General features: G+C 59.0%; 53 protein-coding genes and 1 tRNA gene (2 of these 54 cut by a window edge). 33 read left to right on the forward strand and 21 right to left on the reverse strand.

From position 1 onward, the window contains the following. Together EKK30_RS02515 and glgA are read left to right on the forward strand one after the other, a co-directional pair. A protein-coding gene (locus EKK30_RS02515) for a TetR/AcrR family transcriptional regulator (protein WP_290979782.1) crosses the window boundary here: on the forward strand, nucleotides 1-79 show its end. The gene continues 521 nt to the left of window position 1, outside the view; the window shows 79 of its 600 coding nt (coding positions 522-600); the start codon falls outside the window, past its left edge; its stop codon occupies nucleotides 77-79. Nucleotides 80-583: 504 nt separating this feature from the next. Then, nucleotides 584-2,023, forward strand: coding sequence for a glycogen synthase GlgA (gene glgA, locus EKK30_RS02520; RefSeq protein ID WP_290979785.1), 1,440 nt, complete (start codon nucleotides 584-586; stop codon nucleotides 2,021-2,023). A gap of 100 nt (nucleotides 2,024-2,123) precedes the next feature. On the opposite strand, the gene EKK30_RS02525 is transcribed toward glgA, so the two are convergent. After that, on the reverse strand, nucleotides 2,124-3,440 hold the full coding sequence (locus EKK30_RS02525; RefSeq protein ID WP_290979788.1) for an APC family permease: 1,317 nt from the start codon (nucleotides 3,438-3,440) through the stop codon (nucleotides 2,124-2,126). A 296-nt stretch (nucleotides 3,441-3,736) separates the two neighbouring features. Here EKK30_RS02525 and EKK30_RS02530 point away from each other — a divergent pair, with 296 nt between their 5' ends. Both EKK30_RS02530 and EKK30_RS02535 read left to right on the forward strand, forming a co-directional pair. After that, the gene (locus EKK30_RS02530; RefSeq protein ID WP_290979791.1) at nucleotides 3,737-4,192 is read left to right on the forward strand and encodes a DMT family transporter; all 456 of its coding nucleotides are present in this window, start codon (nucleotides 3,737-3,739) and stop codon (nucleotides 4,190-4,192) included. A 70-nt stretch (nucleotides 4,193-4,262) separates the two neighbouring features. Continuing rightward, nucleotides 4,263-4,679, forward strand: a complete 417-nt coding sequence (locus EKK30_RS02535) for a hypothetical protein (protein WP_290979793.1) — start codon at nucleotides 4,263-4,265, stop codon at nucleotides 4,677-4,679. A gap of 37 nt (nucleotides 4,680-4,716) precedes the next feature. On the opposite strand, the gene EKK30_RS02540 is transcribed toward EKK30_RS02535, so the two are convergent. The 3 genes from EKK30_RS02540 to EKK30_RS02550 are packed head-to-tail and all read right to left on the reverse strand — an operon-like array spanning nucleotide 4,717 to nucleotide 8,972. After that, nucleotides 4,717-6,174, reverse strand: a complete 1,458-nt coding sequence (locus EKK30_RS02540) for an aminotransferase class V-fold PLP-dependent enzyme (RefSeq protein WP_290979796.1) — start codon at nucleotides 6,172-6,174, stop codon at nucleotides 4,717-4,719. Next, nucleotides 6,161-7,684, reverse strand: a complete 1,524-nt coding sequence (locus EKK30_RS02545; RefSeq protein ID WP_290979799.1) for a hypothetical protein — start codon at nucleotides 7,682-7,684, stop codon at nucleotides 6,161-6,163. Before EKK30_RS02545 ends, EKK30_RS02540 begins: the two co-directional genes overlap by 14 nt. A gap of 7 nt (nucleotides 7,685-7,691) precedes the next feature. Next, entirely contained in the window at nucleotides 7,692-8,972 is a 1,281-nt protein-coding gene (locus EKK30_RS02550) for a tetratricopeptide repeat-containing protein (protein ID WP_290979802.1), read from the reverse strand. Between the two features lie 384 nt (nucleotides 8,973-9,356). Here EKK30_RS02550 and EKK30_RS02555 point away from each other — a divergent pair, with 384 nt between their 5' ends. Beyond that, nucleotides 9,357-11,693: a methyl-accepting chemotaxis protein gene (locus tag EKK30_RS02555; protein ID WP_290979805.1), complete on the forward strand. Its 2,337-nt coding sequence runs from the start codon at nucleotides 9,357-9,359 to the stop codon at nucleotides 11,691-11,693. 31 nt (nucleotides 11,694-11,724) lie between these two features. Here EKK30_RS02555 and EKK30_RS02560 read toward each other — a convergent pair whose 3' ends face one another. Then, complete coding sequence (locus EKK30_RS02560) at nucleotides 11,725-12,006, reverse strand: hypothetical protein (protein ID WP_290979809.1); 282 nt, start codon at nucleotides 12,004-12,006, stop codon at nucleotides 11,725-11,727. Between the two features lie 27 nt (nucleotides 12,007-12,033). Then, a complete protein-coding gene (locus EKK30_RS02565; RefSeq protein WP_290979812.1) occupies nucleotides 12,034-12,555 on the reverse strand; it encodes a nucleoside deaminase in 522 nt (173 codons plus the stop codon). Between the two features lie 250 nt (nucleotides 12,556-12,805). Here EKK30_RS02565 and EKK30_RS02570 point away from each other — a divergent pair, with 250 nt between their 5' ends. The 7 genes from EKK30_RS02570 (at nucleotide 12,806) to EKK30_RS02600 (ending at nucleotide 21,213) form a co-directional block, all read left to right on the forward strand. Continuing rightward, nucleotides 12,806-14,053 (forward strand): Zn-dependent hydrolase, encoded by a 1,248-nt coding sequence (locus tag EKK30_RS02570; protein WP_290979815.1) that lies wholly within the window; start codon nucleotides 12,806-12,808, stop codon nucleotides 14,051-14,053. Between the two features lie 182 nt (nucleotides 14,054-14,235). Beyond that, nucleotides 14,236-14,799 (forward strand): alkyl hydroperoxide reductase subunit C, encoded by a 564-nt coding sequence (gene ahpC / locus EKK30_RS02575; protein ID WP_290979818.1) that lies wholly within the window; start codon nucleotides 14,236-14,238, stop codon nucleotides 14,797-14,799. 81 nt (nucleotides 14,800-14,880) lie between these two features. Next, complete coding sequence (ahpF, locus tag EKK30_RS02580) at nucleotides 14,881-16,461, forward strand: alkyl hydroperoxide reductase subunit F (protein WP_290979819.1); 1,581 nt, start codon at nucleotides 14,881-14,883, stop codon at nucleotides 16,459-16,461. Between the two features lie 24 nt (nucleotides 16,462-16,485). Then, complete coding sequence (locus EKK30_RS02585; RefSeq protein ID WP_290979822.1) at nucleotides 16,486-17,412, forward strand: LysR substrate-binding domain-containing protein; 927 nt, start codon at nucleotides 16,486-16,488, stop codon at nucleotides 17,410-17,412. 128 nt (nucleotides 17,413-17,540) lie between these two features. Beyond that, a complete protein-coding gene (locus tag EKK30_RS02590) occupies nucleotides 17,541-17,753 on the forward strand; it encodes a hypothetical protein (RefSeq protein WP_290979824.1) in 213 nt (70 codons plus the stop codon). A gap of 414 nt (nucleotides 17,754-18,167) precedes the next feature. Then, nucleotides 18,168-20,531 (forward strand): ATP-binding protein, encoded by a 2,364-nt coding sequence (locus EKK30_RS02595; protein WP_290979827.1) that lies wholly within the window; start codon nucleotides 18,168-18,170, stop codon nucleotides 20,529-20,531. Between the two features lie 13 nt (nucleotides 20,532-20,544). After that, on the forward strand, nucleotides 20,545-21,213 hold the full coding sequence (locus EKK30_RS02600; protein WP_290979830.1) for a response regulator transcription factor: 669 nt from the start codon (nucleotides 20,545-20,547) through the stop codon (nucleotides 21,211-21,213). A 27-nt stretch (nucleotides 21,214-21,240) separates the two neighbouring features. Here the strand turns inward: EKK30_RS02600 and EKK30_RS02605 are convergent, their stop codons facing one another. Further along, nucleotides 21,241-21,669 (reverse strand): response regulator, encoded by a 429-nt coding sequence (locus tag EKK30_RS02605; RefSeq protein ID WP_290979833.1) that lies wholly within the window; start codon nucleotides 21,667-21,669, stop codon nucleotides 21,241-21,243. A gap of 221 nt (nucleotides 21,670-21,890) precedes the next feature. Here EKK30_RS02605 and EKK30_RS02610 point away from each other — a divergent pair, with 221 nt between their 5' ends. After that, complete coding sequence (locus EKK30_RS02610) at nucleotides 21,891-22,625, forward strand: DUF1345 domain-containing protein (protein WP_290979836.1); 735 nt, start codon at nucleotides 21,891-21,893, stop codon at nucleotides 22,623-22,625. A gap of 14 nt (nucleotides 22,626-22,639) precedes the next feature. On the opposite strand, the gene EKK30_RS02615 is transcribed toward EKK30_RS02610, so the two are convergent. Continuing rightward, complete coding sequence (locus tag EKK30_RS02615) at nucleotides 22,640-23,755, reverse strand: beta-ketoacyl-ACP synthase III (RefSeq protein ID WP_290979839.1); 1,116 nt, start codon at nucleotides 23,753-23,755, stop codon at nucleotides 22,640-22,642. A gap of 235 nt (nucleotides 23,756-23,990) precedes the next feature. Between EKK30_RS02615 and EKK30_RS02620 the strand changes: the two genes are divergently transcribed. Continuing rightward, the gene (locus EKK30_RS02620; RefSeq protein WP_290979842.1) at nucleotides 23,991-24,875 is read left to right on the forward strand and encodes an alpha/beta fold hydrolase; all 885 of its coding nucleotides are present in this window, start codon (nucleotides 23,991-23,993) and stop codon (nucleotides 24,873-24,875) included. A 230-nt stretch (nucleotides 24,876-25,105) separates the two neighbouring features. Here EKK30_RS02620 and EKK30_RS02625 read toward each other — a convergent pair whose 3' ends face one another. Beyond that, complete coding sequence (locus EKK30_RS02625; RefSeq protein WP_290979845.1) at nucleotides 25,106-25,999, reverse strand: SDR family oxidoreductase; 894 nt, start codon at nucleotides 25,997-25,999, stop codon at nucleotides 25,106-25,108. Between the two features lie 98 nt (nucleotides 26,000-26,097). Continuing rightward, nucleotides 26,098-26,586 (reverse strand): DoxX family protein, encoded by a 489-nt coding sequence (locus tag EKK30_RS02630; protein WP_290979848.1) that lies wholly within the window; start codon nucleotides 26,584-26,586, stop codon nucleotides 26,098-26,100. A gap of 248 nt (nucleotides 26,587-26,834) precedes the next feature. Here EKK30_RS02630 and EKK30_RS02635 point away from each other — a divergent pair, with 248 nt between their 5' ends. The 6 genes from EKK30_RS02635 (at nucleotide 26,835) to EKK30_RS02660 (ending at nucleotide 32,490) form a co-directional block, all read left to right on the forward strand. Continuing rightward, complete coding sequence (locus tag EKK30_RS02635; protein WP_290979851.1) at nucleotides 26,835-27,092, forward strand: hypothetical protein; 258 nt, start codon at nucleotides 26,835-26,837, stop codon at nucleotides 27,090-27,092. 95 nt (nucleotides 27,093-27,187) lie between these two features. Next, nucleotides 27,188-27,583: a thioredoxin family protein gene (locus tag EKK30_RS02640; RefSeq protein ID WP_290979854.1), complete on the forward strand. Its 396-nt coding sequence runs from the start codon at nucleotides 27,188-27,190 to the stop codon at nucleotides 27,581-27,583. 10 nt (nucleotides 27,584-27,593) lie between these two features. Then, nucleotides 27,594-28,313, forward strand: a complete 720-nt coding sequence (locus EKK30_RS02645; protein ID WP_290979856.1) for a cytochrome c biogenesis CcdA family protein — start codon at nucleotides 27,594-27,596, stop codon at nucleotides 28,311-28,313. Between the two features lie 14 nt (nucleotides 28,314-28,327). Then, nucleotides 28,328-29,221: a DUF692 domain-containing protein gene (locus EKK30_RS02650; protein ID WP_290979859.1), complete on the forward strand. Its 894-nt coding sequence runs from the start codon at nucleotides 28,328-28,330 to the stop codon at nucleotides 29,219-29,221. 8 nt (nucleotides 29,222-29,229) lie between these two features. Beyond that, the gene (locus EKK30_RS02655) at nucleotides 29,230-30,051 is read left to right on the forward strand and encodes a DNA-binding domain-containing protein (protein ID WP_290979862.1); all 822 of its coding nucleotides are present in this window, start codon (nucleotides 29,230-29,232) and stop codon (nucleotides 30,049-30,051) included. 129 nt (nucleotides 30,052-30,180) lie between these two features. Further along, nucleotides 30,181-32,490 (forward strand): ABC transporter substrate-binding protein, encoded by a 2,310-nt coding sequence (locus EKK30_RS02660; RefSeq protein ID WP_290979865.1) that lies wholly within the window; start codon nucleotides 30,181-30,183, stop codon nucleotides 32,488-32,490. A 3-nt stretch (nucleotides 32,491-32,493) separates the two neighbouring features. On the opposite strand, the gene EKK30_RS02665 is transcribed toward EKK30_RS02660, so the two are convergent. Next, on the reverse strand, nucleotides 32,494-33,417 hold the full coding sequence (locus tag EKK30_RS02665) for a LysR family transcriptional regulator (protein WP_290979868.1): 924 nt from the start codon (nucleotides 33,415-33,417) through the stop codon (nucleotides 32,494-32,496). Nucleotides 33,418-33,680: 263 nt separating this feature from the next. Between EKK30_RS02665 and EKK30_RS02670 the strand changes: the two genes are divergently transcribed. The 3 genes from EKK30_RS02670 (at nucleotide 33,681) to EKK30_RS02680 (ending at nucleotide 38,454) form a co-directional block, all read left to right on the forward strand. After that, on the forward strand, nucleotides 33,681-36,872 hold the full coding sequence (locus EKK30_RS02670) for an efflux RND transporter permease subunit (RefSeq protein ID WP_290979871.1): 3,192 nt from the start codon (nucleotides 33,681-33,683) through the stop codon (nucleotides 36,870-36,872). Continuing rightward, nucleotides 36,862-38,076 (forward strand): efflux RND transporter periplasmic adaptor subunit, encoded by a 1,215-nt coding sequence (locus EKK30_RS02675; RefSeq protein WP_290979874.1) that lies wholly within the window; start codon nucleotides 36,862-36,864, stop codon nucleotides 38,074-38,076. The genes EKK30_RS02670 and EKK30_RS02675 overlap by 11 nt, the downstream gene beginning before the upstream one ends. A 75-nt stretch (nucleotides 38,077-38,151) precedes the next feature. Continuing rightward, the gene (locus EKK30_RS02680; protein WP_290979877.1) at nucleotides 38,152-38,454 is read left to right on the forward strand and encodes a hypothetical protein; all 303 of its coding nucleotides are present in this window, start codon (nucleotides 38,152-38,154) and stop codon (nucleotides 38,452-38,454) included. A 5-nt stretch (nucleotides 38,455-38,459) separates the two neighbouring features. Here the strand turns inward: EKK30_RS02680 and EKK30_RS02685 are convergent, their stop codons facing one another. After that, nucleotides 38,460-39,179, reverse strand: a complete 720-nt coding sequence (locus tag EKK30_RS02685) for a YARHG domain-containing protein (protein WP_290979880.1) — start codon at nucleotides 39,177-39,179, stop codon at nucleotides 38,460-38,462. A 187-nt stretch (nucleotides 39,180-39,366) separates the two neighbouring features. On the opposite strand from EKK30_RS02685, the gene EKK30_RS02690 reads away from it, so the two are divergent. After that, complete coding sequence (locus EKK30_RS02690; protein ID WP_290979883.1) at nucleotides 39,367-39,639, forward strand: hypothetical protein; 273 nt, start codon at nucleotides 39,367-39,369, stop codon at nucleotides 39,637-39,639. 70 nt (nucleotides 39,640-39,709) lie between these two features. Here EKK30_RS02690 and EKK30_RS02695 read toward each other — a convergent pair whose 3' ends face one another. Continuing rightward, complete coding sequence (locus EKK30_RS02695; RefSeq protein ID WP_290979885.1) at nucleotides 39,710-40,057, reverse strand: hypothetical protein; 348 nt, start codon at nucleotides 40,055-40,057, stop codon at nucleotides 39,710-39,712. A gap of 119 nt (nucleotides 40,058-40,176) precedes the next feature. Next, on the reverse strand, nucleotides 40,177-40,617 hold the full coding sequence (locus EKK30_RS02700; protein ID WP_290979888.1) for a hypothetical protein: 441 nt from the start codon (nucleotides 40,615-40,617) through the stop codon (nucleotides 40,177-40,179). Between the two features lie 427 nt (nucleotides 40,618-41,044). Between EKK30_RS02700 and EKK30_RS02705 the strand changes: the two genes are divergently transcribed. Continuing rightward, complete coding sequence (locus EKK30_RS02705; RefSeq protein ID WP_290979891.1) at nucleotides 41,045-41,230, forward strand: hypothetical protein; 186 nt, start codon at nucleotides 41,045-41,047, stop codon at nucleotides 41,228-41,230. 387 nt (nucleotides 41,231-41,617) lie between these two features. Then, nucleotides 41,618-41,965 (forward strand): hypothetical protein, encoded by a 348-nt coding sequence (locus EKK30_RS02710; protein ID WP_290979894.1) that lies wholly within the window; start codon nucleotides 41,618-41,620, stop codon nucleotides 41,963-41,965. 1,106 nt (nucleotides 41,966-43,071) lie between these two features. Here the strand turns inward: EKK30_RS02710 and EKK30_RS02715 are convergent. The 6 genes from EKK30_RS02715 to hemC form a co-directional block, all read right to left on the reverse strand. Beyond that, nucleotides 43,072-43,251 carry a hypothetical protein gene (locus EKK30_RS02715; protein WP_290979897.1) on the reverse strand — a complete coding sequence of 60 codons (180 nt, stop codon included), beginning with the start codon at nucleotides 43,249-43,251 and terminating at the stop codon, nucleotides 43,072-43,074. Between the two features lie 179 nt (nucleotides 43,252-43,430). Continuing rightward, nucleotides 43,431-43,506, reverse strand: a tRNA-Thr gene (locus tag EKK30_RS02720). Nucleotides 43,507-43,643: 137 nt separating this feature from the next. Beyond that, nucleotides 43,644-45,404, reverse strand: coding sequence for a heme biosynthesis HemY N-terminal domain-containing protein (locus EKK30_RS02725; protein WP_290979900.1), 1,761 nt, complete (start codon nucleotides 45,402-45,404; stop codon nucleotides 43,644-43,646). A 23-nt stretch (nucleotides 45,405-45,427) separates the two neighbouring features. After that, a complete protein-coding gene (locus EKK30_RS02730) occupies nucleotides 45,428-47,119 on the reverse strand; it encodes a hypothetical protein (protein WP_290979903.1) in 1,692 nt (563 codons plus the stop codon). A gap of 129 nt (nucleotides 47,120-47,248) precedes the next feature. After that, on the reverse strand, nucleotides 47,249-47,986 hold the full coding sequence (locus EKK30_RS02735) for a uroporphyrinogen-III synthase (RefSeq protein WP_290979906.1): 738 nt from the start codon (nucleotides 47,984-47,986) through the stop codon (nucleotides 47,249-47,251). After that, nucleotides 47,986-48,918 carry a hydroxymethylbilane synthase gene (gene hemC, locus EKK30_RS02740; RefSeq protein ID WP_290979908.1) on the reverse strand — a complete coding sequence of 311 codons (933 nt, stop codon included), beginning with the start codon at nucleotides 48,916-48,918 and terminating at the stop codon, nucleotides 47,986-47,988. Before hemC ends, EKK30_RS02735 begins: the two co-directional genes overlap by 1 nt. A gap of 116 nt (nucleotides 48,919-49,034) precedes the next feature. On the opposite strand from hemC, the gene tsaD reads away from it, so the two are divergent. After that, a complete protein-coding gene (tsaD, locus tag EKK30_RS02745; protein WP_290979911.1) occupies nucleotides 49,035-50,138 on the forward strand; it encodes a tRNA (adenosine(37)-N6)-threonylcarbamoyltransferase complex transferase subunit TsaD in 1,104 nt (367 codons plus the stop codon). Between the two features lie 57 nt (nucleotides 50,139-50,195). After that, entirely contained in the window at nucleotides 50,196-51,191 is a 996-nt protein-coding gene (locus EKK30_RS02750) for an NAD(P)H-dependent glycerol-3-phosphate dehydrogenase (RefSeq protein ID WP_290979914.1), read from the forward strand. On the opposite strand, the gene EKK30_RS02755 is transcribed toward EKK30_RS02750, so the two are convergent. Continuing rightward, nucleotides 51,151-52,956 (reverse strand): hypothetical protein, encoded by a 1,806-nt coding sequence (locus EKK30_RS02755; protein WP_290979917.1) that lies wholly within the window; start codon nucleotides 52,954-52,956, stop codon nucleotides 51,151-51,153. The genes EKK30_RS02750 and EKK30_RS02755 overlap by 41 nt on opposite strands. 266 nt (nucleotides 52,957-53,222) lie before the next feature. On the opposite strand from EKK30_RS02755, the gene EKK30_RS02760 reads away from it, so the two are divergent. The 5 genes from EKK30_RS02760 to acs form a co-directional block, all read left to right on the forward strand. Then, nucleotides 53,223-54,743, forward strand: coding sequence for an NAD(P)/FAD-dependent oxidoreductase (locus tag EKK30_RS02760; protein WP_290979920.1), 1,521 nt, complete (start codon nucleotides 53,223-53,225; stop codon nucleotides 54,741-54,743). A gap of 3 nt (nucleotides 54,744-54,746) precedes the next feature. Next, the gene (locus EKK30_RS02765) at nucleotides 54,747-55,208 is read left to right on the forward strand and encodes a GtrA family protein (RefSeq protein ID WP_290979923.1); all 462 of its coding nucleotides are present in this window, start codon (nucleotides 54,747-54,749) and stop codon (nucleotides 55,206-55,208) included. Between the two features lie 203 nt (nucleotides 55,209-55,411). Beyond that, a complete protein-coding gene (locus EKK30_RS02770; RefSeq protein ID WP_290979926.1) occupies nucleotides 55,412-55,849 on the forward strand; it encodes an EVE domain-containing protein in 438 nt (145 codons plus the stop codon). Next, on the forward strand, nucleotides 55,846-56,517 hold the full coding sequence (locus tag EKK30_RS02775; RefSeq protein ID WP_290979929.1) for a methyltransferase: 672 nt from the start codon (nucleotides 55,846-55,848) through the stop codon (nucleotides 56,515-56,517). The genes EKK30_RS02770 and EKK30_RS02775 overlap by 4 nt, the downstream gene beginning before the upstream one ends. 146 nt (nucleotides 56,518-56,663) lie before the next feature. Beyond that, nucleotides 56,664-57,128 carry the start of an acetate--CoA ligase gene (gene acs / locus EKK30_RS02780; protein WP_290979933.1) on the forward strand. It continues 1,482 nt past the right edge of the window, so only the first 465 of its 1,947 coding nucleotides appear in the window; its start codon is at nucleotides 56,664-56,666; the stop codon falls past the right edge of the window.

A 57,128-nucleotide genomic window follows, 5' to 3' on the forward strand; every position in this document is an offset into this window, starting at 1 on the left:
GCGCTACCGGGTGCTTCCCAAGAACGCCGAAGGTGAAGTGGGGCGCATCTGCGAGATGCTCATCAAGGGATTGCGTTAGGGCAGTGACTTCGTTCGCGACAACCAGAATAGCAGTGAAGCGGCCGTCAGCGCTCTTCAGAAGGTAAGCCCCGCCTCAAGGGCGGGGCTCTGCCGGCTTCTTCGTCGCCAGAACGTGTCGCTCGCCACTCGGCTGGTGCCAGCCTGGACCCTGGACGAACCGGGGGACCGGTGAAGCAAACCTCTCGGACAGACGATCATGGTGAGCTGATTTGATGAGCCTCGAAAGATGCTGGTCTCGCGCTGCGAAGACCGCCGCTCCGCAATATTCAAGCTACTGCGCCACTAATCACATTCGCAAGTTCACGAAGGAAGAGCGGTCGGGCGTCGGATGGCTGCTGGATGCCGGGCATAGCGGGATACCCGCTTAACAACCTCTAAACTGTCCTGAAGCGGACAGATAAAACGTCTGCGGCGCGTTATTTTTCTTAGATTATACAGGAACTTTAATCGCGAAGCTGCGTTGGCAGATCGGTTAGGGGAATTCAGCCAACGGTGTAACCATATGCGGCGCTTGCGGGTACTTTTTTGTACGCCGGAGTTTGTTTGTACGCCGGAGTTTGGTGATTACGTCCAGGTTGGGGGGCTAGGCGCCGTTTCTTCTGCGCTTCCGCGCGCCCTAAGATCCATCGCCGATGTCCGGGTGATCGTGCCGGGATATTCGCAAGTCCTTGCCGCATTCCACACTCTCGAAATCGTGGCCGAATGCCCGCCCATCGCGGGCATGCCTGCGTGTTCCATCGCCAGATCAGAAACCGCCGATGGCCTTTCGATTTACGTCGTCGTTTGCCCTCAGCTGTTCGAGCGAGACGGAGGACCTTATGGCGATGTCAATGGTGTCGACTGGCCCGATAACGACGTCCGTTTCGCACGCTATGCCGCCGCGGCCGCCTGGGTCGCCGATGGCGGAATTCCTGATTGGCGAGCAGATCTCGTTCATGCCAACGATTGGCAGTGCGGGTTGATTCCGGCCTACCTCGCATGGCGTGGATCATCCGTGCAATCGCTCTTCACTGTCCACAATCTCGCCTATCAGGGATTGTTTTCGCACGCCTCCGCCGAAAAACTTGGCGTTCCTTCGGCCGCTTTCAACATCCACGGCGTCGAATTCCACGGCCAGCTTTCATTTATGAAAAGCGGTCTATTTTACAGCAATCACATCTCGACCGTTAGCACCAACTACGCTCGCGAGATCATAACCAGCGAACATGGATGCGGCCTCGACGGCTTGCTTCGCGCGCGCGCCGAACAACGCCGTTTGACCGGAATCTTGAATGGTATCGACGCTTCCTGGGACCCGAGGCGTTGCCCGGATTTGATGCCTCAGTTCGGACCGGGAGAATGGAAGGGGCGTCATCTCAACGCCCTCGGTGTCAGGCGCGAGTTCGGACTGGCGCTGACCCGTGGCCCTCTTTTCGGCCTCGTCGCGAGACTAGTCCACCAGAAGGGCATCGACCTCGTGGTGCAGAGTGCCGAGGCGATAGCCCAAGCAGGCGGACAACTGGTCATCATGGGATCGGGCGACGCAGAGATCATAAAGGACTTGGAGCAAGTCCAGCGCCGTCATCCCCGCTCGGTGGGTGTGATGACGCAGTTCAAAGATAGCCTTGCTCGTCGCATTTTCGCAGGCAGCGACTTCACTCTCTTGCCGTCCCGGTTCGAGCCATGCGGACTTAGCCAGATGTACGCGCAGCGCCTCGGCTCTCTCCCCATCGCGCACAACACGGGCGGACTGGCCGACACGATCGCCGACGGTAAGACGGGATTGTTGTTCAACCGGGCATCTTCCGATGCATTTCTCGGCGCGATCTGCCGTGCGTTTGCTCTGTTCGGCCGAAAACGAGAGTTACACGCGATGCGCCGCCGCGCGATGGCCTGCGAGTACGGTTGGAATACGTCGGCTTCCAGGTACGGATCTTTGTACGAGCGCCTTCAATTGGCGTGAGGGCTTCAACGAATAGCCGATCCATAAACCGTCGGCTCACGTGTTGGCGCTCTATCCGGCACCGCTTCTTAACACGCGCACAATCGCAGCGTCGAAGACATCATGAGATCGCTTTGATCGTGCGTCCGGTCCAACGACGGTACGCCCATTCGACCAGAAACGACGCGACCGCAAGGCCAACGAGCGCTACGATGGCCGCGGGCTGCTGCTCATAGGTATAGACGCTAAGAATGGCGAACATGCCTAAGCACGTGAGCAACGACAACCACACGATCACGGCATTGGCACCGGTTTGCTTCAAAACGCGCAGATGTCCTGCGTTCACGGCTGCGTAGATCAGCAAGAAGGCCGCGCTCCCCATCATGGCGATGCCGGAAAGATCGAAGCAAAGCATCACCACGACCACGAGTGCCGCGGTGAAAAACAAACCACCGGTCGCCTGCCGCCATTCAGTCCGCGCCAGAGCAATCGGCAACTCTCCGTCTCGCGCGATCATGTAGCAAACATTTGCCGACCCAAAGAGCGTCGCGTTTATCGCCGATGCCGTCGAAAACAGGGCGGCAATTGCAATAAGCCTGAAACCTAATTCACCGAGGAAAGGCTTTGCTGCTTCCGCGAGCGCATAGTCCTTTGCCCGTTCGATCTCCGCGCTCGACAGGTTGCCCGTCACCGTGATCGAGACCGCGAGGTAAAGCGCGATCACGAGAACCACGGCGATATAAAGCGAACGAGGAAGCATCGTTCGCGGGTCGCGCATGTCACCGGCGGCGTTCGTGATGAGGCCGAATCCTTCGTAGCCGATGAAGAGCACGCCCGCGCCGAACAGAATGGATTGAGCCCCCGGCCACAATTCTGGCGACAGATTATCCGGTTTGACGAACCAAAGCCCGGTGGCGGAGAACATGACGAGAATTGCCACCTTGATGGCAACGATCACCGTCTCTCCTTGGCCCATGATCTTGGCTCCGAATGCGTTCACCACAGTCACGAGCACCACCGAGCCGATCGCCAGCGATTTGAGGAGCAACCCTGACGGCGTGTCCGTTATGAACGTCGCCGCGTAGCTGCCGAATGCCGTCGCGTAGAGGGCAAGGGAGATGATGTAGCCCACCCACATGAAGAGGTTGAGACCCCCCGCAAAAACGCCGTCGCCGAAACTCTGAACCAGGAAGTTCACGGCTCCGCCCGCCGATGGAAACGTGGATCCGAGCTTCGCATACGAGTAGGTGGAAAGGAGCGCGACCATCCCACCGATTGCGAACGCGAGCCACATGGCGTTTCCGGCAGCCTCGGCGACAACTCCAAGGATCGAGAAGATGCCAGCCCCTACCATGCCGCCAATGCCGATCGACACCGCAGCAGCCAGCCCAATCTGCCCCGCGGACGATGGTGCGGACTTTGATGCCGGCTGACTCATATGAGAGCTGCCGAAATCAGGAGAAGCGCACATGGATTGTCCGTCACCCATTGCCACGATCGCGATCTCATTCCCGTATCCGCCCGCTGCTGTCCGATTCCCGATTTAGGTTTAACAACGCGAGCTGTTCGCCTTGCAACAATTCGCTTCATTTTCCGCAATAAAGATCATCCGCCATGTGAGTTGGCCTAGACGACACCCGGCGGCCTCCCAATGCCCCAACCAAAAGGTGCCGGAACCCAAACAACCACGAAGACGTTCCGCGACGTGTTTGGCCTCGGACCGATGCACCGCCCATGAACAACGGCAGCTCTCTTTGGCTCTATCCCCTCATCTTGACCGCCGGCGCACTACAGGCGTGGGGACCTCCGATGAACAACACGCTGAGACAAGCGCTGGTCAATCCGTGGCTGGCAAGCTTCGTGTCCTTCATCCCGGTAGCGGCATTCCTCGGTTGCCTCTTTCTTTGTTTACCCGCGCCGTTACCCGACGCGAAAGATCTGGCGGAGATGCCCTGGTGGGCACCGCTCGGAGGCATCATTGGGGCGTTCGCCGTTATTGCCGGATTGCTGTTCGTGAAAGATGTCGGGGCTGGAGCATTTGCAGGTCTTACCATCACCGCCAACATTCTGATGTCGCTGATCATCGACAAATTTGGGATGTTTGGAATGGCTCAGAAAGACTTGAGCGGCGGCCGCATGATCGGCGCCGCCCTGATGGTGGCAGGCATTGGATTGATTTCGAAATTTTAATCGCTGGGGGAGTCGCCGCTCGGATCAACGCTTCCGAAATTCAGATACGAACTTCATTAGAGGAGTGACTATGAAACACGATGATGCGCATGTGCAAACGAGCGGAACCGTCACCGACATCTTTGGTCATCGCTTTGTCCTGGAAACCAAAGAAGGCAAAGTCCTCGCCGACATCGGCCCTAAAGCAGTCGACAAAGTTTCTCTCAAGACTGGGATGAAGGTCGATATTGAGGGCGAGCGCAAGCCGAGCGAGATCAAGGTTGTTCGCATCTCCATCAGCGAGGCGGAGCCGATTTCAACCCAACATGACGATAAACATTTCGACACAGAGTGGACTGCGGATCGCGCCAAAGCTCTTGCCGAGGCCGAAGGCTATTCGATCATTGGTGAGATGGAGGCCAAGAAGAAGCACTTTGAAGCCAAAGCTAATAAGGGTTCGCATAAACTCGAAATCCACATTCACCGGGACGGCGTCCGCGAGCACTGAAGTCTCGCTTAGAGAAGGTCCGTGAATGCGGGCTTTCTCATTTACCGGCTGCCTCACCTGCGAGTTGGGTGAGCGCGTCCCAAAAGATATCGATATCCTCGATTGTTGTCCGGTGGTTGACGATTGCGCATCGGACGACACTTTCGCCCTCGAGGGTCGTCCACGACGGCGCCGCGATTCCCGAAAGCTGGAGCTTGGTCACAACCGCACGAACCGTCTCCGGGTCCGCATTACGAATACCAAAGCACACGATATTCAACGCCACCGGCGCCTTCAGCACAAACTGATCCGAACTCTCGACAAGGTCTGCGAGATAGCGCGCCAGTGCGCAATTACCTTCGATGGATGCACCTATGCGATGCGTCCCGAAAGCCGCCAGCGTCAGCCACGTTTTCAGCGCGCGGCATCCGCGCGATAGATCGACACCGAGGTCGCATGGCCAAGTATCGCCCGCGGCCAAGCCTTCGTTCGAACGCTGAAGATACGCCGCAGGTTGAGCGAAAGCGCGCTTATGCGCTTCAGCATCCTTCACCAGCAGGAAACCCGCGTCGTAAGGCACGTGCCCCCACTTGTGAAAGTCGAGAGCGATCGAATCCGATTTTTCGAGCCCAGAGAAGTTCCGCTTCATTTTGGGCGATAGCATCGCCAGGGCGCCGATAGCGCCATCGACGTGGAACCACAGCCGGTGACGTTCGGCAATCGCCGCGATCTCCTCCAGCGGATCAATTGCGCCGGTATTGACTGTGCCAGCGGTACCTACGACCAGGAACGGCTGTGCGCCGATCTGCTCGTCGGCGACGATAGCGCGTTCGAGCTGATCGCCACGCATGCGCCGAAACTCATCGACAGGGATTTGCCTCAGATGAACCGATCCTATGCCCGAGAGTTGCAGCGCCTGAGCAATGCACGAATGCGCCTCCGACGAGGCGTAGGCGAGCAGCGGGCGATCAGCATGCACCAAGCCGCGTTCGCGGGACTCGACGCCCAGAGCTTCCGTTTTAGCGATGATGGCCGCCAGGAAGTTCGCCATGGACGAGCCGGTCACGAAGATCCCGCTGGCGCACGCGGGATAGCCAAATGCTTGCCCCATCCACTTTACGACTTGGCGTTCTATCGCGAGCCCGATGTGGTTTCGGCCTCCGCAATTGAGATCGAGCCCCGCCGCGATGAGTTCTCCGATGACGCCGACTGGTGTTCCAGCGCCGTGCACCCACCCCATGAAGCGGGGATGCAAATTACCGGTCGCGAATGGGACGACGTAGTCGCGGATGCCCGCCAAGAGTTCGTCGATATCCCCAGCATCAGTCGGCAGCTCTTGTGTAAAGTAGGAGAGCGCATCTGGGGTCGGCGGCTGCCAAACAGGCTGACCCCGGATCCCCTCGACATGACTCAGGACAAGATCCAAAGCCGCGTGCGCCTGCTCCCTGAACTGAACCCAATTGGCGGGATCGAGAGACGTTGCCTCGACTGTTTCGCTCGACTCAGCTGGCGTCACTGAGTGCAAGCCCCTGGTGGATTTGTTGCCACTTCTCGAACAAGGTATCGAGTTGGCTGACAAGGGGAGCCATGGCCGCTGGAAGGCCATCCCCAAGCGCGAGACGCTCTGAAACGGCGATGACGTGCGGAGCGGACAAAGCCACGCGCAAGACAGCCCTATTAGCGACACGCACCGGCTGGCCCACGTGGCAAACGGCTCCGGCAGCCTGACGCAATTGCTCCTGCACGGCTTTGGCTCGGACCATTGATGACTGTTCCTCGCTCGTCACGCTCAAATTCACAATGGCGCGACTTTCAAGATGGCACCCATCATCGTCGGGGTGAATGAAAAATCCATCCTCTCCGAACGCGCGCTTTCGGATGGCATCGACGAATTCGCGTTTGATCTGAGCCGCCATCGTCGGGGGAATCGCGTTGAACCTCTGGAGATTTGCCAATCCCGCCTGCCAACGAAGGCCAAGACCGATATTCATCTCCGTCGTGAAATCGATCTTCAATTCATCCCGCAGTGATGGGCACCAGTCCTGGGCCGCGGTGTAATCAAGAAGTCCAGGGGGAAAACTCGCTCCGCGTAATTGCGCGACGATATCGTCTGGAAGCAGCAGCGCGCCTGCGAAAGGCGGGGCAGCGAAGAACTTCGATACGGTCACAAGAACGATGAAGCCGTTGGCAAGATCGTCACGCAAATCGTCGATCTCACCGCGCAGCTGGCAGGCATCGATCATAACTCTAACGCGACCCGGCGCGAGTGAAGCGGCGTACTTTGCCGCGTCTCGCGTAACGCCGGTTAAACCCGTCTTCGAGGTGTCGAGCACGTGAACGACGACATCGCGCCCCTTTTTGAGTTCGCCTTCGACCGTCGCGATCATATCGGCGTCGATATCGACTGCAGCGCGTTGGCGGCCCGCTTCATCACGGATCGCAATCGCGCGCGCTTCGATACGCTCCGCAGCAAGACCTGCAATTTCCTCTCCGGGCTGGACAGCAAGACCAAGCGCAGTGATGTCGGAAAAATGCCGGCCTGCGGCTGCCTGGGGAACGCCATTACCTGTTTCGTCGGGAGCGACGAAAACATTCGTCAGCGGTCTCGGCGAAAGAGCCGATACGATTCCAAGACCGAGCAACTCCGCGTCCGTTCCCGACGATGCAAGAATCGTCCGCGCGCCTGCGCATCCCAACGCAGCTGCAATATGCTGGTGGAGCTGATTGAACCAGACGTCGTAGGTCACGGCACCTGCGGCCGCTGGATTGATCAGCCGCGAAAGCGATTGCGTGGCTGCCGCGAATGCCAAAGCAGACGGACTGCTGGCAGTGGATGAGGAAAAGCTGATCTCGTCCTCGGCAGGGCGTGTGAGAGTGCCATAGCGATTTCGGCCACTCACGCTATCGAGCCAGATGCGTTTATCGCCTCCGCTCGCCATCAGAATGGCGGGAGATGCCGACGCTGCCGCGGCGAGCTTCTGCTGCGATTTCACTGTTGATCGAGCCTTGGCGTCCCGTGTCGGCATGGACTCGTCAGCCAAGCTCCCCGGCCATGGCGGCACTGGCGACGTGCCGTTCCTGCGCCATCGAACCGGTGCGAGCTATGCGTTGGCGCAAAGCCTGTTCGAAGCCCGCGAACAGCCGCGCCATGGCCAGCTTCTTGTAAGGAAATACGATCTCGCTATCCATCGAATGAACGATCATCGCTACGTCTGCCTCGAACAGCAATAGCCGGCCGTCCGGCAGCTCCGCGCAATCGATCGCAAAATAGTCGAGGCCGAGTTTGCGATAGAGCGCCTCGAACGCGCGCGCATGGCGTACCGCAAACTTCTTGTCGAAGTCGCCCATCCAAGCGGCTTCTTCCGCGCGCCGATCTTCATGCTCGGCCATGCCGGCGCTCAGGTAATGGACCATCCAATGATCCGACACCGCGAGATGACTTGCATAGGCTTTGCCGTCGATGAACGCGATGCGCTGCTTCCGGAATCTGCCGTCGGCACCGCTGTAATCGACGAATGGCGCCACATAGAACTCGGGGTCGCTATGTCGCTCCAAATAGCTCTCGAGTTCCGCTGGCGAGGAAATCTTCTCCAATCCACCACCAGCATGCGTCCCAACCGGCCGGATGATGATCGGCCAGTGCATAAGATCTCTATTCTGCTGCAGATCAGAAATTTGCGACAGGAGATCGGAAGCAGACTGCCTCCTCGTAGCTGGAGCAAGTATCGATGGCTCATCCTCGAAAGCATCCGAAACGCCATCGCGTGACAACGCCATAATGCGATGTGGCGCATTGTTGAGGATTGGCCCATCCCAGTCCGCGAGCAAATACTCCAGATGCTGCAATATATCAGCGTTTTCCTCAGATTCCCCGATGCCGACGAAAGCGACGTCATGCTCGGGCACATCACTGAGATCTCTCAGCTGTGGATCTACGAAATGGAGCAGAATGTTCGCGTCGGAGCGCTCGAGCAGAAACTCGATTGGCGTGTTGGCCATAAAATCTCCGGCCACGACGAAGACCAGGACCGTCGGCCCTGTGCCCGCACCATTTCGAATGTGAAATGTACGGGTAAGTTCTAGCGCGGCTCTTTGCGACAGAGCGGCCTTTTCCGGCTGCCTCAAGGTGTAGAGGATCGTGGCGAGATCGAAGAATGCTCCTGCATCCTGCAGGTTTTCCGAAACGCGCTTCATCAAGGCTTCCCAGGTAGGACCGATGTCCCGGCCTTCATAAAGGGCTCGGACGATTACGGCCTTGCCCAGCACCCGCGGATGCGATTCAGCCTCGAACACGCGAGCGGTAGCGCTTTGCATTCATCCCTCTTGATCGACCGGAAAGCCACGCAAATCGGGTCCGGAATGTCCCCCCACATTCACCCGCGCCGCCTTACGCCAGTCTGACGTCAGCGCGTTCGTATTCCGACGACGGACAAATCGACCTCAGATGTAACGACACCCACCCGACCACCACCGGCGGAGCCCGGCCCGATGCAAAGGCGGTCAGCGCCTTCTCGCAATCCCGCGTGGCCTCACCAACCACACCTCAAAACGGGCGACGGACAAAATGACGCGAATAAAATCGGGAATTGCCAATTTCAAAACAGCGAATCCGGAAATGAGAACCCATTCTATTTAATCCAATTTTTAGGGTTAACTCTCACAAAGAGATAAAGGATCTTTTCTCCGGGGATAATCGGAATGTTTCTTCGTACTCTGCGCTTTCGGATTCCCGCGGCAATTGTGGGATTGGGGCTTTTTAGCGCTGCTGTCATCGGAGTAATTGGCTGGTCGCAGGCACGGACCGCCCTGACGAACGCCGCATCCGATCGATTGATGTTAGCCGCGCAATCACGAAAAACAAGCCTGGAACTTGTGGCCGATAAGCTGCGTGGAGACATGCTGTTCATCGCTGGTCACAAGGAGATCATGACGAATATCGAGGATCTCTCGGACACGCTCGCTTCTCCCGACGACACGCAGAAGAATATCTCCTATTTTACCAACGGGCCGGAGTCCGATCGAATGCAGTTGGACGGAGCCTCGTCCGGCACGATGTACGGCCTGCGTCATTCGAAGATCCATCCGATAGCCCTCGCGCTGATAAATCAGGCCGGATATGACGATGTCATATTGATCGACCGAAATGACCGCGTTGTCTATACGGCCCGCAAAGGAAGTGATTTCGCCGGTAAAGTCGGAGAAGCCGGAACAGATCCGCAATTGGCGAAAATACTCCTACTATTGAAGTCTGCAAAAAAGGGCGAGGCGGTATTCCTCGACTTTGCTTCATCTACGAAGAGCCAACCGACTGCATTCGTTGGCACGCCAATATTCAAGAAAGCCAACGTCGCCATGGACTCGGCCCAGGGCGAAGAGCAGGTTGGTTTCGCGATCATAGAAATTTCGCCCTCCGTGCTCGACCGTGTGTTTGGCGCGCGCGATGGCCTTGGCAAAACCGGCGAAACGTTCGCAATCGGCAACGATGGCATCGTAAGAACGAATGCGCCGTTGGCGACTGTTAAGACCGCCGGCAAGCCGAGCTCGGTGATGGGAATCTCGGCCAACGGCGATCAGAACGACCGCCTGTCGGGACACACCGGCGTCGTCTTCCTCGGTGCGCCCTGGAACATTTATGCTCAGCAGAGTTCAGACGAAGCCCTGGCAGCTGTGGCGAACATGAGCCGCTCGATGGCGATTGCGGGTATCTGCATCGTCGTTCTCCAATTGCTCATCGGCGGCTTCGTCGCGCTCAGCATCACTCGTCCGTTGAACAAATTGAAGGACAGCATGCGCCGCCTCGCTGACGGCGACCTCGACACCCCGGTCGAAGGCGCCTCCCGTGGCGACGAGATCGGCGCGATGGCGTCAGCCGTTCAGGTCTTCAAGGACAATGGCCGCAAAGCCCGCGACCTCGAACTCAGCGCCGAGCTGGAACGTCAGCAGCGGGAAATTGAGAAAGAAGCCGAGCGAGCCCACCGAGAAGCGGAAAAGGAAACCGAGCGGCAGTCACGAGAGACCGAGCGTGAGCTTGCTCAAGCGGCCCGCGACGCGGAGAAAGCCGCGGAAGCTCAGGCTATCACCCAGACAATTCAATCGCTTGGGAAAGGTCTTGATGAACTCGCGAGCGGGAATCTGGCTTACCGCATCCATACTGCCTTCCGGTCGGAATTCGAGCAGCTCCGCCACGACTTCAACTCGGCCGTCGGCAAGCTCTCGCTCGTTCTGAAAAACGTGTCGGATAGCTCCCACACCATCAAATCGAGCGGCGGCGAAATTGCCGACGCCTCGCAAGAATTGGCCACCCGCACCGAGCACCAGGCCGCAAACCTTCAGGAGGCCTCCAGCCGCCTCGACGAGATCACGACGACGGTCAACGCTACGGCAACCGACGTGAAGAGCGCGAGCGAGATCGCCGGCACGGCGCGACGGGAAGCCGAGGGCGGCGGCCAGATCGTCCGCTCGGCGGTCTCCGCCATGAACGACATCGAGATGTCATCGACCCAGATTCAAACGATTGTGGGTGTCATCGACGAGATCGCTTTCCAGACGAACCTTCTTGCTCTCAACGCTGGTGTCGAAGCCGCGCGAGCAGGTGATGCAGGCAGAGGCTTTGCGGTCGTCGCCTCCGAGGTCCGCGCCTTGGCCCAGCGCTCGGCCGAAGCTGCCCGAGAAATCAAACACCTCATCAGCAATTCCAGCGAACTGGTCGCACGCGGCGTCAAGCTCGTGGGCGAAACGGGCCAGTCGCTGAATTCGATCGTCAACAGTGTCGGAAAAATCGCTTCGATTATTTCCGATATCTCGACGCGCACCCAAGGTCAGGCGGCAAGCCTACAGGTTGCCAATACGATGGTTTCCGAGCTGGATAAGGCCACGGTCCAGAACACCGCCATGGCTGAAGAGGCCACCGCGGTAAGCCATGGCCTCGCCGAAGAGGCTGAACGGCTCGTGCACCTTGTAAGCCAATTCAGCCTCGAGCCATCGATGCAAGCTCGCAGCGCGAACTCGATGGAGACAAAACTCCAGGCCGCCTAGGCAGAATGAAAAGGCGCCGGCTTTCGCGGAGTTATTGCGAGATGCTCGCCCACGCACCCACAGGCAGCCCGACGAAGTCGACGAAACGCGTATCCTCGAAATACGTGACGTAGACGGCCTCATCACGAAGGTACGCCGACGAAAGCACGGCGGCCATGGCCGTAAACGCCCTGGGATCCGTGCTTTCCTCGGTCTTGAGGTCCATCGGTCCAGCGTCCGTCTCCAAAACGAACTCAAGTTCCGCCGAGCTGGCGAACACGCCCCAGCTCTTGATTTTGCCGACAGCCGATTTCGTCATGGTCTGGTTCGTCATGGCACTCTCCGACTGTTCGCTGCGATATCATTTGAATAACTTCATGGCGTCGTCCGCCAGAACACCGCCCGTAATCGTGATCGGCGCGAACGGCGCATGAGCCGCAACGTCCTCTGCGGACAGCGAGATCTGATCGAGCTTGCTAGCGATCTGCTTTACCGACGCCGCAAACACGAGACGGGAGATTCCGCACCAGATGATCGCCCCCATGCACATGCAGCAAGGCTCTCCCGAAGTGTAGAGCGTCGTTCCCTTGAACGCGTCTGGGCCATGCGAAGCGGAAAACGCACGAATAGCGACCATCTCTCCATGGGCAGTGGGATCATGGTCTACGCCGGTACGATTGTGACCGCTTGCGAGAACATCGCCGTCTTTGACAATCACCGCGCCGAACGGGAATGCCGCCTCCGCGGCCTCCTTGAGCGCCAACTTCATGAATTTTTCGTCGTCCGGTAGAACAGTCCCCATTCGCGCATCGGCAGACTGCGGGAGGGCTATGGCCGATGCGACAAGCGTCATGCCGCCTTTCAGCACTGTTCTGCGGTGCATTACTAATCCCTCCTCATGGGTTTGACCCGGCCCCGTCCATTGGGCACGCCCGGTGAGTATTCCGCACCTACACGGCAATGGGAATACAAAGGCGATCGAAAGCAATTGATCATCGCGGGCCGGACATTTGGAAGCGCCCGGCTGATTGGCTTGGATGTTGCTGCGACTACCCGCTAATCATCAGAGGAGGGCAACCTTCCAGACCAGCCCGCCGCTCCCATACCTTCCCTTCCATTCTCGTTGGACCTCGATGCTGACCAACCTTCAGATCAATTCTCGGCGCCTATGGGATAGCCTGATGGACACCGCCAAGTTCGGCGGCACCGATCGAGGCGGGATCAAGCGGCTGACGCTGACAGACGAGGACAAACAGGTCCGCGACTGGTTCAAAGCTCAATGCGAAGCCTTGGGATGCACCGTCAGCGTCGACGAGGTCGGCAACATGTTCGCCACAAGACCGGGGCGCAACGCCAACCTTCCACCGATCGCCATGGGCTCGCATCTCGATACGCAACCGACCGGCGGCAAGTTTGACGGCATTCTGGGTGTGCTCGCAGGGCTCGAGGTGCTCCGCACGCTGCACGAGCATGAATACGAAACGAACGCTCCGATCGAGGTCGTCAACTGGACGAATGAGGAAGGATCCCGCTTTCCGCCAGCCATGCTCGCCTCAGGCGTGTTCGCCGGCATCTTCCCACCGGAATATGCCTACGCGCAGACCGACCGGGAGGGCACGACGTTCCTGTCCGAGTTGGAGCGCATCGGCTACCGCGGATCGATGAAATCCGGGGACCATCAGCTCTCGGCCATGTTCGAGCTTCATATCGAACAAGGCCCCATCCTCGAAGACGAAAAGAAGAGCATCGGAATCGTCACGGGCGTGCAGGGCATGCGGTGGTATGAGATCAACATCACCGGACAAGACGCGCATACAGGCGCAACGCCTATGTATCTCCGCCGGAACGCATTGCTTGGCGCCGCGCGCATCATAGAAGCGGTCGACGCAATCGGACAGCAGCATCAGCCCGGCGTGGCGACGGTCGGGCTCATTGAAAATAAGCCGAACAGTCGGAACGTTGTCCCAGGCGAAGTCTTCCTCACCGTCGACCTACGCCATCCCGACGAGACCGCTCTCGACAAGATGGAAGCAGAATTGCGCGCGGCGCTGAAGACTATCCTGCCGCCTCTCAAACTGACGTACGACGAGAAGAAGATCTGGGCGTCCGCCGCCGTGAATTTCGCGCCAGAGTTGATCGCATGCGTGAGAAGCGCGGCGGCGAAATCCGGCTTCCCCATGCGCGATATGGTTTCCGGCGCCGGACATGACGCGGCCTACATCGCTCGCGTCGCGCCGACCACAATGATCTTCGTGCCCTGCGAGGGCGGCCTCAGCCACAACGAAGCGGAATCGACTAAGCCAGAGGAATGCGCGGCCGGGGCACAAGTGTTGCTCGACGCGGTGCTTGCGTACGATCAGTCCCTCGCGGGCCACACCTGACATTCCAATACGCACGTGCGAAACGACGCACCTGCGCCGAGAACTCTGCTTCTCGTCAGCTCTATCACCGCGATAGGCTGAAACTATTGATGTTGCGACATTTATCCAGATTTTCTATCGCCGGCGCATCCTATATTGCACCGCAAACGAAATCAGTTCGCAAACACCGACCAGGAAACGCGATGTCTCTCATCAATACCGCAATCAAGCCGTTCAAAGCTCAGGCCTACAAGCAGGGCAAATTCATCGAAGTCACCGAAGCCGACATCAAAGGCAAATGGGCGATCTTCTTCTTCTACCCCGCTGACTTCACTTTCGTATGCCCGACCGAACTTGGCGATCTCGCGGACCATTATGCCGAGTTGCAGAAGCTTGGTGTCGAAGTCTTCTCTGTCTCGACCGACACGCACTTCACGCATAAGGCATGGCACGACAGCTCAGAGACGATCGGCAAGATCAAATACGCGATGATCGGCGATCCGACGGGCGCGATCACGCGCAATTTCGAGGTCATGCGCGAAGGCGAAGGATTGGCCGACCGCGGCACCTTCGTCGTGGATCCCGCAGGTATCATCCAGGCCATGGAAGTAACCGCGGAAGGCATCGGCCGCAACGCGGCAGATCTGCTTCGCAAGGTCAAGGCTGCTCAGTACGTCGCTGCGCATCCGGGTGAGGTGTGCCCCGCGAAGTGGGAAGAGGGGCAGAAGACGCTCGCCCCCTCGTTGCAACTCGTCGGCAAGATCTAAAACCGCCCAGTAGGCCTCATCTCGGCCCGAGGTGAGGCCACCCGGATCACATCCACCGAAGACTTTCGACAGGACACCTTCATGCTCGACGCTGCTCTCAAATCTCAGCTCAAGGTTTATCTGGAGAAAGTGGTTCGTCCGATCGAAATTCGGGCTGCGGTCGACGCGAGCGCAAAATCCGCCGAGATGGTAGGCCTCCTGGCAGAGATCGCGAAGCTCTCCGACAAGATCACTCTCGTGGAGGAAAGCAGCAGCCGCGAACGCACGCCGTCATTCTCACTGGCCAGTCCGGGGCATGATATCTCTCTGCGTTTCGCCGGCATCCCGCTCGGTCACGAGTTCACGTCCCTGGTGCTTGCGCTTTTGCAGGTTGGCGGACATCCACCTCGTGTCGAGCAAGCGATTATCGATCAGATCCGAGATCTCGAAGGCGACTTCAGCTTCGAAACCTATTTCTCGCTTTCTTGTCAGAACTGCCCCGACGTCGTTCAGGCACTCAATCTGATGGCCGTCATCAACCCGCGCATCAAGCACGTGGCCATCGACGGCGGCGTGTTTCCGCAGGAGGTCGAGGCGCGCCAGATCATGTCGGTGCCCGCGATTTATTTGAACGGCGAGGTCTTTGGCCAAGGTCGCATGGATGTCGAGCAGATCCTTGCAAGGCTCGACACCGGCGCAGCAACTCGCGCGGCTGCAAAGATTCAAGGCCAGGCGCCATTCGACGTTCTCGTCGTCGGAGGTGGCCCGGCCGGCGCAGCCGCCGCCGTATACGCTGCCAGAAAGGGTATTCGCACCGGGATCGTTTCGGAGCGCTTCGGCGGACAAGTCCTTGATACCGCCAGCATCGAGAACTTCATTTCCGTCCGTCACACAGAAGGACCGCAGCTCGCGGCCGCGCTGGAAGAGCACGTCAAGGAATACGACGTCGAGATCATGAACCTGCAACGAGCGGAGAAACTCACCCGCAAGGGAGACTTTCTCGAACTCGCGCTTGCGAGCGGCGCGTTATTGAAATCGAAGTCGATCATTCTGACGACGGGAGCGCGCTGGCGTCAGCTAGGTGTTCGCGGTGAGCAGGAATACCGGAACAAGGGCGTGACCTACTGCCCCCATTGTGACGGCCCGTTATTCAAGGGCAAACGGGTCGCCGTGATTGGCGGAGGCAATTCCGGCGTCGAGGCTGCCATAGATCTTGCGGGCGTCGTCGAACACGTGACCCTCATCGAACTCGACTTCAAACTTCGCGCTGACGACGTCCTACAGCGCAAGCTGCGAAGCCTGGCCAACGTCGACGTCCTCACTGGCGTCAAGACAACGGAAGTCGAAGGCGATGGCCAAAAGGTCATTGGCCTCGTCTACGAAACCCGCGCCAACGGCGAGAAGCACACGCTTCCAGTCAGCGGCATATTTGTTCAAATCGGCCTGCTGCCGAACACCGAATGGCTGAAGGGTACGCTCGAGTTGACCGCACACGGCGAAATCGTCGTTGATGCGCATGCCCGCACCTCGATGCCTGGCGTGTTCGCGGCCGGCGACTGCACGACCACGCCATACAAGCAAATCGTCATCGCACTTGGCGAAGGCGCCAAAGCCTCGCTTGCGGCCTTTGACCACCTTATCCGCACCTCGGCGCCGGACGAAAACGAGGCCGAAGCTGCCTAACTGGATTGCGGCTCAAGGAATCGCATGACACTTCGCGAGCTCGAATATTTGGTCGCGCTTGCGAAGTACCGTCATTTCGGACGCGCGGCGGAAGCTTGCCAGGTCAGCCAGCCGACGCTATCCGCGCAGATCAAAAAACTTGAAGAAGAACTCGGGGTGGCGCTGGTCGAGCGAGACTCGCGCGGCGTCTTACTAACCTCCTACGGGCTCGAGGCAGCGGCGCGGGCGCGCCACATTCTGCACGAGATCACGGAACTCAAGGATAGCGTTCGTCAGAACAAGCACCCCGAGTCTGGGACGATCCGCCTCGGAATTTTCCCGACGCTCGGGCCTTACTTTTTACCGCATATCGTCCCGCCGACGCGCAAGCGCTTCCCGGATCTGGAACTGCTTCTCGTCGAGGAAAAGAGTTCTCATCTGCTCGCCCGGCTTCGCGACGGTGAGATCGACGCTGCCATACTCGCGCTGCCTGTCGGCGACAGCCAGCTGCGCACCGAATTCCTATTCGAAGAGCGTTTTCTCCTCGCCGTTCCAGAACGCCACGTCTTCGGGCGGCGCGCGGCCATCCAGATAAGCGAGCTGATCGACCATGACCTCATGCTCCTTGAGGATGGTCACTGCCTTCGCGATCAAGCGCTCGAGGTCTGCAGGTTTGCGGGCGCAGGCGAGCGGTCGTCCTTCCGTGCCACCAGCCTCGAAACGCTGAGGCAGATGGTAAGTGCCGAAGTGGGAATGACCCTGCTTCCCGAGTTGGCGACACTGAACCAGAATCCGTCCTCGGGCGGCGTCCGGATCCTGGGCTTCAGCGACTCCGAACCCAGCCGCCAGATTGCGCTGTGCTGGCGCAAAAGCTCGGCACGCGAACCCCTATTCTTAAGCTTGGCTGAGCTGTTTCAAGCCTGTGCTGCCCAGGTCCTGCGGCGTCCCGCTGAGGGGAAGCTGGCCTCCTAGGGGGATTACGCGTGCTTCCATGCCACACCCGCACAGTTTTAGCATAACGAACAGTGCGCGCCCGATTTCTGTCTCCGGTGACTCGATTTAGTGTTGCTCTCGGCAACTCAGTCTGGGGAGATCTGCCGATGATCGAATGGGCAAATCGGGAATTGTCGACCCTCGAGGGTCAGCTGGCGTTCTGGAAGGGTGGCGTCGCGCGCGTCTTCAACGGCCCCGCTTCCGATGACGAAATAACTGAAGCTGTGATTGCTACTTTGGAAAAGCATGTCGCCGACTGGCGTGCGCTGATGACCGACCACAATATTCCTGTTCAGAAAATGCTGGTTCAGGACAGCTGAAGTCCGCGGGCAATCTGTCCCCCATCGCGGCGATCGAAAAGTCGAATCTAGAAAGGGCCCGGCTTGGGGGGTAAGCCGGGCCCTGACTATGAAAGCGGCGCTTTTTGGTGGGGTGAGGGACGGCGCACGCTTCCTACAGAGCGGACCCGCCTAACGTGAGAGACCATGCCGATAGGGCCATGGGTCCGCTTGGCAAACAATGTTTGCGCCTCTTAACTTGGTGAAGCCACTCAGCCCGGCGACCTAAGTCAACAGCCCCGGCATAGTCCGGATGGCCTATGGCACCCAAACGGCCTAGGACCCCCACGCTCATCGGAGAACGACCCTGACAGGACTTTAAGAATTCCGCCCTTGCTATCTGCCGCCATTCGGTTCGAGGGTGACCGGGGCGGACATCGAAGTAAGCGGGATCCGATGCGTCGTGTTTCGTTAAAAGTCTTGATTGCAGCGGCGATCTCTGTCGTCTCCCTTCTTCTCACGATCGCGGTTTCGTACGTCATCGGACGAGATGCGGTCAGCCGGCTAGAGCAGGAAATCGGCCAGTCGTTGGCGCTCTTGGCCGACGAGATGCAGGACAAGCTCGACCGCGCTATGTTTGAGCGCCTGCAATCACTCGACAACATGGCGGCTCTCGGGAGGATTTTGCAGAAGGCCGATTCCCCCGAATCCCTTCGCACGTCACTCGAACGATTTCAGAGCGCTTACGCCGATTATTCCTGGATCGGGTTCGCCAATAAGGACGGGAAAATCTTAAGTGCGACCGGCGGCGAATACGAAGGTCAGGCCGTAAGGAACCAGGATTGGTTCAAGGAAGGACTGAAGGACGCCTACGTCGGTGACGTTCGCCTGCCGAAAGCTAGGCAAGTCCCGCGGCTGCCACACGCCAACAACGGCGCCTCGGACTTCATCGATCTTGCCGTTCCGGTCTCGGACGGAAAAGAGACGATGGGCGTTATGGGCGCCACTTTGAGTTCGGACTGGGCCGAAGAAGTCCGCGATACGCTTCTCGGCAGTATGAAAGAGGCAATACCTGCGGACGTCATCGTTCTTAACGAGGCGCGCCAAGTCCTGTTTGGTCCAGATAATATCGCTGGTCAGACCTTAGATCTTCCAAGCATACGCGCGGCGCGACCCGGCAATGCGAGCTTCGCGGTCGAGCGCTGGCCGGATGGAAAATCCTACGTCACCGGCTTCTCCAAAAGTGACGGCTACCGCTCTTACTCCGGCCTGAATTGGATCGTGCTCGTCCGCGAAAATCAGCGACAGGCTTTCGCCCCGGTCCGTAGCCTGCAAAAAAATATTCTCATCTCAGGCGGCATCTTTGCAGCGATCGCCGCGCTGTTGGCGTGGATTCTGGCTGGAAAGCTCTCAAGCCCGTTGCTTCAACTCGCGGACGTTGCCGAACGCCTTCGCCGCGGGCAGCAACTCGAATTTCCGCAAGTGCGTGGATATCAAGAGGCGAGAGTCCTGTCTGAATCGCTTCGTTCTCTCGTCAAGGAACTCGACGCACAGCGGGCGTCGCTCGCTGCCGCCAATCAATCCCTCGAAAGTCAGGTGCGCGAACGCACGCAACGGCTCGCGGAGCAGAATGTCGGCCTGGAACGCGCGAAGGCAGCTGCAGAGAGCGCTACGGAAGCGAAGTCGCGATTCCTCGCCGCCGCGAGCCACGATCTCCGGCAGCCCTTGCACGCACTGACATTGTTCGCGCGGGCACTGTCAAGACGCGTCAACGGCAACGAAGCGACGACACTCGTCGCCCAAATGGAAGAAGGTTTGCGCGGGCTCAAAGGCATGTTCGACGCGCTCCTGAATGTCTCTCGTCTCGACGCGAAGCTCATCGAGCCGACGACAACGGCTGTGTCGATCGCCGAGATCATTGAGCGCATCTCGGTGGGCTCGCGCGTCGAAGCGGAACAGAACGGTCTCAAGTTTTTGAGCTACACCCGCGACTGGGTCGTCCTCACCGATGCGGCTCTGCTTGAAACGATCATCCGGAATTTTGTTTCGAACGCGTTGAAGTTCACCAAGCGCGGCGGCGTTATCCTGGCGGCACGATATCGTAACGGACGCCGCGTGATCGACGTTTGTGATACGGGTCCCGGTCTTTCGGCAGACCGCCGCGAGCAAATTTTCGAAGAGTTCTCCCGCGCCGATCAGCGCGCATATGGCGTCAATGATGGCCTTGGTCTCGGATTGTCGATCGCTCGGCGATACGCCGAGCTGCTCGACATGGAGATCGTGGTCACCTCTCGTCCGGGATTTGGCTCGAGGTTCAGCATTGTCCTGCCAGAGAAGGCTTTTGTTGCGCAAATGCCGAGACCCGCGCCCATGCGACAACTAGAGACAACCGTCAGGGGCGTCCGCGTGCTGATCCTGGATGATGATCCATTAATCGTCTCTGCACTGACACAGGATCTCGAGGATCGCGGCAACGTCGCGTTCGGCTATCAGAATGCAGCTGAAGCCGAGACGGCGCTAGACCACGGTCTGGTTATCGATGCGGCTGTCCTTGACTATGATCTTAGAGGATTAGAGTCCGGTCTTGAATTTATCAAACGGATGGCTGCAAAGTCGGGAAGTGAGATTCCCTGCGTTCTGCTATCAGGCGGCACTGATTCCGCGACGCTGGCTGTTCTTGCAAAATCTGGACGGCCGTGGCTTACGAAACCCGCCGATCCCGAGCTTATCGCTGCAACGCTCGGTGCCATATTGAAAGATCACAAAGCTGTAAGGTTCGGCGCTGACGCGGACTTCGGAGCAAATGTAAATGCCGGCTAATCTAGAGAAACCCATGGCGAATAATCAGCACGAAACGGTTCTCGTCGCAGACGATCACGGTCTCTATCGCTCAGGATTTGGCTTCCTCCTGCGCGACCGTATGGGCTTTCGCTCAGTTATCGAAGCGGCGACGTTCGACGCGGCGCTTGATCGACTAGCAGAGACACCGAACGTCGAACTCGCGCTGTTCGATCTTGCCATGCCTGGTATCTCGGGTCCTGAAGGCCTCAGCGTCGTAAAAGAAACTTATCCTGGCATTCGAGTTGCGATCGTGTCCGGCTCCGAAGAGCGAACCGACGTGGTCAAGGCTGTCGCGATGGGCCTGAATGGCTACGTACCCAAATCCCTGGGCGATGATGAAATTGTCGGCGCGCTGCAGGATATTCTCGACGGTCGCGTTTTCGTTCCACGCTTCATGACATCAGGCGCGAATGCCCCGCCCGCACGCGCTTCCGCTCCAGAGCAGCCGAACCCGAGCAAGGGGGACCCCGGCGGTGGAGCCACCTACAAATCCATTTCACCGCGCCAGCGCGATGTCCTGGACTGCGTCCGCCGGGGCCTTTCGAATAAAGAGATCGCGAGGGAGTTGGAAATCGCCGAAGGCACGGTGAAAATCCATCTCGCCGCTCTCTTTTCGCATTTCGGCGCTCGCAATCGCACCGAGCTCGCAACCCGGAGCTGATCGCTCCGGCACCTTCCCCGGCCGGTTTCAGCGTTCCGCTGGACCGAGCCTGTGAACGAGCCATCGCTGCAGAATGTCCGGATCGAACGGCTTACCGATCACCGGGAACGGTGAAGTGGCAGCCGCATAGTCGGAATGTCCGGTCATGATAATTGTCGGCACGGCATGACCGATGGTCGCTGCAATGGCCAATGCGTCCCGAGCACCACGCATTTGACCGTCGATCTCGATATCGGTGATGATCGCTGCCACCTGACCGAGACGATGGCCCAGGGTGCGCACCGCCTCACGCGACGAACGCGCGGCGACACAGGAATAGCCCCAATCGTCGATCAGCATCGTCAGGGCCATCGATGAGCGGTAGTCGTCCTCGATGACAACAATCAAAGGACGCGCAGACACTGCCGCAGCCAGCGGGGCACGACTCGCCGCCATCGCTGGACTTGGGGTCGTCATCGCTGCCTCCTGGTTCGTTGAACTCAAGCAGCAATGTGGGAGGTTTCGCGGCCGGCTCGCCATTCAGCGGGAGGCCATAGGCTTGTCGGTCTAGGCGTTGAAGGCACGCGCCAAAGTGCTGAAAATTGTCAACAAGATCAGCTGAAAGCGCCGCATGGATGGTGGCACGACATATGGTAACTTGAGGCCAGAAAAGCCTCAAATGTGAGCGGACACAAGCTGTGGCAGATACGGTGAAGATCGGCACGGTTTCGGCGCGGCGACGGTCGCGCTGGTACAATCCACGATCGATCGGCCGCTCGTTGGTGCTTCATCCCCGAGTGATTATCGGGGCGATCGTCGGCATCGCGGCGCTCTTTCTCCTGCCGTCGTCCGTTCATGGCGCGGTTCGTGAGGCGCTGGCATGGTGCGCGGGCGGAGCGGTCTATCTCGCGATGACGATCAGAACGATGATCGGCTGTCGATCCGACAAAATCCGGACGCGGGCCGCGCGCCAGGACGACAGCGGAGTCGTGATTCTGGTCGTGGTACTCACCGCCATGTTCTCGAGCTTCGCTGCAATATTCGGCCTTCTTGGAGCGGCCAAAGCGGCTTCCAACGAAGGCAAGCTACTGTTCGTAGGCCTTGCAGCCTTGACGATCGTAATTTCCTGGCTGGTAACTCAGGTCGCATTCACCTTACACTACGCACACGAGTACTACGCTCCGGAACCTTCGCCGGATGACAAGAAGTCGGCCCCGCCTCCCGCCCTCGCATTTCCGAACGATTTGACGCCAGATTATTGGGACTTTTTCTATTTTGCGACGTCGTTCGGCGCGGCGTCCCAAACCTCCGACGTGATGATCAACAGCAAAGAGCTGCGCCGGCTGACCACCCTGCACGCCATCGTCTCGTTCTTCTTCAACACGATGGTCCTGGCGTTGACCATCAATTTGGCGGCCAGCTTGGCATCCTGACCAGGTTGTAGGCGTCAGCGCTTTCTCACAAAAACGGTTCCCGCCGAATACCCAGCGCCGAATGAGCAGATGAGTCCCGTTTCGCCCGGCGCGAAATCACTGTTGGAAGAATGAAACGCGATGATCGAGCCCGCAGAACTCGTATTCGCGAAGGCGTCCAGAATAATCACGTTCTCCTCGGCTGTCGGCGCGCGGTCGAGCACGCGACGCCCGATCATATCGTTCATGTTGATATTTGCCTGATGCAGCCAGAGACGCTTTAAGCCCCTCGGATCGACCCCGATGTCTTCGGCATGATCGACGATCATCTCGATCACCATTGGAACGACCTCGCGAAAAACTTTTCGTCCTTCTTGGACGAAGAGCTTGTCCGGCGCGCCAATTCCCTCCGGCGCGCACCGGTTGAGGAATCCGAAATTGTTGCGGATGTTGTTCGAGAACTCGGTCTTGAGACGCGTTCCAAGAATCGCCCAGCCGCCGCTAGCGAGCGTCTCTTCCGTGACGACGACGGCAGTCGCGACATCGCCAAAAATAAAGTGGCTGTCGCGGTCGCGAAAGTTGAGATGCCCCGAGCAGATTTCCGGATTGACGACGAGCACACCTCGAACCGAGCCGCCCAACACAAAATCGGCGGCCGTCTTGATGCCAAACGTCGCCGACGAACACGCTACATTCATGTCGAACGCAAAGCCGGAAATCCCGAGTGCGTTTTGCACTTCTATGGCAATCGCGGGATAGGGGCGCTGCATGTTCGACGCGGCGCAGATCACGGCACCGATCTCGACAATGTCGCCGCCCCACGCGGCGAGGGCATCCCTGGCGGCCAATACCGCCATTTCTGCCAATACTGACAATTCGGCGTTCGATCGTTCCGGAATGTTGGGCCGCATCACGGCCGGATCGAGAATGCCCGACTTGTTGACCACGTACCTCGACTTGATGCCAGAAGCCTTCTCGATGAATTCCGCCGATGAGGGTTGGAGCGGGGTAAGCTCGCCCCGTGCAATGGCGGCCGCGTTCTCGGCATTGAAATTCGCGACGTAAGCGTTGAACGCAGAAACGAGTTCATCGTTCGAGATGCTTTCCGGCGGCACATAGAGTCCGGTGGCGGCAATTATGGGCTGTGGCACGAGCGTTTCCATTCTAAGGCGTTTATCCGCCCTTGGATGGCTCCCATAGCGCAGCTTCAGGCCGCCGCCAATCAGACCCGCCAATGGGGACCGATGGGCGCCCTCTGCCATCCTGTTCCATGGGGAACTCTGCGAGCAAAATCAGGGCGCAACAGCCATGTTGCTGTAGCGAGCGTAACAGCTGCCTTGAACCAAAAACCTGATGGTCGTCTCCGGGCAACGAGGAGACGACGCCATGTCAGGCAACATCACGACGCTGACGAATTCTTCTAACAGCACGTTCCGCATCGCGGGCGGCAAGACCGGCGTCCTCCTCATTCACGGCCTGTGCGGCACCCCGGCAGAAATGCGCTTTGTCGCCACCGGCCTCGCCCGCGCCGGCTACACCGTCCATTGCCCAACACTCGCCGGCCACGGCGGCGGTCGCGCCGAGGTCGTGAAGACGACGTGGCAGGACTGGTACCGCAGTGCCGAAGTCGCTTTGGACGAGCTTCGCAAGGAGTGCGATACCGTAATTGTGGGTGGCCTCTGCCTTGGCAGCATCATCGGCCTGCACCTCGCCGCTAATCATCCGGACAAAATTCAGGGTGTTGCGCTCTTCTCTCCCACGCTTTGGATCGATGGCTGGGCTATGCCGTGGTACACGAAGCTGTTCTCGCTTGTCCGCACTCGTTGGATCGCGAACCTGATGCAGTTTCCTGACGCGGAGTCGCTTGGCATCAAATGCCCACGTGTTCGCGAATTTGTGCGCGCGGCGCTGGCCTGCTCAGATGGCTCTGACCTCGGGACTGTCGGCACGCCCGGCGCGATGGTTCTTGAGCACCGCCGGCTCACTGTCGCAGTGCGGCGGCTGCTCGGCAAGGTTCGCCAGCCCACGCTCATCATTCACTCGCGCGAAGATGACTATGCGAGCTTAGAGAATGCCGCGTATCTGCAGGCAAAACTCGCCGCGCCGGTTGATCTTTGCGTCCTCGACGACAGCTACCACATGATCACGCTCGACAAGCAGCGGCACGTGGTTGTCGAACGTACGTGCGCGTTCATCGGCCGATTTGCGAAGGACGGAAGAATGGCCACCCCGAAAATCGGTGCGAACTCGATGCCCGTCGGAGCGGCTTAAAAGGAGAGACGGCGGCAAAAAACGAACGATCGCTGCGCCGGCGTCACATCCCGATTCAGCGCGGCTACGCACGGATTGCCGAGCTCTAGAGAGCCCGAGAGCCGTTGAAGCGCAGCCGCGTCAGGAAGCTCCGGATACGCAAAACCTTATTCCGGAACCCTCGCGAAACTAACCGGAAATGGTTGCTACAATGCAAACATCCGGAAATATCGTAAAGGCGCAGCACGAAGTTAAGTGTCCCTTAAATTGTCCGGCCTGCGAAGCAGCCAGTACATCATCGGCACCGTAATCGCGTGAGGAAGGATTTTGAGCGCGAGGAAAAAGAAGGAATTCGATAGTCCCGGCACGATAACGCGATTACCGAACAAAAAGCCGCGGTAAGCGCTGCGCGCCACGCTCTTCGCACTCATGGGCGGCAGAACATAGCGATAGAGCGATCGTCCGGCACCCATCTCCTCGTGGAATGCAGTGTCGATCGGTCCGGGCAGAAGAGCCGACACGCGCACGCCCATGCCCGACACTTCGCTTGCGATCGCTTCCGTCAGGGAGACGACATAAGCTTTGCTGGCGTAGTAAGCTGCCTGATTGGGACCCGGCACGCACGCACCGAGCGAGGCGACGTTCATTACGCCGCCGCGGGCCCGCGCCAACATGTCGGGCAGAGCCGCTCGCGTCAGCCGCGTCAATGCCTCGACGTTAATCGCGAGAAGGCGAGATAAGTCGACGTCCGAATGACCAACATATGTGCCCGCTAGCCCGAAGCCGGCGTTATTGACAAGCACATCGAGATAAAGCCCAGCACGCTTGACGTCCGCCGATATGACATCAAACGCATTGGGTTCAGCGACGTCGCACACGACAGTAACAACTTCAGACCCCGTCGCGGCCCCCAGTTCCCGAGCGGCTTCATCCAATCGCACCGCGTTGCGCGCGACGATAACGACGCGGTGCCCACCCTCGAGAAAGCGTTGTGCCAGCGCTAAGCCGATACCTCGCGAGCCACCCGTAATGACGACCGCGGGCGCAAGGCCCGCGACGTTGAGCATTGCCTTCCGTACGGTCGCCTCATCGGTGGAGAAACGCCACGGCTTGAAGAACCGCCAAGCCGTTCTCTTTTCCTCCATTCCCGAGATGCATCCACTGAAGTTTGCCTCCGCGGAAGGTAGGGAAGAGAGACGAAGGCCGCAAGGCACTTGAGAACAAGCGCTGGCCTATAACCGGATCACGCCGCCTTCGTCGGAGCAGTCATTACCCCGCTGCGAAATCGAGGCTGCAGCTTCTGCAGCAAATAATCGAGCGAGATCGGACCAGGTCCCGCGACGGCTAGCCAGCCGAAGAGGGCCATGTATGACACTTCCTCGAAGCCCGCGAGCGTTTCGAAAGAATCGACTTGGTCCAACTTCGCGCTGATGATTGCAACGATCATCACGACGACCAGCGGTACAGCAGCAATTCTTGTAAAAAGCCCGACCAGAAGAAAAAGACCGCCGAAGAATTCAATGCCGGAAACGAAAGGCGTCATGATTTCCGGAAATGGAATGCCCCACGATTCGAAGTTCTTTGTGATCTGCGGCAGGGCGTGCAGCTTTTCCCATCCACTCCACATGAATACCCAGCCGACGACGATGCGCGCAAATAGCGGCGGCAGCCAGCTAAAATAGCGCGACAGCGATTCTGGAACGTCTATCAACCAGTGCGTTAAAAACTTCATGGCCTGAACCCTCAGCTCGATTAAGGCGGTTGGTTCCGCCCGACTGATGGGTTGTTACGACCCGACCGAGCGTTGGGTTACAGCACAAATGGAATAATTCAGGCACTCAGCTATCTCCAGAGCCTCGGCCGAACTTTTTTTTCTCATTGGCAGAAACGTCTTCGGCGAAGCGTCCGTAACCTCCATCGTGGCCGGCTTGCCGACCACAGACGATGCGTGGAAACAAAACCGATTAAAGGGAACATACCATGAAGATCAGCGTACGGTCCGGTTCGGCCCTCGCCGCAGCTGCGGCGTCCCTCATGCTTGCAAACGCCGTTGTTTCGAGCGTGGCATATGCCGACGAAGCCATGGGCCACTGCGTTGGCGCCAACGCCTGCAAGGGTCAGAGCGCCTGCAAGAGCGCCTCGAACGCTTGTAAGGGCCAGAACGCCTGCAAGGGTCAGGGCTTTACCGAGACGACGAAGGAAGGCTGCGCGACGGGCCACTTCGAACCCGCGAAGTAAGCACGCCCAGTAAAAAACGCCGCTCTTCGCGGCGTTTTTTCGCTTCGCGGTGACGCAACTGAACAAAGCCCAATTCCATACCGAAGGCGCTATCGATGTCTCTTAAATCTCTCACCCAAATCGGCTTGGCGGCAGCAATAATAATGTCCACGGCTTTGGGTGCATCGGCGTCCGAGCGCAAGGTTTTTGACGAGAAAAGCTTTGCCGCCGCTCAAGCTCAGGGCAAGCCCGTTCTCGTTGACGTTTCTGCAAGTTGGTGTCCGACATGCCAGGCTCAAAAGCCGATCATCGACAAGGTTTCTGCGGATCCGCGATTCAAGGACCTCACAATCTTTGAAGTCGACTTCGACAGCCGCAAAGATGTCCTCCGCAAATTCGACGCCCGCGTACAAAGCACCCTCATCGTCTTCAAGGGCGGCAAGGAGACCGGCCGCTCAGTCGGTAGCACCAGCGAACAAGCGATAGCTGACCTGCTCGATAAGGCTCTTTGAGGAGGGCTGAATGCTTGCATCGATTGGCTTGGCATTCATTGCGGGGATTCTTTCCGTGCTCTCTCCGTGCGTGCTGCCGCTCATCCCCATAGTGATGGCGACAGCCTCGTCGGCCCACCGCTACGGCCCCCTCGCACTGGCAGCCGGCGTCGCGCTATCGTTCGTCGCCTTCAGCATGTTCATCGCCACCATCGGATTCGCTATCGGACTGGACGGAACGGTCTTCCGCTTCGTCGCCGCGGCGCTGCTGGTGGTGATCGGCGCGATATTGCTCGTGCCTGTTTTGCAGGAGCGCTTTGCTATCGCCGCAGGTCCGATTTCGAGCTGGGCCGACCAGACGTTTGGAAGCCAAACGGGGCCCGGTATCCTAGGTCAGTTCGGCGTGGGGCTTGTTCTCGGCGCCGTTTGGAGCCCCTGCGTTGGTCCGACGCTTGGAGCTGCTTCGCTGCTTGCGGCACAAGGCAAAGATCTCGAACAGGTGGGGCTTACCCTGTTGGCATTCGGCTTGGGAGCCGCCATGCCGCTGCTGCTGCTTGGAACGCTCTCGCGCGAGATTCTCAACCGCTGGCGTGATAGGCTGACCTCCGCCGGATCCACCGGTAAATATCTGCTCGGCGGCATGCTGGTCGCCACCGGATTCGCGATCCTGACCGGCCTCGATAAGGCGCTCGAAGCGAAAATCGTGGCAGCGTCGCCGGCCTGGTTGACGGAATTGACGACACGGTTCTGAGAAGAGGAATTCCTATGTTCGCGGAAGCACCGAGAGAAAGCGAAGCCGGCCGCCCAAAGGCGAATGACAAGCCGCGCTATCTCGGCTTTGGCTTGGGACTGCGCGCCCAGCACTACTCCGACATTTTAAATGGCGACCCCGACATCGATTGGTTCGAGGTCATCTCGGAAAATTACATGGTCCCCGGAGGTCAGCCGCTGCGCATTCTCGACCAGATACGTGCGCGCTATCCCATCGTCATGCACGGCGTCTCTCTATCGATTGCATCGACCGCGCCGTTCGACATCAACTATCTCAAGCAGTTGAAGGCTCTCGCCGACCGCACGGAACCGGTATTCGTCTCCGATCACCTGTGCTGGACGGGCGTTCACGGCATCAATCTTCACGATCTGTTGCCCTTTCCCTACACGCCGGAAGCTCTTGAGCATGTGGTTGCTCGCATCCATCACGTACAGGATCATCTCAAGCGGCCGTTGGCGCTCGAGAACGTATCGAGCTACGTTCAATTCAGACATTCCGAAATGCCGGAATGGGAGTTCATCTCTGAGATGGCGAAGCGCACCGGCTGCTGGCTCGTGTTTGATGTCAACAATGTCTATGTGAGCGCCTTCAATCACGAGTATGACCCGTATGAGTTCATCGCAGGCATTCCAGCTGACCGGGTCGTTCAATTTCACCTTGCCGGTCATGAGCACAACATGACCCACATCATCGATACGCACGACGCGCTCGTCTGTGACGAAGTTTGGACGCTTTATGAAGCGGCATTGAAACACTTCGGTCCTGTATCGACCATCATCGAACGCGATGACGACATTCCGCCGTTACCGGTGATGCTGGAAGAACTGGGAAAAGCGCGCCACCTCGCTGAAAATGCGTTTGCGGCGGCCGCCGCGCGGCACGATTGAGGCCCTCAGTGTCGCCGGTCGAAGTCAAACACGCGCGAGAGGCTGAAAGCTCGAAGCCCTCTTTAAGCGAGCTGCAGGACGCATTTCAGCGTGCCATCATGCTTGGCGACGACGCCGTCTTGCATAATCTGCTGGACAATTCACGCACCGACCGAAACGTGCTTTTCGGCGTTTACCGTCACGCGTATGTCTCACGCCTCGTGGAGGTCGTGCGTAACGACCATCCATTCCTCCATCGCTATTTGGCCGATAAGAAGTTCGACGAGTTGGCGCGTTCCTACGTTGCGGCGCGTCCGTCGCGAAGCCAGAACGCCCGCTGGTTCTCCCACGGCCTGCCAGAATTCATCGAGGAAGCGTATCCAAATGCAATACATATCGCGGAATTGGCCGGGCTAGAGCGTGCCTTGAGCGACGCCTTCGACGCGCCTGATGTGCCACCACTTGAGATGGCCGATCTTGCGGCCGTTCCGGTTGAAAGCTGGGCCGATCTCATTCTGGAGCCGCATCCTTCCGCCCGGCACCTTGCCCTCAAAACGAACGCTCATGCCCTGTGGCTGGCGCTGAAGAACGACGAGACGCCGCCGCCGGTTGAGAGCTATCCCGTCGCAGAAAATATCCTGACGTGGCGAGACGGCTCGACACCAAAAGTCCGCCGCATGTCGGGCGAAGAAGCCATGATGTGGAAAGAAGCGATAAACAGCGTTCCATTCGGGGCGCTATGCGAGCTTGTTTCGATTTATGACGATCCCGAGACGGCGCCCCTTCGGGCGGCCCAGCATCTTCAGACCTGGATCACGTCCGGACTTCTCGCCAAATCGGCAAGCGCCTAGAGCCGCGCCCTACACAAACCAAAATCTTCCGCTTTCTCACCCAACCTTATAAAGGTCGCTGCGGGCACAACAGGTTCAAACGCTAGAAACGGCCGAGAGGCGTTTCTCGGCGTGGGGATTTATCGACGGGTGGGACAAGTGAAGTTTGCGGGGCTCTCGTTATCGAACGCGGGAATTGGGCCGGTGCTGCGCCGCATCGCGGCCGCGATCGTGACCCTATTGATGCTGACAATCGGCCCGAGCGTTCCCGCGGCCGTCAAAACTACCGACGACGCGGAAGCCGCACAGCGCCCGCCCGTCATCATGCCGATCTTTTTCACCTCCAAAAGCGACGATTGCTATGACAGCGGCATCGTGACCGCGATCAAACGCATCGCGACGCTTTCGCAAAACTACGTCAACCGTACGGGCGGTATCGCCGGCAGGCAGCTCCTCATCAACCTGCTCGATGACAAGCGCGATCCACAACGTGCAACGGCAAACCTCGCGACCGCAATCGGCGATCCACAAACGATAGCGATGGCCGGCTTCACAAGCTCAAACCGTGCCAAAACCGCCTTCGATGCAAACGGCAAGGATCTCAAAGCCGCAAACATCCCTTTCATCTCGGACATTTCGGTCGCCAAGATCATCGCCGATTATCCCTCCGTTTTCACGACGAGACCGTCGGAAGACGAGGAGCGAATGCCGGTCATCGCCGAATTCGTCAAGGAAATGAAATTCGAACGCGTGGCTTTCGTCGGCCTGCAAGACAATGTCGCGAGCGGAAATCTGGGCGACGCTCTGAAGAGAGTTCTCGCGCCGAATGCGATAATCGCCGACCATCGCTTGGTCTTGAAGGACGACAAGCTAGATCCCGCCGCCATTTCAGCGATGACGGATGATCTAAAAGCAAAGAATGCCGACATCGTCTTTATCGCCATAGGCAATGATCGCCGCAACGATGTCCTCAATCAGTTCAAGTCGGCAGGCTTCACACCGCCCGTCTTTGTCAACGGCCGCATTGACAATCTGGTCTCGAAGTCCGGCGGAGCGATGTATCCCAACGATGTCTATCAGCTCGCCTGGGACGGCTTTCCCGATGTTTACAGCGAGCGTCTTCGTGACCTTCTTCTGACCTCGATCCATCCCGAATATTGGGTCTTTCAAGGAGAAAAGAACGATGCGGCGCCGGGCTGGAAGGACGGCACCTGCAAAGTGCGCGACGACGACGTTCCGCCCAATCCGCTGGATGACGAGAACATGCGCGCGCTGCAGACCGGCATGCGCTACGCCGACATGATCCGGCTCGTCGCCGAAGCAGCCCGGTCCGCACCCGCTGCCGCGAGTGTCCCAGACCTGCGAGAGTTTATCGTCAATGAACTCAACACCACCTATGCCGCTGGCAAGGGCATGTTCAAGGGCCGCTTTGGCGACTGGTCATTCCGGCCAACCTCACGCGCGGCAGCTACGGCACCGCTGCTCGTCGTGCTTCCGCGAGGCATCGGCCACCCGCAGCTCGCACCGATGCAGTTTCTTCGCCTCCGCAACGATGCCATGCGCAGGATCGATACGCTCTATGCCGACATAGACCTGATCCGCGCTGACCGTATTGACGACAACGATCAGACGTTTCTCGCCGACTTTTATATTTCCATGAACGACAGGAGCGGTGCATCGATCGACCAGATCGAATTCTCCAACGCTTACCTCGATCCTGGCTCAAATAGCCGCCAAATCACGATCACGCCGATCCATGATGGCGGCAAGAGCGACGCGTATCCCGATCACATGAAGATCTATCAAGTGACGGGCAAGTTCCTCTATTCGCCCAACCTCAGGAACTATCCATTCGATACGCAGCGATTCTCGATCGACATTCAGCCCAAGCACGGCTCGGCGGCCTTTATCGTGCAACCTCCGCCGAGAAACTTGCGCGATAAGTCGGTTACCGTGGACGGCTGGGATCCGAAGGATCAATACGTCAGCTATGACGAGGATTTCGTGCGCACGGTCGACGCTCACACGCTCGAACCCAGCGTCGTTCCATTTTATAAGGCGAGCTTCGTCTGGCTCATGAAGCGGCAGACCACTGACTACTTCCTTCGCGTTGTCGTTCCTCTGGCCTTCATTTTGTTCATCGCCTATCTCTCGATCTTCATCTCGACCCATCACTTCGAAGCGATCGTGACGATCCAGGTGACCGCGCTGCTCTCGGCTGTCGCTCTTTATCTCGCGCTGCCAAAACTCGACGCGAACATCGAGACGCTCTCAGATCGACTGTTCCTGTTCACATATTTGGTCTTAAGCATCATCATCGCGATTACCATCGCCCGCGTGAACCGACGCATCGAGCCGATCGGCTGGCTCAAAAAATCACTCGCGTTGTTGCACATCGCGATCGTGCCGCTGATGGTCGGACTGATGTCTTACTACGTCTATCAAGCGATGACAGCGTGAGACTCACGCCGCTATTAGGTCGGTGCGGATGGAATCAAGAAGCTTTGTAAAGGCCGCCACCGCAGGATTGCGAAATTGCGCGGATCCATCGCGACCGCTCAAGGCCGCAACCAGATCCCATTGAATGCCCGGTTTCCGCAGCTTCACCATCCCAATCTTGGGCGAAGTCGCGGCCGCCGCTCGCGCGCACGCGAACGTCTTCGGCACCAATGCGATCCCGAATCCTCGGGCGACGAGATCGAGAAGCACCTGGACGTCGCCAACCTCGAGAACCGTCCGGCGCGGAACATTGGCAGCAGCGAACGCCCGGTCGACAATCCTTCTCGTCCCTTTATCGGGTTGGAAATCTACGAATGTTTCCTCAGCGAGGCTTTCGATAGACACGCACTGCTGCCCCTCAAGCGCATGTCCGACCGGGTGGGCGATGACCAACGGATCTGACGCGATAGGAATCGTGACGATCTCTTTGCTTTTTTCGTAAAGAGGAAAGAAGGCGAGATCGACATTTCCTTCCTTCACCGTCTCCATGAGCTTTGTCGCGGTCCCATGGCAAAGTTTGATCTCGACGGAAGGATGAAGCTTGTGGAACTCACCCAACAGCAGCGGCAGATCGAAGAAAGCATTGACGCTTCCACAGGTCCCGATGCTTAGCGTCCCCCGCTCAAGCCCGGTGATCGCCGCCACGGCGCGACGCGCGTCTTTCACGCCGGCGATTATTGCTTGTGCCTTCTCGAACAGCACGCGGCCTGCGACCGTAAGCTCGACACGTCGGGTGGTGCGGACGAACAAGGCCGCACCCATCTCTTGCTCCAGCGCACGAATGGACGCTGAAAGCCCTGACTGAACGATATTCATTTTCTTGGCCGCGCGGGTGAAGTGCTGCTCCTCCGCGGCGGCCACGAAATGCTCAAGCTGTTTGAGGTCCATGCTCAATCACCGGATGGAATTAATCTACATTACAGCTTAATAGCATTCGAACATACTATTGGACAGATTGAACCTTGTCTCGCAAATCTTTCTTGCGAACTTGGGGGAAGAGTTTGGCGCGACGAGGCGTGAACCTTGACGTGCGCTTTGGTCGCTACGGGTAATGGCTCGCGCGATAAACGGATGTTCGTCGGACCGTGCGTTATCCGGCGGGGCGGTAGCCGGCATTATTCCGAGCCGGCGTCTGGTGGAGAATTCGGTACATGGCTGCACTCGTACGCATCGCGCTGCGGCTGCCGTACACGTTCGTCGTGCTTGCGTTGCTCATCCTGCTGACCGGCGGACTGGCAGCCTTTCGTACGCCGATCGATATCTTTCCCGATATCCGAATCCCCGTAATCGCCACCGTCTGGCAATACACCGGCCTGCCCCCCGATGAACTCGCAGGCCGTATCGTCACGCCGTTCGAGCGCGCTTTAACAACGACCGTCAACGACATCGAGCACATCGAAGCCAATTCCTTTAATGGCATCGGCGTCGTCAAAATCTTCTTCCAACCGTCGGTCGACATCAGCGTTGCAAACGCGCAGGTCACCGCGATCGCCCAGACCCTACTGAAGCAGATGCCGCCCGGCGCAACGCCGCCGCTCATCCTGAATTACAGTGCCTCCACCGTGCCGATTTTGCAGCTGGCGCTCGGCGGGGACGGCCTGACCGAACAGAACCTGTCCGATCTGGGCATGAACATGGTGCGCGTGCGCCTCGTGACCGTGCCAGGCGCCGCCATACCGTACCCATACGGCGGCAAAACGCGACAAATCCAAATCGACCTCGACACCACTGCATTGCATGCCAAAGGCCTGTCAGCTCAAGACGTGCAGAACGCATTTGCGGCTCAGAACCTGATCAATCCGATCGGCACGCAAAAGATTGGCGCCACTGAATATACGATGCAGCTCAACAATGCTCCGTCCGACCTGGATGCATTGGGCGACCTGCCGATAAAGGCGGTCAACGGCGCGATGGTCTACATCCGCGATGTGGCCCACGTCCGCGACGGCAACCCGCCGCAGCAGAACATCGTGCACGTCAATGGCAACAGGTCTGTTCTTCTTTCTGTGCTGAAGAACGGCGCCGTCTCGACCCTCGATATCATTCAGGGCATCAAGGACAAGGTCGATGAGATCAAGCCCGGCCTGCCTGACGCGCTGACGATCTCGTTTCTCGGAGACCAGTCGATCTTCGTCCGCGCCGCTGTTCAGAACGTTATCCACGAAGGCGTTCTCGCCGCCGCCCTGACGAGCGTCATGATCTTGCTCTTTCTCGGCAGCATGCGATCGACGATCATCATAGCGACCTCCATTCCGCTTGCCGTGCTGTCCTCCATCGCCATGCTCTCGGCGATCGGCGAGACGCTGAACATCATGACCCTGGGTGGCTTGGCGCTCGCCGTTGGCATCTTGGTGGATGAAGCGACGGTCACGATCGAAAATATCAACTACCATCTGGAACAGGGCAAGGACGTCGAAACGGCAATTCTCGACGGCGCCGATCAGATCGCCACGCCGGCGTTCGTCTCGATGCTCTGCATCTGTATCGTCTTCGTGCCGATGTTCTTCTTGAACGGCGTCGCCCGGTTCCTATTCGTGCCGATGGCTGAAGCCGTGATGTTCGCGATGGTATCATCCTTCATCCTGTCCCGAACCCTCGTTCCGACGATGGCAAAGTTCCTGCTGAAGCCGCACGATCATGAGGCCCATCAAAGGCCGACGCGCAATCCGTTCGTGATGTTTCAGCGTGGGTTCGAACTTGGCTTTGAGAAGTTTCGCGTCGCCTATCGTAGTCTGCTCGAAGGCGCCCTTCACCATCGGCCGACCGTGCTGATCGTGTCGTTCGCGTTTATCGCCGCGTCCGCTTGCCTCGCGCCGTATCTCGGTCGCAACTTCTTTCCTGCCGTCGACTCCGGCCAGATCTTGATGCACGTCCGTTTGGCGATAGGAACGCGGGTCGAGGAAAGCGCTCACGAATTCGCGCGCATCCAGGAAGCGATCCGCGACGTCATCGCGCCGCAGGATCTGGAAGCGATGGTCGACAACATCGGCTTGCCGATCAGCGGCATCAACACCGCCTATAACAATACCGGCACGATCGGACCGCAGGACGGTGATATTCAGATCGCCCTCAATCACGGGCATCGGCCCACGGCCGAATATGTCCGCGAACTTCGCGATGAACTGCCGAAGCGTTTTCCAGGCGCGACCTTCGCGTTTCTACCCGCGGATATCGTCAGTCAAATTCTGAACTTCGGCGCTCCGACGCCAATCGACCTGCAGATTCGCGGCCCAAATCTCGACGGCGCCTTCGACTACGCGCAAAAGATTTTACGGCAGATCAAGCTTATCCCGGGCGTCGCCGATGCACGAATCCAGCAATCGCGCAGCAGCCCAAGCTTTAAGGTCAACGTCGACCGCTCTCGCGCTCAGTATGTCGGCGTGACCGAGAAGGACGTTACGCAAAGCCTTGCGACGAGCCTCGCCGGCACCAGTCAGGTCAACCCGACGTACTGGCTCAACCCGAAAAACGGCGTGACCTACCCGATCGTTATACAAACACCGCAGTACGGTCTCGACTCGCTGACGTCGCTGCAAAACCTGCCGATCACCGCGAGTGGCGCGGCGACGCCTCAGATCTTGGGCGCAGTAGCTAATTTTGACCGCGGCACCATGAACGCCGTCGTATCTCAATACGACATCCAGTCGATGGTACAGATTTTGACGACGACGGAAGGCCGCGACATCGGCGCGGTGGCGGCCGACATCCAAAAGATCGTGGACGCCACCAAGCATGATCTTCCCAAAGGCGCCACTGCGGTGCTCTTGGGCCAAGTAAAGACGATGAATAGCGCCTATGCCGGAATGTTGTACGGCCTGCTCGGCGCGATCGTGCTTATATACCTGCTCATCGTCGTCAATTTCCAATCCTGGGGCGACCCGCTCGTGATCATCATGGCGCTGCCCTCGGCGCTCATCGGCATCATTTGGATGCTCTTCCTAACCGGCACGACACTGTCGGTTCCTGCCCTGACCGGCGCCATCATGTGCATGGGCGTTGCCACGGCGAACGCCGTCCTTGTGGTGAGCTTCGCACGCGAGCGACTAGACGATCACGGCGACCCGATTCTGGCCGCGCTCGAATCGGGTTTTGTACGAATTCGCCCCGTTCTGATGACCGCACTTGCCATGGTCATCGGTATGGCACCGATGGCCCTTGGGCTCGGCGAGGGCGGCGAACAGAACGCGCCGCTTGGCCGCGCCGTGATAGGCGGCCTTCTCTTCGCAACCGCCGCAACGCTTTTCCTGGTACCCGTCATCTTCAGCTTGATGCATAAGCGCAGGGCTGCGAACTCATCGTCGCCGCGAGGCGCCATCCCCGGTGGAGAATTCCATGCAGCCTGATTCTCCCCTCAAGCCGCCGCGGCGCTCGCGCTGGAGGATGCCGCTGGCGACTGCAATTTTCATCGCTGCGGCAGCTGGCGTCGCCTTCCTGGGAATTGAGAGCCGCGAACAGAGCGTCGCCCAGTTGAAGGACAAGGCTGCTGAACGCGCCGTGCCGACGGTCGCGGTAGCCCCACCTGCCGTCGAGCAGAGTGTTGGCGTGCTCGATCTCCCTGGACGGCTCGATGCCTTTTACCAGGCAGCGTTGTTCGCACGCGTGAACGGCTATGTTACGTCTCGCAATGCCGACATAGGCTCACGCGTGAAAGCTGGCGACGTCCTGGCAACGATCGACGCCCCGGATCTCGATCAACAGCTGTCTCAGGCCGAGTCAGATTTGAACAATGCGAAGGCGAACGCCGCCCTCGCCGACGTCACGAACCAGCGATATCAGGCGCTGCTGCCGAGCAGCTACGTCACGCATCAGGCGGCCGACGAAAAGAAAGCCGACCTCGACGCCAAGAACGCGCTCGTGAAGTCGGGCCAAGCAAACGTCGATCGCCTCAAGGCGCTGAGCGAATATAAACGCATCGTCGCGCCATTCGATGGTATCGTCACGGTCCGCAACACCGATGTCGGCAACCTGATCAATACGGGAAGTTCGACCGGCGCCGAGATGTTTGTCGTCGCCGACGTGCACAAGCTCCGCCTTTACGTGAATGTACCGCAAACCTACGTCCCCATGATCCCGAAGGGCACAGTCGGCATACTCACCGTGCCCGAGCGGCCGGGCAAGAAATACGAAGCGAAGGTGGAGGCCTCGTCGGGTGCAGTCGACGTCGCCTCTGGTACGACCCGCATGCAGCTGATCGTCGACAATGCAGCCGGCGAGCTGATGCCGGGCGCCTATGCCAGCGTGCATCTCACCGTCGGCAACAAACACGACGTCCTGGTTATTCCTTCAAGCGCCATCATTTTCGACAAGGCGGGCCTGCGTGTTGCCACGGTCGGAACGGATTCCAAAATAGCACTTAAGCCGATCACTATCGGGCGCGACCGCGGCGCGACAGTCGAAATCGCGTCGGGGCTATCTCCGGAAGACCGCATCATCGAAAGTCCGCCGGATGGCATTTCGAACGGCGACAAGGTCAATGTGAAGGAAAAGCCGAACCCGGCCAACGCACCGTCGACGTCGGTTGGTCCGCCAAAGCCAAACAAGGGCTAACCGCGCATATTCGTCGGGGAACAGCCCCCTCGCTCCGCGCGTTCCTCTGCCGAACAGCGGAAGGATGATACTCCCATGAGGACAGTGGCCCCTATTACAGCCGCGATTGCAGCGCTTTCCCTCGCCCTCGCTATTCCTGCATTCGCTGATCCTTTGCCTACCGGACACGAGCCAAGCGATGCGCACGGCATCGAGCCCGGTAAAGTTGGCCCTGGCAGCGAGAAAAATTCTCAAGTCTCGCCCACGTCGCCATCAATCCCGATCGATAAACAGCCGCCGCCGGAGATCCCGGCAAACGCGGGCGCTGGTACGGGTGAAAAAGGCAGTGGACCCGAAGCGACGTCTCCACCGCACAACCCGACGCCGGGCGTCCAGTAATCGAGCTACCGCTCTCCGATCAGCTTACAGCTAATATCTACCTGCCCGGCTAAAGCGGCATCTCCTTGATAGATGCCGCAGTCGAGCAGGTTTTCTTGAAACACTTTGCGGCTCGTATAGACGTTGATGAGAAGCATGGGCCGCCCCTCCTTCGTCTTCCGAAGCTCGCTCTCGGGAATCGAAATACCACCAAGGTTGACCGAGTTGGTACCGTTGGCGAGGTCCAGCGTCTCGTTCGCTAACCCGATCTCCCCGTCATCTCCTGCTCCCACTCCAGAAGCGGCAGTCCCGTAGTAAGATGCGGAGACCCGGACCGTCTCACCGGAGGATGTCAACTTGTTCGCCGCGGCGGACGACAGGGAAACTTGAACGACATACTTGGGCAAGACGCGAACACCGTCTGAAGCTGAGGTACTATCTCCCCCGCCGGTGCGCACCGGATTCGGTGAACAGCCTTGATGCGCTTCGACATCTCTGATCCGCTGAACGTCAGCTTCTTCCGCCGCGCTGAGTTTGCCGTAGGGCGGGAAGCAACCTTTTCCGAACAAAGCAACCGCTTCACTGGTTTCGAAGCAGTAACCTTTGTTTGCGAAGATCGCATTGCGCGCTTGCCAGAGTGCCCCGCAAAGGTCGGCTGCCCGAGTTTCGGGCGCGCTTGCGAAAACGCCGAGCACTCCGGCGAGCAACGTCACGATGCTGTTCGTCTTCACCCGCATTTGGTGCATGGCGTTTTCCTCATACTCCGACCGGCTGATCCCGGCACGAAGCCAAGCTACCGCCAACCAATAGCGTAGGTTTTGATTAAAACGGAACGAGCTTGACGCAACTGCATTTGCCAAAGCGCGAGTTCCCCGTTGCACTCACGGCCATCGCGGGCGACTGATCAAGAAAGCAACCAACTCGAGGCAACACATGTCGAAGCTTTTACGCGCCGCTGGCCTGATGTTCGGACTTGCCGCGCTCATCCCAGCAGCGCAGGCCCACTCCTGGCATCATCACCGGTACGAGAAACAATTCCGGCTGGGGTACCACCGGGCAGGTCCACCCCATGGCTATCGCTTCGGATTTTACACCTACGCCGGCGATCCCTTCGCGCGCGACGACTATTTCGACGGTAGGTATTGCTATTATCTGCATCGCCGCGACTTCTGCCGCGGTCCCCGCCCGATAGAGTGGTTGCGCTAAGAATTCTGGAGGGCGCCGGCTGAGCCGGCCCCTCTTTCTACCGGGCATGTCTTAAAGTCAGACGCCGCTATCAGCCCGCGGGCACGCAAATCTGGCGCGGACGCATATCCCAGCCGTTATCGTAGTAGCAGTAGGCGACGGGGTAGGCCGGATACGCCGGAACTGGAACCGGGTACATCCGATAACGCGGCAGCGCATAGTAGCTGCCGGCCGGATAAAATCCGTATGCCGGATAGAAGCCCCAGCCGTCGCGATAGGCGCGCCGGACATACTTGGGACAACCCCAAAAACTCGGAGGACTGTAGCCGTACGGATCGAAACCGCAGCGGCGGCGGAATGTTGCATCGGCAGCGGAAGAGAGGACCGCCAGGCTCAACGCACCAGCAATACAAGCAACGAGGAACTTGAAAACAGACACGGGACGTCTCCCAAAGCACTCCTGACCTCAACGGCCGGAGCGACTTTACGAGACAAGTCCTAATTTCTTGGAACGGGCCGAAGGTACGGTGAACAAATCTTTACCGGCCCCTTCGCCCGCTAGTTAACGGGCCCGCCCGCGGGCTTCAAATTGATTTGGTCGGCGATCGCTTTCATCTGCGCGAGCGATTTCTCGTCGATAGCGAGAAGTTTCGGCAGCCGCGCTTCCATCTTAGCCTTGAGATCCGCGGAGCACCCGGCGGGAATGGCGGCCAGCGCCTTCACGACTTCCTCTTTCGCTTTCTTTTCGACGTCCGCCCTGTCGACGGACGTGTCGACACACTCATACAGACTCGCGACCAACGGCGTGGTCTGCTTGTAAAACTTCTCGAGTTTATCCGCTTCGGCATTGAACCCGCACCGGCGCGCCAACTCGATTTGCTGGAATTGGTCGGCAACCTGCGACTGCATCAAAAGTGAGGTGCAGCCAAATCCCGATGCGATGCCGGGCAGCTGCCGGCACATTCCGATGCGCGCGTTGGACTTCTCGATCTCGTTCATTGTGCATTCGGCATTTGCCTCGCCAGCACAAACAGACAGACCGAGGACCAAAATTGAAATCAGGCGAAGGTTCACGTCGTGCCGCTCCCCAGCAAAAATGACCGCCAAACGTATCAGAGAGAATGTGGCAGACTAGGTTCGCGGAAAGCAATTGTGACCTTATGCGCCGCGCATTTTGCCCCGCAAATACTGGAGTATTGGCGCCTCTCGTGTGCACCACTGAATTTTTCCTGAAGGTGTTACGGCGCGGTCACGTTTTGCCTCCCCGCCAAATGGTAGCCTCATTCCGAATCTGACGTTTCGAGTAGCGCGGGGATCTGCACAAAACTCAACACGACGGCGCGTTACGCCGCCTCTTCCCCGTATCGTACAAAGAACGAAAAGTCGGGAGCAACGCGGAGGGCTTTTTCTTCAGGGAGAAGCCAGCATGCGAAAATACAAAGTCGTGGTGTGGTGCGAGGTCTGCGGGCTCAATCACGAGGGCTGCTTCGGCGGCGGCACCGAAACGATCGGCAGCTCATACGAGACATGGGAAGACGCGCACAAGACGGCCGCCGAATATTGCGGCGACCATCCTTACAGCTATCGCGTCGAAGAAGACGACGAATATTGATCGGCGCGGTATCGAAGGCCGTCGCGGATGAACGTCGTCCGCGAGCGCGCTGAAACGCGTGATTTGTTACGTCGTCTGACATGCTTTGTGAATTGTTCATGACACTAGCATTAGCTATCCGTTCCGGTCTCAGCGGGAAGAGTGTCGCTGCCGGTCAGGTCGGATTAGCGGGACCGAAACCGTTCGGCGCGAGGGCGGCATGATCCTGTAGGCCCTGCCAGTCACATGGCAGGGCCTTCCCGCTGATAGAGATCAGATTTTCGCCCAGACTTGGCTCACGGCGCGACTTCAAAGGCGCCTGCCCCACGCAAATCCTTTGACAGCCAAACTCAATTGACAGATCGTCGGGCTGCGCTGGACGGGGCCGGACGATGTCTGGAGTGTCTCATGCGTAAGGTATTCTTCGCTAACTACTTTTTGGCCGCCGCGCTGGCCGGGTTCGGGTATTCAAGTTCCGCGTCTGTGGCGTCTGCCGCGGGCTTCAAAGAGCCACTTCCCAAAGTGGAGAGCGCGGTAAAAAACGTCAATCATCGCCGCCGCTACTGGTGGCCCGATGGCTATTACCCCTATTATCCGTACGCTGCCTACGCGCCCTATTACTACGTCGCGCCGCCGATCGCCTACGCTCCCCCGGTCGTCTACTATCCCGGTCCGCGCTATTACCCCGGACCTGCCGTTTATGGACCGCGGATTTATGTCGGCAGACCATACCGCGACTACTACGACGGCTGGTAAGCGACCGTCGCCTAAAGCTGCAATCGCCACGATTGTTTATTGCGCGATTGCCTTAGTGACACCGCGCCTCAGCCGCTAGCTCCGACCCCGCGATGAGGTTGGACGCCGGTCGAATATCGAGATCGACTCCCGGTCTTCAGCGCAGCCAGAGACCTAGCGTGTGGGCTCGGTATTTCCCGTTCCATCATTCACCGACGAAAAAAAAGCGTTGGGATGCAGTACGGCAATGTCGCCAATGTCCTTCGCGCGTTGTCGGGGGCGGGGCAGGTGACGGTGCGGCCAACAAAGTCTGGAACAGTGATCAAGTTGGCCGCTTAACATCAGATGTGGCGAAACAACAAGATTGGGGGGAAACATTCATCTTCCCCGATCTAACTTGTACTTGTCACATTTGAGGCGCTGAATGGCCCTGTCGCTTACAGCAGAATATGTATCTCGTAGCGCTGTGCTTGGCCGCTTCAAGGCGGTGACGAACGGAATGATTTGCATTCTGTCAAAGGGCGGTAGCCCAAGGGGAGTGGTGGAAACACCGCTCCTCTTTCTTTTCATTGTCTATCTTTGCAGCGTCGGTAGCCGTAGTGCCAGTAACAGCGCGGTCGATGGTGGACCCGCGCACGGTCACGTTCACTTGCGAATAAAACAGGTGGAGGCGGGTTATTATAGCCGCCTGTATTGCTGACACCGTTTGGATGGTGCGCATATGCCGTGCCTGCACCAGCTACCAAAGCAAGAACGGCAATCACGGCTGCTGAAATTTTTCTCATAGTTTCGGCTCTGATCGGTTGTTTTCCAATCGTACGCATCAAAATGCTGTTCGGATCAGTTCGCTGATACATAACTTGATGCGTTCGAGTTACACCGGTCAGCGTTTTCTAATGTGCGGCGCACCTAATCTTGTCGGGCCTCTCAAGTAGGGATTTGCTCAAGAACGTCGCTCGGCTCCGATCTCAAACCCCGGCATCGAGCGACGCCCAACAGGATGCACTTCCGCATTCTGTCCTGCAAAAGCCGGGACCGGTAGCTTCACACCTGCCGGTCTTTTCTTTGCCGCTCACCGGAGGTTGCTGTCCGCTTAGTCGTCGTGAGCGACGACTGTCCAAGCCTCATCACTCGCGATCCGTCAGCTTCTTGCCGTTCGCGTTCTTCCCAGTCTTCCACATTCGAACGATGTCGTGTGGAGACGCGTCGTGAAAATAGGCAGCCGATGGCATGCCGTCTCGGTCTTCGCGTTGCGCCTTCCACTGGTCCGCGAGCGCCTTCGCGCCTTCAGGCGTAATCCGCGACATGGCCATGCTCCCGTTTGTTCGAGCGGCAAGCATCAGTGTTTTGCGCGATTTCAAGAAGCGTCGAACGTGAGGGGGTTCGAACGGCTAATATACCAGGGTGCCAGGAACCGAATTTTGAAGCGCAATTGCGCCATGCCCGAACCACGGGCCGCTGCATATAATTATCTGATTTTATTGGATGGTGCCGCTTGAGTGACTCGAACACTCGACCCCGTCATTACGAATGACGTGCTCTACCGGCTGAGCTAAAGCGGCATTGTCCGGTGGAGGGTAAACCTCCAGGAAGGCGCGAGGGATACTCTGGGCGGGGCCGAATTGCAAGCGCCTGCATTTTCAAAATGCCTGAGGGTCCGCCGTGGGCTGAAAGGCGCTCGGGGCGCTTCCAGCTTGCGCTAATTGACGGCGCGATAGGTTCTCCGTGCGACAGGTTGTTCAAGTTCGGGCTCGACGGGATCCGTTCCGGGATCGTCGGGGGCCCGCGGCGTAATAAATACATTCTTCTCTCCGCTCGAAGGAGAGGTTCGGTTTCTCGCGCGCGACGGCTCGGGCCGGGTCGTCTCGGCGGATTTGGGGGCGACGCTGCTGACTGCGACCGGGTGCGCAGCCACCGCACCGTTTATGGGTGCCGAATCCTTCGCGCCCTTTGAACCACCTGGTGTGACAGGAACCGTGACAGGCTCTGCGGTGATCACCTCAGGCTCGGGTTCAAGCTCCGCTTGCGCCGAAGGTACTGCGGCCGGCTCATCGTAAGACCCCGCATGCGTGGTCGCATCTGCTTCGGGAGTCACGGTGGCGGTCGGTGCAGGCGAATGGCTCGGCGCGATCGCAATCAGTTCGTTAATGTTAGCCGCGAGGATCTCGCCGCCTTCCCGCGTTTCAACCGGCACCCGCCACTGGAAGGCGTCGAGACGTCCATCGACAGGCGACGTCGCCTCCCAATGATCCGAAATGACGCCGTCGGCCATCCACACAGGATCGCGCGCGGCGCTCATCGCGCGCGCCAGCCACTCGCGAACGCGTCCGGTTTCTCCGTTCTCGCCAGCCTCTACGCGGGCCATCAGCAGAGCCACGCGCTGCGTAAGGCGGTCGGTCAGAAGAGGCTCAAGGGCGCGCCGTGCCTCATCGAACATTCGAGCTTCGATCGCCGTGGTGGCAACCGCGATCGGGCTTTCGATGGAATGAGGATTGAGCGCCGCCAACTGACGCACGCGGTCCAGCCGATCTCGCGTGCTGTCGCCAACCCGCGCGTGAGCGTAAACAGCGGCAAGGTCGGGATGCGGCGACTTCGTCCACGTCTTCTGCAGCACTTTAGCCGCTTTCGATGTGGCGCCGCGCGACGCCAGAATCCGCCCGGCGACCACCGCTGCCGGAACAAGATCAGGCGCCAGCCCATGCGCTTCCTGCGCCCAAGCGAGAGCCTTATCGGGCGCGTCCTCTTCGGATTCTATTGCTTTGGCAGTCAGCAGGACGGCCCGTTTCCGATCGCTGGCGGCCTTGGCCATGTGACCGCTCTTGCGTGCATAATCGAGCGTCGCCAGCGCCCCGCTCCAGTCCTTTTGTTTGCACTGCTCATCAAACAGCGCATTCGAAGACCATCCGAGCTTCGGATTGGATTTAAGCGCGCGCGCCGCGAACTGACGGGCAGCCTCGCTCGCCCCCTCGCGCTGTGCCTCAAGGAAGAGGCCACGAAGTCCGAGCTGCTCGGTATCCGGGGAAGCCAGCATGGCTTCGTAGATGCGCCGCGCCGCAGCGCGATCGCCGGATAGCTCCGCCGATTGCGCTCTTAACAGGTGGGTCAGCGGCTCGTGGGGAAGAGCCTTGCGTGCTTGCAGCGCGTACCGCGAAGCGAGCGTGCTGTCGCCCGAGCCGATCGCGATGAGACCGCTCGATAGCGCGTCGAAGCCCTTGCGCTGACGCTGACGCATCAGGCGGTGACCGATGGTGGCTGGGCCATTCCAAAGCGCACGGAGGAGCGACCAGACGAAGACGACCAGCGCTGCGGCAACCGCAAGCATGACGACGGCACGAAACACGGATGTTTCGATGTCGTAGCCTTGCCAGACGATCTGCAGCGTTCCCGGCCGGTCCGCAAGCCACGCCAAGCCGGACGCGATGAGGGCGATCGTTAGAAGATAGACGACGAGGCGCACCATGACGCTGACCCTTTGACCGGAATTTATGGCGACGGCTTTGTCGATTGCGGAGACACTCCGGCAATAGACGACTTGAGCTGGGTGTCGAGATTTGCGAGCGCAGCATCGACGCTCACCCGTGCGGAGACTTTGTCAAGGAACGGCCGGGCAACGTCCTGGCCTTTCGGCGAGAGATCTTTTGCTTCTTCCAGCACGTCTGTCAGTCGGCCGTCGGCGAGTGCCGTCTGCATGCGACCGACGACAGCTTCCGCGCTCTTGTCATCCGCCTTCAGGTCGATGCGCCGCACGCGTACGACCGATTTGGCTCCCGCCCACAGCCGGTCGACGACACTGGCGTCCGCCGGCTCGGTATCGGCATCAATGATCTTATCGGCGACAGCACGAAAATCTTTGGTGAGCTCGGCCATTGACGGCACACCGCTCTCTTGCAGCTTTTCGAGCGCCGACAAATCGAACTGCGAACCCGCAACCTTCTTCACGTCGGCCAGCTGGCTTGAGAAGTTCTGCCCGCTGTCGAGCGCCCGACGCAAGTTCTGCAATTCGAGCGCCAACACGACACGCTGCGCGCTTTGAGCCCGCGCCGCATCTCCGGCGACCACCTGTTGAACACTTTTTTCCAGCGCCGACGTTTTGTCCGATAGCGGCTGCACGGCGGCAGTTATGTCGCCCGGCTTCGCCGCAGCAGTTCGCAGTCCATCAAGTTCGGTCTTGAGGCTCGCGATCTGATCCTGCTCAATCTTCAGGTCGGCCGCGACGCGATCCGTCGCCGACTTGATGGAAGCGATCTGTTCCTGGACCCGGGCCCCGTCGGTCTTTAAGCCCGCCACATCCTTGTCGATGCGTTGCGTACCGGAGCGGGCGGCCTCGCTTGCCTCAGCCGCTGATTGTATTCGCGCTTCGACATCCTTGGTGACGCTCGAGCGCAGTTCGGTGAGCTGCGTTGCAAGACTCGTTTCAAGATCGGAAACCTTGCCGGTCAGCGCCGCGATCTGCTCAATGCGCGTGGCATTGGGATCGTTCACGCCGGCATCCGCCATAGCTTTCAGGCGATCCTCCATCTTGCCGAGCCTCTCGATCAACTGAGGCGTGCCAGCATCGGATGCGGCTGAGGCCAGCGCCGCTTTTGTTTCGGCGACTAGGCGAGCCTGACCCTCGATGAGACTCGGGATTTTTTGGGTCGCATTCTCTAGGTCGGCGATACGCGATTGCAATCCGCTGATGTCCGTAGGCGGCGGAGCCGCTTTCTCGTTCTTCTCGACGGCAGTGACCCGTTGAGCGAGATTCGAGATCTTCTCCTCGGCGCCGTTCTGCATCTCCAGTTCGGGCAGGGCCCAAACGATGGCGCCAAATGCCAGTGCACCACCTACGACGCCTGCCGCCAAATGACTGAGAAAGCCACCGCGTTTCGAGACTGACACCGCCGGCGCCTCCGTATCTGCCGCGTAGCCTTGGGCCGTCGCGCCTGAACCAGTCTTGCTCGCTTTGGTCGGACCAGGCTGCGCGCCGGATCCAGATCCAGCGTTGGCTTGCTCGCTATCGTCAGCATACGTCCGCGCTGCTGCCGGCCGGGGAACGTCCGCGCTCGCGCCACCTGAAGACGCCGCATTACCTTTCGAGGGAGCCGCACTGATCTCGGTCGCTTTCAGGTCGATGGTGGCGTAGGGCTTTTTGCCAGCCCCTGAACCAGAAACTGAACCCTTTTTCTCGTCTGCCATCGGCGCCTAAGCCTCCTTAACGAACTCGCGTGTGCCCCCAAAGCCCGGTTCAAGATCGGGATTTTTGGACAGAAATCTATCTTCTTGAGAGCGCCCGGCCAGTGGGGGGAACCGGCCGTCAGCGCTTTGTTACTCCGCTTTTGGACTTCCCGCGAGACGTTTTACGACCGCAAGCATTTCCTCGATATTTGGACGTGCCGGAACCAAGACTTTACTGTCTTTTGCCGCCTCTCCCAAGGCCTCGCGGACGCGCTCCGACATACAGACATAGGTTAGTCCGGTCGATTGCAACGTTGGCGACAACCCGGCGACCAATCGAGCCCAAATTCGAGCGGTGCGTGGCGACATCAGTGTGACGATATCGATGCCACGGCTTTGAAGCGCTTTGATGACCTCAGCCGGTAGTGTCTGACACGCTATTGCGCGATAGGCGGGCACTGCAACGATGTTAACGCCTGTCCCTGACAGCGCCGCTTCCAAGTCATACGCCAGAAGATCGCCGGTCAGATGCACGAGGCTTCGCTCGGTACTTCCCGCCGACATAAGGATTGGGACGAGATCTTCGCCGGTCCCTCCGCCCTCGATGACCTTCCCAAAGCCCATCGACCGTGCCACGGCCGCCGTGCCGGGCCCGACTGCAAAAAGAGTGAGATGGGTCGCGGTATCCATGGCCGGCGATGCTGCGAGAGCCGCCAACGCATTCCGGCTCGTCGCGATAACGCCGGTTGCCCCCGCCAGTGCCTGCGCTCCGATTTCGAGGAGTGCGATCTCCATCAACGGCGCGAGCATCACCTGACAACCAAGTTCCTCCAAGCGCGTCTTGAGCGGCTCGGCGTCCTGGAGAGGGCGCGTGAGCAGGACGTGCATCAGAGATTTGGACGGACGAGGATCGCGGCGTCCGCTTGGCTCAGGATCTCATCGGCGGCCGAAAGACCAATTTCGTAAGCGTCATCCACGCTCCCGGAGCGAGCGGCTTCATAGCATCTCAACCCGTCCGGCGAGAGCAGTTCGCCTCGGAAATGCAGCTTCCCATCTTCGACAACGCCGTGCCCGGCGATCGGAGTTCGACAAGAGCCTTCGAGGCGAGCGAGGAACGCCCGTTCCGCTGCAACCGCCCACGCGGTGCGCGCGTCGTTCAAAGGCGCGATAGCGGCAACGCTCGTCTGATCATCTTCGCGAATTTCAAGCCCAATCACACCTTGGGCAACAGCGGGCAACATGTGCTCCATCGCGACCGGCGACGTGATGCGGTCACTGAGACCCAAGCGATTGAGGCCTGCAACGGCGAGAAATGTCGCTTCCGCAACCCCCTCCTCGAGCTTCCGCAAACGCGTCTGAACATTGCCGCGAAATTCAATCACGGTGAGGTCGGGACGCGCGTGTAGCGCTTGGGCTTTCCGGCGCAACGACGAGGTCCCGACGATCGCGTTTTTCGGCAACGAGGAAAAGTCTTTATGCCGGAGCGATATGAACGCGTCGCGGGCGTCCTCCCGCGGCAGCAGGGCACCGATGACGAGACCGTCGGGAAGAACGGTCTGCACGTCCTTCATCGAATGCACGGCCAAATCGACCTCGTTGGCGAGGAGGGCTTCTTCGATTTCCTTTGTGAAAAGCCCCTTGCCGCCGATTTCAGAGAGCGGCCGATCAAGCACGCGGTCACCCGTCGTCTTGATAACGTGAATGGTGACGGCATCGTCGCTCAAGCCGTGGGCGGCCCTGAGCCGATCCTTGACTTCATGTGCCTGGGCAAGGGCTAAAGGCGAACCTCGGGTCCCGATGCGAATGCGGGTCGCTTGCAAAAAGGTTTCTCCGGATGCTAGGCGGGGCGCTCGGGCCCGGATACCGATACTTCGGGCGACAGTAATGCTCCAAAGATGCGAGGATTCCAACCTCGCACCGACAAGTTCCTGAACAGATGGCAGAGACTTCGGATTCCGCGCCCCATTCCGCGCTCGTTCTTGGCATTGAGACAAGCTGCGACGAGACGGCGGCAGCCGTGGTCGCGCGGGACGACACCGGGCGCGGCCGAATTCTGTCTAATGTGGTCCTTTCCCAATTCGACAAGCACGCGCTCTATGGCGGCGTCGTCCCAGAAATAGCGGCGCGCGCCCACACGGAAAGCCTCGACCGTCTGGTTAAAGCGGCGCTCGAAGGGGCGGACGTCGGGCTCGACGATTTGTCAGGTGTCGCTGCCGCAACCGGCCCCGGCCTGATTGGCGGCCTCATTGTCGGGGCAACCACCGCGAAGGCCCTCGCGCTTGCCGCAAGAAAACCGTTCCTAGCCGTAAACCATCTCGAGGCTCATGCGCTGACCGTGGGGCTGACCGACCAGTTGCGCCCGCCGTATCTCATGCTCCTTGTGTCTGGCGGTCACACCCAACTGCTGCTCGTCGAAGCGGTCGGCCGCTATCGGCGCCTTGCAACCACGATCGACGATGCCCTGGGCGAGGCCTTCGACAAAACTGCGAAGCTCCTTGGATTGCCAATGCCAGGCGGCCCCGCCGTCGAAAAATGGGCTTTGGCCGGCAACGGCACGCGCTTTCCCCTTCCGCGTCCAATGAAGGGCAGGGAGGACCCGCACTTTTCATTCGCGGGATTGAAAACGGCAGTCAGGCATGCGGCCATGCATGAAGCGCCGCTCTCGGAAAAAACAATTGCTGATCTCTGCGCGTCTTTCCAGGCCGCCGTCTGCGACAGCGTCAGCGATCGCGTCCGCCATGCCATGCGCGCCGTCATCACAAATTTCCCAGACAAGGCACATCGCCCGTTCGTCGTTGCAGGAGGGGTCGCCGCGAATAAGGCGTTGCGCCAAACCCTTGTAGAAGTTGCCAACGAATACGACTTTTCCTTCCATGCTCCGCCGCTAGAACTCTGCGGGGATAATGGCGTAATGATCGCGTGGGCCGGGGCGGAGCGACTTTCTCAAGGGAAATCAGACATGCTAGATGCGCCAGCAAGACCACGGTGGCCGCTGGATAGCGATGCGCCCAAAGCCATCGGAGCAGGAGTCAAAGCCTAGCGCACGGTAGTCGCATCGACGTGCTAGGTTGATGGTCAGTTGTCATCGGGGGCGACGTTGCAAATTCGTTCGGTCAGTGTTGTCGGTGGCGGCGCGTGGGGAACCGCACTTGCTCAGACATTATCCCATGGGGGCACTCCCGTGACACTCTGGGCGCGCGAGCCTGAGGTCGTCGAAGATATCAACGCACGCCACGTCAATCGAACGTTCCTGCCTGGCATCGACCTCAATCCAGAGGTCCGCGCAACCTCGGAGTTGCCAGCGGTCGCCAATGCCGATGCCATCCTCGCCGTGGTACCGGCTCAGCATTTGCGCGAGACGATGACGAAGCTGGGGAGGGTCGTCGCGGCCAACACCCCCGTCATTATTTGCGCAAAGGGCATCGAACAGTCGACGAACCGGTTCATGGGCGACGTTCTGGAAGACGTCGCTCCCCACCTGCTACGTGTTGTATTGTCCGGCCCAAGCTTCGCGGCCGACGTGGCGCGAGGCCTTCCGTCCGCACTAACGCTGGCCTGCCGGAATGAAACGGTGGGCCGCGCCCTCGCCGCCGCGCTATCGTCGCGTCAGATGCGGCTCTATTGGACAAGCGATGTGCTCGGTACCGAACTGGGCGGCGCCGTCAAGAACGTGCTCGCCATCGCCGCGGGTATCGTTGAAGGTCGAGGCCTTGGCGCGAGTGCCCATGCAGCCATCGTAACCCGTGGCTTCGCCGAGCTTCGCCGCTTTGGTGAAGCTATGGGAGCAAGACCTGAAACGCTGCTCGGACTATCAGGACTTGGAGATTTGATCCTCACGTGCGGCAGCCCCCAATCGCGCAACATGTCGCTTGGGCGCGCCCTCGGCGAAGGACGAAGCCTCGCTGAGATCTTGGGCGCACGTTCCGCTGTGACGGAGGGCGTTTTCACCTCCAAAGCGCTCGTAAAACTCGCTCATGAACGCGGCGTTGATATGCCGATCGCGGAAGCCGTCAACGGCATCATCGAGGGACGGCTTCTTGTCGACGAAGCGATCACGGCCCTGATGCAGCGGCCTTTGAAAGCTGAAGATTGAGCGCACTTCGGTCGACCTTCCAAACCCGATAGATCGAATGCGCATTTCCAAGCTGGACCGGAACAAGATAGGCGGGCGCGTGTCCGTTCACCAGGTCCGTTCGAAACGTGCCGACGGTTGAAGACAGAGGCGTCTCATCGAGGCCTGGGCAGATCACCACATAATCTACGTGCTGAGCTTTCAACACCCCAGCCGCGGCTGCGGGACCCGGCGCGGAGAAGATCGCATCATTCGCGATGATCGCATTCGGAATGCGATGATACGGCGCAGAGAGAACGCGGTGATGCGTGAGACCGGCGATATACGCGCCCATATCGATATGCGACGCGAAAAGTCCTGGTGGCAGATCGGCAAGATCGCGGATGTGTTCAGGCGCCGAGCATGCACCCGCATCCATGATTTGCGTCTCGCTGAGCACTTGCGGTTTTCCGAAAGCGCGATCGATCTGCCCGGAAATGAGCACCAGGAACGATTGGCTGACGAGAACAACAGCTGTGGCTCGTACCGTAGTCGCGCTGATATTCCCGGTCGCTCCGAGACGGCTTATTGCAATGGCGACCGGCACCACCGCGAGACATCCTGCGTAGGAGATGTATTTCATCTGCCAGCAAGCTAGGACGACAAAGACGGCGAGCGCCGCAAGAAGAAACACATCGGCCGGACGTCTCGCCTTCCGCACTTCTGCCCATTGAGTTGCAAGCGCGATTAGAAAGGTTGCAAGGAGCGCCAATGGGTCTTTCAGCTGCCCATCGAACAGGCGGCTGAAAATGCTCTGAGCCTCCGCGACCTTGTCCAGCCATATCGGTTTTAATGCCGGAGGAAGCTGACCCATGGGGCCAGCCAGGCACTTAGGCTCCAAGGCACCGAACGCAACCACTCCCGCTGCCGAGAAAAGAGCGATGATCGCGATGCGCGCCGCCATCGGCCAGTTCTGGCCCGGTCCCGCAGTGACGGCCAATGCCGCTGCACCGGCCGTGATCAACACGACCATGTTGAGCGAGATCGCATCGCAATGAATGTCCATCCATCGCGCGGGCGAGATCGTCGCCAAAAAAGAAAGATCGAAAACGGCAGCGAGCGCTAAAGCGAATGCCGCGGCCGGTTTGCTCATCGACTTATCGACGAGGGACCATACCGCCGCCAAGACGCCGAGAGCCACCGCGGGAGCCAAGGCTTCGTATCCGACCGCGAAAGCAAGACCGGTCAAAGCCCCTGCCAATACCCATTGCGTTGTGCGTTGAGGGCCAGACCACATGAGCAGCGCGGCTGAAACAGTCGCTGCGATCATCACGTTATGATGGTCAATGCGCCCGACCGAAAACTGGTACCAGTCGCACGGCGCAAGAACCACCAGCGCCAATGCGATGCACGCGGCGAGCTTGCCGGCGACGGCTTGAACGCAGCGGTAGATGGCGGCAAGCAAGCAACTGAGCACGAGTAACGGCCAGACTATGTGTGTCACCCGCTCGGCATCTTCGACCGGCATAAAGATGCTGAAAAGCTTGATCAACAGAACGAGCGGTAGATCGATCAGCCGCGACCAATGCGAGAGCATGCCGCCGTCACCGCCCATCTTGAGCGTCGTCGTATCGAACCAGTGCCCGTATGCGATAAGCTCGCGCACTTGGATAAGGCGCGTCAGATCGTCGGAATCGCCGATATTGCCGTAGATCCCGCCGCCAGAGGTAAAAGAACTCTTTACGCCGATGTACGCCAGCGCCAGCCCGCACCACACCCATCCGGGCGCGTCGTGGATAAGCGACACGACGCTCTTCGAGCTTGAAGTTCGAACCGCCGCCGAAATCATCTGCCAACCCCGAAAAAATCAGAGCATTAGCGCAACGGCGTTAGAAGAGCGTAAAGCGTGATCAGCCGGACCAGCGGGGAACGGGCCAGCTATTTCTTCCAATTCGTCGCAAATGTCAGCCTTTGTTTACCCACCCAACATAGGCTGCGGATGAGCGCATCTCGCCTTCGAAAGCGAGGATGCCTTTAAGCGTTCGTAAGCGTTTGTAAGTGTAGGCGTACCCCATGTCGCACAGCGAAGTGTTCGTCATCGGCGCAGGCCCCGCCGGCCTCACCGCATCATACCTTCTGACCAAAGAGGGTGTGTCGACCACCGTGATCGAAGCTGATGCGAACTACGTCGGCGGCATCAGCCGGACGGTCAATTACAAGGATTTCCTCTTCGACATCGGCGGCCATCGCTTTTTCTCGAAGTCGAAAGAGGTTGTGGATCTCTGGAAAGAGATTTTACCGCAGGATTTCATCACCCGTCCGCGCATGAGCCGCATCTACTATGACGGCAAGTACTACTCCTATCCCTTGAAGGCGTTCGAAGCGCTCGGCAACCTCGGTGTTGTTGAAAGCGCCATGTGCGTACTTTCCTTCATGTACAAGCAGGCATTTCCGAACGAAAAGCCGGAAACGTTTCACGATTGGGTCGCCAACCAATTCGGCGAACGCCTGTTCTCGATTTTCTTCAAGACCTACACGGAAAAAGTCTGGGGCATGAGTTGCGACGAGATTTCGGCCGACTGGGCCGCGCAACGCATTAAAGGCCTCGATCTTTGGTCGGCGATGGCGAACGCGCTGCGCAATTCCGTGAAGCCCAAAGGCTTCAAGGATGGCACCGCCGCCAACGATGGCGAAGTGATCAAGACACTGATTGAGAGCTTCGAGTACCCGCGCAAGGGTCCAGGTATGATGTGGGACGCCGCCGCGGCGAAAACCCGCGCGCAGGGCGGAAAAATCCTGATGGGAACCGCTTTGTCGAGTCTCAGCTATGATGCGAAGCAGAACCTTTGGACGATCAAAGCAAGCACGCCCTCGGGCGACCTATCCACGCACACCGCGCGCCATGTGATCTCCTCAGCGCCTATTCGCGAACTGATGAACGCCTTCGTCCATCAGCCCGCTAGCCTGAGCGCCGCCGACAACCTCCGCTATCGCGACTTCATCACCGTAGCTCTGGTCGTCAACAAGCCAGACCTCTTCCCCGACAATTGGATTTACATCCACGAACCGAGCGTCAAGGTCGGCCGTATCCAGAATTTCCGTTCCTGGTCGCCAGAGATGGTGCCGGACACCAGCTTCGCGTGCCTCGGGCTCGAATATTTCTGCTTCGAGGGCGACGGCCTCTGGACTGCCAGCGACGAAGAACTGCTCGCCCTGGCCCGCAAAGAACTCGCAACGATCGGGCTTGCTTCAGAAGAAGAATGCGTCGACGGCTGCGTTGTCCGCCAGAAGAAGGCGTATCCGGTTTACGACGACGGCTATAAGCGCAACGTCGAAATGATCCGGGCGGAGCTTGCCGAAAAATATCCGACCCTCCATTTGGTCGGACGCAACGGCATGCACAAGTACAACAACCAAGACCATGCCATGATGACGTCGATGCTGACCGTCAAGAACATCCTCGCCGGAGAGATGATCTACGACATCTGGAACGTCAACGAAGACGCGGAATATCACGAGGCCGGCGGCTCCGGCGCAGAAGAAGCGCTCAAAAGCGTTCGCATGGTCCCGGCGAAGCTTCGCAAGGCGAGCTAGTTCATGGCAATGGCGGCGGTGAAGCTCGATGCCGAAACTACGCATGAACGAAGCCTGCAGGCTCCGTCGCGCTTCATTCCGCAGCTGACGCGCTATTTTACGGTCAGCGTCATCGCCTTGGCGTTGGACATGGGAGTCTTCACTGCACTCTGTGCCGCCCACGCCGATGCGCCCATAGCTGGCGCGGTCGGATATGCGTTCGGCATGATCGGTAGTTATGTGCTCTCTTCCACGTTCGTCTTCGACGTCGAACATTCGCGGAAATCTTCTCCACGCCGCGTATTGGAATTCATTTGTTCTGGATTGCTCGGATTGATCCTAACCACGGCCGTCATCTCGGTCCTGACAACAGACTTCGCGTTGTCTCCGCTCGCCGCTAAGTCGGCAGCGGTGGCCGTTAGCTTCCTGGTCGTCTTCTTGATGCGCCGGTGGATCGTGTTCGCTCCAGCACCGACGAACAATTAATCTGACTGTCGTTTACCTAATAGCAGGAACTCGACCCTAAGTATCAATTCAAGACGGCTCTTTGAGCCGGCTTCAAAAGATTTCCCAGTTGTCTCGCGTCTGGACCTCCGTGCTTTGCATAGCGCGGAGGTTCTGTTTTTTGCGTGCTTGAGATCGATGGCGTTCCGAGCTAGGCACATCCGGTAGCCGCGGAAATACACCCCATGCAAACTTGGCTGTTCAAATCCGAGCCTGACGTTTTCTCATGGAGCGATCTTGTCGCACGTGGTCCCAAGGGCGAGGCATGGGATGGTGTCCGCAACTTCCAAGCGCGCAATAACATGCGCGCGATGAAGATTGGCGACCTCGGCTTTTTCTATCATTCCAACGAGGGAAAAGAGATCGTCGGCATCATGCGTGTTATCGCGACCGCGCACCCAGAAGCGAAGGACGATACAGGTAAATGGGAGTGCGTCGACGTTGCTGCGGTCACGCCCGTTCCGAAGCCCGTTACGCTCGACGCGGCAAAGGCCAACCCGAAATTATCCGGCATGGTGTTGGTGAATAACTCGCGCTTGTCCGTGCAGCCCGTCGCGGCTTCGGAATGGAAGGAAATTTGCCGATTGGGCGGCGTCGACTTGAAAAAGCTCAAGGTCTCATGACATCCGGCAAGCTCGATCCTTCCGACACGCGCGCCGCCGAACGCTTCATCCTCGAAAATACCAAGCCCCTTGCACCACCCCTCGTGCCCGAGATCACGCTTCGGCTCGCGGAAGAATCTCTGCCGATTTGGCAGAAGACGGAAGATGAACTCGGCGAACTCAACGTACCACCACCCTATTGGGCGTTTGCCTGGGCGGGCGGTCAAGCAGTGAGCCGCTACATGCTGGATAACCCCGGCATCTGCCGCGATCAGGCAGTGCTCGACCTGGGCTGTGGCTCTGGCATGTCCGCAATCGCCGCGGCAATGTCTGGAGCCACTCGTGTCACGGCGGCCGACATCGACCAGCTTGCCCTCGCGGCTTGCACGCTGAACGCCGCGTCCAACGGCGTGGCTCTCGAAACGACAAGCCGCGATCTCCTGTCCTCCCCACCGCCCAATGGCGCCGTCATCATCGTGGGTGACCTCTTTTACGAGCGGCAACTCGCGGACCGGGTCCTCCGCTTTATTGCCACCGCGAAAGAGGCGGGCTGTTCGGTCTACATTGGCGATCCTCGGCGTAGTTACTTTCCCGAAGGAAAATTTACGCCGCTGGCCGAATACCAGGTACCGGTTACGCGGGAGCTGGAGGATTACGAGATCAAGCGGACCACGGTCTGGCGGGCCTGACGGCTCCCCCGATCCTGCGGTATTGATCTCGATCATTCCCCCGCCAAATGCAGGCCATCCACCATCGGGCATGTTGTGGAGGCGCGTTCGGCGCAGCATAATGGACGAAATGGCCGCGTTCAGACGGCCAAACGGAGGTGCGCTCGATGTCGGATAAAACCTATGCCGTTCCCCCTGCGTGGGCGGAGCGTGCTCACGTGAATGCTCAGTCTTATGATGAGATCTACCAGCGCTCGGTCCGCGAGCCGGAAAAGTTCTGGGCGGAAGCCGGAAAACGGCTGCACTGGATTTCGCCCTATACGCGCGCCAAGAACACGAGCTTCGCGCCCGGCAACGTCGACATCCGCTGGTTCGAAGACGGAACGCTGAACGTTTCCGCGAACTGCATCGATCGCCACGTCGAAGAGCGCGGTGACAAAGTCGCGATCATTTGGGAAGGCGACAATCCCAGCGAAAGCGAACAGATCACCTATCGGCAGCTGCACGAACGGGTTCAGCGCTTCGCCAACGTCCTCAAGAAGCATGGCGTCAAAAAGGGCGATCGCGTCACGATCTATTTGCCGATGATCCCCGAGGCGGCCTACGCCATGTTGGCCTGCACCCGCATCGGC

The organism is Hyphomicrobium sp. (assembly GCF_003987855.1).
Taxonomy (GTDB): Bacteria; Pseudomonadota; Alphaproteobacteria; order Rhizobiales; family Hyphomicrobiaceae; genus Hyphomicrobium_B.

Excerpts from the sequence above, each read along its gene's own strand:
- glgA (WP_290979785.1), top strand. The coding sequence starts at position 584 with ATGCGGCGCTTGCGGGTACTTTTTTGTACGCCGGAGTTTGTTTGTACG.
- EKK30_RS02525 (WP_290979788.1), bottom strand. The coding sequence starts at position 3,440 with ATGAGTCAGCCGGCATCAAAGTCCGCACCATCGTCCGCGGGGCAGATT.
- EKK30_RS02530 (WP_290979791.1), top strand. The coding sequence starts at position 3,737 with ATGAACAACGGCAGCTCTCTTTGGCTCTATCCCCTCATCTTGACCGCC.
- EKK30_RS02535 (WP_290979793.1), top strand. The coding sequence starts at position 4,263 with ATGAAACACGATGATGCGCATGTGCAAACGAGCGGAACCGTCACCGAC.
- EKK30_RS02545 (WP_290979799.1), bottom strand. The coding sequence starts at position 7,684 with ATGCCGACACGGGACGCCAAGGCTCGATCAACAGTGAAATCGCAGCAG.
- EKK30_RS02550 (WP_290979802.1), bottom strand. The coding sequence starts at position 8,972 with ATGCAAAGCGCTACCGCTCGCGTGTTCGAGGCTGAATCGCATCCGCGG.
- EKK30_RS02555 (WP_290979805.1), top strand. The coding sequence starts at position 9,357 with ATGTTTCTTCGTACTCTGCGCTTTCGGATTCCCGCGGCAATTGTGGGA.
- EKK30_RS02560 (WP_290979809.1), bottom strand. The coding sequence starts at position 12,006 with ATGACGAACCAGACCATGACGAAATCGGCTGTCGGCAAAATCAAGAGC.
- EKK30_RS02565 (WP_290979812.1), bottom strand. The coding sequence starts at position 12,555 with ATGCACCGCAGAACAGTGCTGAAAGGCGGCATGACGCTTGTCGCATCG.
- EKK30_RS02570 (WP_290979815.1), top strand. The coding sequence starts at position 12,806 with ATGCTGACCAACCTTCAGATCAATTCTCGGCGCCTATGGGATAGCCTG.
- ahpC (WP_290979818.1), top strand. The coding sequence starts at position 14,236 with ATGTCTCTCATCAATACCGCAATCAAGCCGTTCAAAGCTCAGGCCTAC.
- ahpF (WP_290979819.1), top strand. The coding sequence starts at position 14,881 with ATGCTCGACGCTGCTCTCAAATCTCAGCTCAAGGTTTATCTGGAGAAA.
- EKK30_RS02585 (WP_290979822.1), top strand. The coding sequence starts at position 16,486 with ATGACACTTCGCGAGCTCGAATATTTGGTCGCGCTTGCGAAGTACCGT.
- EKK30_RS02590 (WP_290979824.1), top strand. The coding sequence starts at position 17,541 with ATGATCGAATGGGCAAATCGGGAATTGTCGACCCTCGAGGGTCAGCTG.
- EKK30_RS02595 (WP_290979827.1), top strand. The coding sequence starts at position 18,168 with ATGCGTCGTGTTTCGTTAAAAGTCTTGATTGCAGCGGCGATCTCTGTC.
- EKK30_RS02600 (WP_290979830.1), top strand. The coding sequence starts at position 20,545 with ATGGCGAATAATCAGCACGAAACGGTTCTCGTCGCAGACGATCACGGT.
- EKK30_RS02605 (WP_290979833.1), bottom strand. The coding sequence starts at position 21,669 with ATGACGACCCCAAGTCCAGCGATGGCGGCGAGTCGTGCCCCGCTGGCT.
- EKK30_RS02620 (WP_290979842.1), top strand. The coding sequence starts at position 23,991 with ATGTCAGGCAACATCACGACGCTGACGAATTCTTCTAACAGCACGTTC.
- EKK30_RS02625 (WP_290979845.1), bottom strand. The coding sequence starts at position 25,999 with ATGGAGGAAAAGAGAACGGCTTGGCGGTTCTTCAAGCCGTGGCGTTTC.
- EKK30_RS02630 (WP_290979848.1), bottom strand. The coding sequence starts at position 26,586 with ATGAAGTTTTTAACGCACTGGTTGATAGACGTTCCAGAATCGCTGTCG.
- EKK30_RS02635 (WP_290979851.1), top strand. The coding sequence starts at position 26,835 with ATGAAGATCAGCGTACGGTCCGGTTCGGCCCTCGCCGCAGCTGCGGCG.
- EKK30_RS02640 (WP_290979854.1), top strand. The coding sequence starts at position 27,188 with ATGTCTCTTAAATCTCTCACCCAAATCGGCTTGGCGGCAGCAATAATA.
- EKK30_RS02645 (WP_290979856.1), top strand. The coding sequence starts at position 27,594 with ATGCTTGCATCGATTGGCTTGGCATTCATTGCGGGGATTCTTTCCGTG.
- EKK30_RS02650 (WP_290979859.1), top strand. The coding sequence starts at position 28,328 with ATGTTCGCGGAAGCACCGAGAGAAAGCGAAGCCGGCCGCCCAAAGGCG.
- EKK30_RS02665 (WP_290979868.1), bottom strand. The coding sequence starts at position 33,417 with ATGGACCTCAAACAGCTTGAGCATTTCGTGGCCGCCGCGGAGGAGCAG.
- EKK30_RS02670 (WP_290979871.1), top strand. The coding sequence starts at position 33,681 with ATGGCTGCACTCGTACGCATCGCGCTGCGGCTGCCGTACACGTTCGTC.
- EKK30_RS02675 (WP_290979874.1), top strand. The coding sequence starts at position 36,862 with ATGCAGCCTGATTCTCCCCTCAAGCCGCCGCGGCGCTCGCGCTGGAGG.
- EKK30_RS02680 (WP_290979877.1), top strand. The coding sequence starts at position 38,152 with ATGAGGACAGTGGCCCCTATTACAGCCGCGATTGCAGCGCTTTCCCTC.
- EKK30_RS02685 (WP_290979880.1), bottom strand. The coding sequence starts at position 39,179 with ATGCACCAAATGCGGGTGAAGACGAACAGCATCGTGACGTTGCTCGCC.
- EKK30_RS02690 (WP_290979883.1), top strand. The coding sequence starts at position 39,367 with ATGTCGAAGCTTTTACGCGCCGCTGGCCTGATGTTCGGACTTGCCGCG.
- EKK30_RS02700 (WP_290979888.1), bottom strand. The coding sequence starts at position 40,617 with ATGAACGAGATCGAGAAGTCCAACGCGCGCATCGGAATGTGCCGGCAG.
- EKK30_RS02705 (WP_290979891.1), top strand. The coding sequence starts at position 41,045 with ATGCGAAAATACAAAGTCGTGGTGTGGTGCGAGGTCTGCGGGCTCAAT.
- EKK30_RS02710 (WP_290979894.1), top strand. The coding sequence starts at position 41,618 with ATGCGTAAGGTATTCTTCGCTAACTACTTTTTGGCCGCCGCGCTGGCC.
- EKK30_RS02715 (WP_290979897.1), bottom strand. The coding sequence starts at position 43,251 with ATGTCGCGGATTACGCCTGAAGGCGCGAAGGCGCTCGCGGACCAGTGG.
- EKK30_RS02725 (WP_290979900.1), bottom strand. The coding sequence starts at position 45,404 with ATGGTGCGCCTCGTCGTCTATCTTCTAACGATCGCCCTCATCGCGTCC.
- EKK30_RS02730 (WP_290979903.1), bottom strand. The coding sequence starts at position 47,119 with ATGGCAGACGAGAAAAAGGGTTCAGTTTCTGGTTCAGGGGCTGGCAAA.
- EKK30_RS02735 (WP_290979906.1), bottom strand. The coding sequence starts at position 47,986 with ATGCACGTCCTGCTCACGCGCCCTCTCCAGGACGCCGAGCCGCTCAAG.
- tsaD (WP_290979911.1), top strand. The coding sequence starts at position 49,035 with ATGGCAGAGACTTCGGATTCCGCGCCCCATTCCGCGCTCGTTCTTGGC.
- EKK30_RS02760 (WP_290979920.1), top strand. The coding sequence starts at position 53,223 with ATGTCGCACAGCGAAGTGTTCGTCATCGGCGCAGGCCCCGCCGGCCTC.
- EKK30_RS02765 (WP_290979923.1), top strand. The coding sequence starts at position 54,747 with ATGGCAATGGCGGCGGTGAAGCTCGATGCCGAAACTACGCATGAACGA.
- EKK30_RS02770 (WP_290979926.1), top strand. The coding sequence starts at position 55,412 with ATGCAAACTTGGCTGTTCAAATCCGAGCCTGACGTTTTCTCATGGAGC.
- EKK30_RS02775 (WP_290979929.1), top strand. The coding sequence starts at position 55,846 with ATGACATCCGGCAAGCTCGATCCTTCCGACACGCGCGCCGCCGAACGC.